Source organism: Rhodoligotrophos defluvii (assembly GCF_005281615.1).
Taxonomy (GTDB): domain Bacteria; phylum Pseudomonadota; class Alphaproteobacteria; order Rhizobiales; family Im1; genus Rhodoligotrophos; species Rhodoligotrophos defluvii.
The window spans coordinates 515,527-570,317 of sequence record NZ_SZZM01000001.1; the positions used below are offsets into that span (position 1 = coordinate 515,527).

General features: G+C 65.4%; 58 protein-coding genes, 1 tRNA gene and 1 pseudogene (1 of these 60 running past the window's edge). 29 read left to right on the top strand and 31 right to left on the bottom strand.

Annotation, left to right across the window (positions count from 1 at the left end; all coding sequences use genetic code 11):
* Positions 1-51: 51 nt before the first annotated feature.
* The 8 genes from E4P09_RS02450 to E4P09_RS02485 are packed head-to-tail and all read right to left on the bottom strand — an operon-like array spanning position 52 to position 6,064.
* Positions 52-2,886, bottom strand: a complete 2,835-nt coding sequence (locus tag E4P09_RS02450) for a phage/plasmid primase, P4 family (protein ID WP_137387982.1) — start codon at positions 2,884-2,886, stop codon at positions 52-54.
* Positions 2,883-3,104 (bottom strand): hypothetical protein, encoded by a 222-nt coding sequence (locus tag E4P09_RS02455; protein ID WP_137387983.1) that lies wholly within the window; start codon positions 3,102-3,104, stop codon positions 2,883-2,885. Before E4P09_RS02455 ends, E4P09_RS02450 begins: the two co-directional genes overlap by 4 nt.
* Positions 3,101-3,901 (bottom strand): DNA-methyltransferase, encoded by an 801-nt coding sequence (locus tag E4P09_RS02460; protein WP_137387984.1) that lies wholly within the window; start codon positions 3,899-3,901, stop codon positions 3,101-3,103. Before E4P09_RS02460 ends, E4P09_RS02455 begins: the two co-directional genes overlap by 4 nt.
* Positions 3,901-4,113, bottom strand: coding sequence for a hypothetical protein (locus E4P09_RS02465; protein WP_137387985.1), 213 nt, complete (start codon positions 4,111-4,113; stop codon positions 3,901-3,903). Before E4P09_RS02465 ends, E4P09_RS02460 begins: the two co-directional genes overlap by 1 nt.
* Positions 4,110-4,763, bottom strand: a complete 654-nt coding sequence (locus tag E4P09_RS02470) for a GcrA family cell cycle regulator (protein ID WP_205041996.1) — start codon at positions 4,761-4,763, stop codon at positions 4,110-4,112. Before E4P09_RS02470 ends, E4P09_RS02465 begins: the two co-directional genes overlap by 4 nt.
* Entirely contained in the window at positions 4,744-5,250 is a 507-nt protein-coding gene (locus tag E4P09_RS02475; protein WP_137387987.1) for a hypothetical protein, read from the bottom strand. The genes E4P09_RS02470 and E4P09_RS02475 overlap by 20 nt, the downstream gene beginning before the upstream one ends.
* Positions 5,250-5,678: a phage regulatory CII family protein gene (locus tag E4P09_RS02480; protein ID WP_137387988.1), complete on the bottom strand. Its 429-nt coding sequence runs from the start codon at positions 5,676-5,678 to the stop codon at positions 5,250-5,252. The genes E4P09_RS02475 and E4P09_RS02480 overlap by 1 nt, the downstream gene beginning before the upstream one ends.
* Before the next feature lie 50 nt (positions 5,679-5,728).
* Complete coding sequence (locus E4P09_RS02485; protein ID WP_137387989.1) at positions 5,729-6,064, bottom strand: hypothetical protein; 336 nt, start codon at positions 6,062-6,064, stop codon at positions 5,729-5,731.
* Positions 6,065-6,152: 88 nt separating this feature from the next.
* Between E4P09_RS02485 and E4P09_RS02490 the strand changes: the two genes are divergently transcribed.
* The 12 genes and pseudogenes from E4P09_RS02490 (at position 6,153) to E4P09_RS02550 (ending at position 12,571) form a co-directional block, all read left to right on the top strand.
* On the top strand, positions 6,153-6,461 hold the full coding sequence (locus tag E4P09_RS02490; protein WP_137389205.1) for a helix-turn-helix domain-containing protein: 309 nt from the start codon (positions 6,153-6,155) through the stop codon (positions 6,459-6,461).
* A gap of 406 nt (positions 6,462-6,867) precedes the next feature.
* Complete coding sequence (locus E4P09_RS26850; RefSeq protein WP_137387990.1) at positions 6,868-7,197, top strand: helix-turn-helix domain-containing protein; 330 nt, start codon at positions 6,868-6,870, stop codon at positions 7,195-7,197.
* A 134-nt stretch (positions 7,198-7,331) separates the two neighbouring features.
* Complete coding sequence (locus tag E4P09_RS02500) at positions 7,332-7,856, top strand: hypothetical protein (RefSeq protein ID WP_137387991.1); 525 nt, start codon at positions 7,332-7,334, stop codon at positions 7,854-7,856.
* Positions 7,857-8,037: 181 nt separating this feature from the next.
* Entirely contained in the window at positions 8,038-8,553 is a 516-nt protein-coding gene (locus E4P09_RS02505) for a hypothetical protein (RefSeq protein ID WP_137387992.1), read from the top strand.
* Between the two features lie 40 nt (positions 8,554-8,593).
* Positions 8,594-8,938 carry a hypothetical protein gene (locus tag E4P09_RS02510; RefSeq protein WP_137387993.1) on the top strand — a complete coding sequence of 115 codons (345 nt, stop codon included), beginning with the start codon at positions 8,594-8,596 and terminating at the stop codon, positions 8,936-8,938.
* 8 nt (positions 8,939-8,946) lie between these two features.
* Positions 8,947-9,126, top strand: a complete 180-nt coding sequence (locus tag E4P09_RS02515) for a hypothetical protein (protein WP_137387994.1) — start codon at positions 8,947-8,949, stop codon at positions 9,124-9,126.
* 306 nt (positions 9,127-9,432) lie between these two features.
* A pseudogene (locus E4P09_RS26420) lies at positions 9,433-9,669 on the top strand (DUF2312 domain-containing protein); the annotation flags it as partial.
* A 382-nt stretch (positions 9,670-10,051) separates the two neighbouring features.
* The gene (locus E4P09_RS02530; RefSeq protein ID WP_137387997.1) at positions 10,052-10,243 is read left to right on the top strand and encodes a hypothetical protein; all 192 of its coding nucleotides are present in this window, start codon (positions 10,052-10,054) and stop codon (positions 10,241-10,243) included.
* Positions 10,243-10,542 (top strand): hypothetical protein, encoded by a 300-nt coding sequence (locus E4P09_RS02535; protein WP_137387998.1) that lies wholly within the window; start codon positions 10,243-10,245, stop codon positions 10,540-10,542. The genes E4P09_RS02530 and E4P09_RS02535 overlap by 1 nt, the downstream gene beginning before the upstream one ends.
* Positions 10,543-10,549: 7 nt before the next feature.
* Complete coding sequence (gene ssb, locus E4P09_RS02540; RefSeq protein WP_137387999.1) at positions 10,550-11,065, top strand: single-stranded DNA-binding protein; 516 nt, start codon at positions 10,550-10,552, stop codon at positions 11,063-11,065.
* Positions 11,066-11,079: 14 nt separating this feature from the next.
* Positions 11,080-11,376: a hypothetical protein gene (locus tag E4P09_RS02545; protein ID WP_137388000.1), complete on the top strand. Its 297-nt coding sequence runs from the start codon at positions 11,080-11,082 to the stop codon at positions 11,374-11,376.
* Complete coding sequence (locus tag E4P09_RS02550) at positions 11,369-12,571, top strand: hypothetical protein (protein WP_137388001.1); 1,203 nt, start codon at positions 11,369-11,371, stop codon at positions 12,569-12,571. Before E4P09_RS02545 ends, E4P09_RS02550 begins: the two co-directional genes overlap by 8 nt.
* Before the next feature lie 75 nt (positions 12,572-12,646).
* Here the strand turns inward: E4P09_RS02550 and E4P09_RS02555 are convergent.
* Positions 12,647-12,723 (bottom strand) — tRNA-Asp (locus E4P09_RS02555).
* 269 nt (positions 12,724-12,992) lie between these two features.
* Here E4P09_RS02555 and E4P09_RS02560 point away from each other — a divergent pair.
* Both E4P09_RS02560 and E4P09_RS25845 read left to right on the top strand, forming a co-directional pair.
* Positions 12,993-13,529, top strand: a complete 537-nt coding sequence (locus E4P09_RS02560; protein WP_137388002.1) for a hypothetical protein — start codon at positions 12,993-12,995, stop codon at positions 13,527-13,529.
* A gap of 184 nt (positions 13,530-13,713) precedes the next feature.
* Positions 13,714-13,857, top strand: a complete 144-nt coding sequence (locus tag E4P09_RS25845; protein WP_170984194.1) for a hypothetical protein — start codon at positions 13,714-13,716, stop codon at positions 13,855-13,857.
* Between the two features lie 92 nt (positions 13,858-13,949).
* Here the strand turns inward: E4P09_RS25845 and E4P09_RS02565 are convergent, their stop codons facing one another.
* A complete protein-coding gene (locus tag E4P09_RS02565; protein WP_137388003.1) occupies positions 13,950-14,327 on the bottom strand; it encodes an SPW repeat protein in 378 nt (125 codons plus the stop codon).
* Positions 14,328-14,447: 120 nt separating this feature from the next.
* On the bottom strand, positions 14,448-14,936 hold the full coding sequence (locus E4P09_RS02570; protein WP_137388004.1) for a COG4315 family predicted lipoprotein: 489 nt from the start codon (positions 14,934-14,936) through the stop codon (positions 14,448-14,450).
* A gap of 155 nt (positions 14,937-15,091) precedes the next feature.
* On the opposite strand from E4P09_RS02570, the gene E4P09_RS02575 reads away from it, so the two are divergent.
* Positions 15,092-15,439, top strand: a complete 348-nt coding sequence (locus E4P09_RS02575) for an antibiotic biosynthesis monooxygenase family protein (RefSeq protein WP_137388005.1) — start codon at positions 15,092-15,094, stop codon at positions 15,437-15,439.
* A gap of 2 nt (positions 15,440-15,441) precedes the next feature.
* Here the strand turns inward: E4P09_RS02575 and E4P09_RS02580 are convergent, their stop codons facing one another.
* The 5 genes from E4P09_RS02580 to E4P09_RS02600 form a co-directional block, all read right to left on the bottom strand.
* On the bottom strand, positions 15,442-16,179 hold the full coding sequence (locus E4P09_RS02580; RefSeq protein ID WP_137388006.1) for an ABC transporter ATP-binding protein: 738 nt from the start codon (positions 16,177-16,179) through the stop codon (positions 15,442-15,444).
* Entirely contained in the window at positions 16,176-16,934 is a 759-nt protein-coding gene (locus E4P09_RS02585) for an ABC transporter ATP-binding protein (protein ID WP_137389206.1), read from the bottom strand. Before E4P09_RS02585 ends, E4P09_RS02580 begins: the two co-directional genes overlap by 4 nt.
* A 3-nt stretch (positions 16,935-16,937) precedes the next feature.
* Positions 16,938-17,825, bottom strand: a complete 888-nt coding sequence (locus E4P09_RS02590) for a branched-chain amino acid ABC transporter permease (protein ID WP_137388007.1) — start codon at positions 17,823-17,825, stop codon at positions 16,938-16,940.
* Positions 17,822-18,691: a branched-chain amino acid ABC transporter permease gene (locus tag E4P09_RS02595; protein WP_137388008.1), complete on the bottom strand. Its 870-nt coding sequence runs from the start codon at positions 18,689-18,691 to the stop codon at positions 17,822-17,824. The genes E4P09_RS02590 and E4P09_RS02595 overlap by 4 nt, the downstream gene beginning before the upstream one ends.
* A gap of 108 nt (positions 18,692-18,799) precedes the next feature.
* Complete coding sequence (locus E4P09_RS02600; protein ID WP_170984195.1) at positions 18,800-20,029, bottom strand: ABC transporter substrate-binding protein; 1,230 nt, start codon at positions 20,027-20,029, stop codon at positions 18,800-18,802.
* Positions 20,030-20,709: 680 nt separating this feature from the next.
* On the opposite strand from E4P09_RS02600, the gene E4P09_RS02605 reads away from it, so the two are divergent.
* Positions 20,710-21,222 (top strand): copper chaperone PCu(A)C, encoded by a 513-nt coding sequence (locus E4P09_RS02605; protein ID WP_137388010.1) that lies wholly within the window; start codon positions 20,710-20,712, stop codon positions 21,220-21,222.
* A gap of 191 nt (positions 21,223-21,413) precedes the next feature.
* Positions 21,414-22,274 (top strand): class A beta-lactamase, encoded by an 861-nt coding sequence (gene bla / locus E4P09_RS02610; RefSeq protein WP_137388011.1) that lies wholly within the window; start codon positions 21,414-21,416, stop codon positions 22,272-22,274.
* A 37-nt stretch (positions 22,275-22,311) separates the two neighbouring features.
* Here bla and E4P09_RS02615 read toward each other — a convergent pair whose 3' ends face one another.
* Together E4P09_RS02615 and E4P09_RS02620 are read right to left on the bottom strand one after the other, a co-directional pair.
* Entirely contained in the window at positions 22,312-23,106 is a 795-nt protein-coding gene (locus E4P09_RS02615) for a VOC family protein (protein WP_137388012.1), read from the bottom strand.
* A 54-nt stretch (positions 23,107-23,160) separates the two neighbouring features.
* Positions 23,161-23,901, bottom strand: a complete 741-nt coding sequence (locus E4P09_RS02620; protein WP_137388013.1) for a DUF899 domain-containing protein — start codon at positions 23,899-23,901, stop codon at positions 23,161-23,163.
* Positions 23,902-23,984: 83 nt separating this feature from the next.
* Between E4P09_RS02620 and E4P09_RS02625 the strand changes: the two genes are divergently transcribed.
* Both E4P09_RS02625 and E4P09_RS02630 read left to right on the top strand, forming a co-directional pair.
* Complete coding sequence (locus tag E4P09_RS02625) at positions 23,985-24,461, top strand: MarR family winged helix-turn-helix transcriptional regulator (protein WP_137388014.1); 477 nt, start codon at positions 23,985-23,987, stop codon at positions 24,459-24,461.
* A gap of 42 nt (positions 24,462-24,503) precedes the next feature.
* The gene (locus E4P09_RS02630) at positions 24,504-25,259 is read left to right on the top strand and encodes a DUF72 domain-containing protein (RefSeq protein WP_137388015.1); all 756 of its coding nucleotides are present in this window, start codon (positions 24,504-24,506) and stop codon (positions 25,257-25,259) included.
* On the opposite strand, the gene E4P09_RS02635 is transcribed toward E4P09_RS02630, so the two are convergent.
* Entirely contained in the window at positions 25,256-26,059 is an 804-nt protein-coding gene (locus tag E4P09_RS02635) for a sulfotransferase domain-containing protein (protein WP_137388016.1), read from the bottom strand. The genes E4P09_RS02630 and E4P09_RS02635 overlap by 4 nt on opposite strands.
* A gap of 184 nt (positions 26,060-26,243) precedes the next feature.
* On the bottom strand, positions 26,244-28,502 hold the full coding sequence (locus tag E4P09_RS02640) for a TonB-dependent receptor (RefSeq protein ID WP_137388017.1): 2,259 nt from the start codon (positions 28,500-28,502) through the stop codon (positions 26,244-26,246).
* Positions 28,503-28,615: 113 nt separating this feature from the next.
* On the opposite strand from E4P09_RS02640, the gene zigA reads away from it, so the two are divergent.
* From zigA to E4P09_RS02665, 6 genes are all read left to right on the top strand, one after another.
* Positions 28,616-29,830, top strand: coding sequence for a zinc metallochaperone GTPase ZigA (gene zigA, locus E4P09_RS02645; protein ID WP_137388018.1), 1,215 nt, complete (start codon positions 28,616-28,618; stop codon positions 29,828-29,830).
* A 73-nt stretch (positions 29,831-29,903) separates the two neighbouring features.
* On the top strand, positions 29,904-30,035 hold the full coding sequence (locus E4P09_RS26670; RefSeq protein ID WP_275406430.1) for a hypothetical protein: 132 nt from the start codon (positions 29,904-29,906) through the stop codon (positions 30,033-30,035).
* Position 30,036: 1 nt separating this feature from the next.
* A complete protein-coding gene (aztA, locus tag E4P09_RS02650) occupies positions 30,037-30,783 on the top strand; it encodes a zinc ABC transporter ATP-binding protein AztA (protein WP_137388019.1) in 747 nt (248 codons plus the stop codon).
* The gene (locus E4P09_RS02655) at positions 30,783-31,661 is read left to right on the top strand and encodes a metal ABC transporter permease (RefSeq protein ID WP_137388020.1); all 879 of its coding nucleotides are present in this window, start codon (positions 30,783-30,785) and stop codon (positions 31,659-31,661) included. The genes aztA and E4P09_RS02655 overlap by 1 nt, the downstream gene beginning before the upstream one ends.
* Before the next feature lie 11 nt (positions 31,662-31,672).
* Positions 31,673-32,707, top strand: coding sequence for a metal ABC transporter substrate-binding protein (locus E4P09_RS02660; protein WP_137388021.1), 1,035 nt, complete (start codon positions 31,673-31,675; stop codon positions 32,705-32,707).
* Positions 32,708-32,719: 12 nt separating this feature from the next.
* Complete coding sequence (locus E4P09_RS02665) at positions 32,720-33,808, top strand: nickel/cobalt transporter (protein ID WP_137388022.1); 1,089 nt, start codon at positions 32,720-32,722, stop codon at positions 33,806-33,808.
* Between the two features lie 113 nt (positions 33,809-33,921).
* Here the strand turns inward: E4P09_RS02665 and E4P09_RS02670 are convergent, their stop codons facing one another.
* Positions 33,922-34,302, bottom strand: a complete 381-nt coding sequence (locus tag E4P09_RS02670; RefSeq protein WP_137388023.1) for a winged helix-turn-helix transcriptional regulator — start codon at positions 34,300-34,302, stop codon at positions 33,922-33,924.
* 80 nt (positions 34,303-34,382) lie between these two features.
* Here E4P09_RS02670 and E4P09_RS02675 point away from each other — a divergent pair, with 80 nt between their 5' ends.
* Positions 34,383-34,931, top strand: a complete 549-nt coding sequence (locus E4P09_RS02675; RefSeq protein ID WP_137388024.1) for an NADPH-dependent FMN reductase — start codon at positions 34,383-34,385, stop codon at positions 34,929-34,931.
* Between the two features lie 492 nt (positions 34,932-35,423).
* Here the strand turns inward: E4P09_RS02675 and E4P09_RS02680 are convergent, their stop codons facing one another.
* Positions 35,424-36,635 carry a winged helix-turn-helix domain-containing protein gene (locus tag E4P09_RS02680; protein ID WP_137389207.1) on the bottom strand — a complete coding sequence of 404 codons (1,212 nt, stop codon included), beginning with the start codon at positions 36,633-36,635 and terminating at the stop codon, positions 35,424-35,426.
* 73 nt (positions 36,636-36,708) lie between these two features.
* Positions 36,709-37,188 (bottom strand): DUF992 domain-containing protein, encoded by a 480-nt coding sequence (locus E4P09_RS02685; RefSeq protein WP_137388025.1) that lies wholly within the window; start codon positions 37,186-37,188, stop codon positions 36,709-36,711.
* 225 nt (positions 37,189-37,413) lie between these two features.
* Here E4P09_RS02685 and E4P09_RS02690 point away from each other — a divergent pair, with 225 nt between their 5' ends.
* The 3 genes from E4P09_RS02690 (at position 37,414) to E4P09_RS02700 (ending at position 43,517) form a co-directional block, all read left to right on the top strand.
* On the top strand, positions 37,414-37,947 hold the full coding sequence (locus tag E4P09_RS02690; protein WP_137388026.1) for a hypothetical protein: 534 nt from the start codon (positions 37,414-37,416) through the stop codon (positions 37,945-37,947).
* 64 nt (positions 37,948-38,011) lie between these two features.
* Positions 38,012-40,684: an aminopeptidase N gene (gene pepN, locus E4P09_RS02695; RefSeq protein ID WP_137388027.1), complete on the top strand. Its 2,673-nt coding sequence runs from the start codon at positions 38,012-38,014 to the stop codon at positions 40,682-40,684.
* Between the two features lie 502 nt (positions 40,685-41,186).
* Entirely contained in the window at positions 41,187-43,517 is a 2,331-nt protein-coding gene (locus tag E4P09_RS02700) for a sensor histidine kinase (protein ID WP_137388028.1), read from the top strand.
* Positions 43,518-43,739: 222 nt separating this feature from the next.
* Here the strand turns inward: E4P09_RS02700 and E4P09_RS02705 are convergent, their stop codons facing one another.
* The 8 genes from E4P09_RS02705 to ccmI form a co-directional block, all read right to left on the bottom strand.
* Positions 43,740-46,697 carry a bifunctional [glutamine synthetase] adenylyltransferase/[glutamine synthetase]-adenylyl-L-tyrosine phosphorylase gene (locus E4P09_RS02705; RefSeq protein WP_137388029.1) on the bottom strand — a complete coding sequence of 986 codons (2,958 nt, stop codon included), beginning with the start codon at positions 46,695-46,697 and terminating at the stop codon, positions 43,740-43,742.
* 34 nt (positions 46,698-46,731) lie between these two features.
* On the bottom strand, positions 46,732-48,159 hold the full coding sequence (locus E4P09_RS02710; protein ID WP_137388030.1) for a HAMP domain-containing sensor histidine kinase: 1,428 nt from the start codon (positions 48,157-48,159) through the stop codon (positions 46,732-46,734).
* Entirely contained in the window at positions 48,146-48,823 is a 678-nt protein-coding gene (locus tag E4P09_RS02715) for a response regulator transcription factor (protein WP_137388031.1), read from the bottom strand. The genes E4P09_RS02710 and E4P09_RS02715 overlap by 14 nt, the downstream gene beginning before the upstream one ends.
* A gap of 269 nt (positions 48,824-49,092) precedes the next feature.
* Complete coding sequence (locus E4P09_RS02720) at positions 49,093-50,562, bottom strand: DegQ family serine endoprotease (RefSeq protein WP_170984196.1); 1,470 nt, start codon at positions 50,560-50,562, stop codon at positions 49,093-49,095.
* Between the two features lie 88 nt (positions 50,563-50,650).
* Positions 50,651-51,133, bottom strand: coding sequence for a cytochrome c-type biogenesis protein (locus E4P09_RS02725; protein ID WP_137388033.1), 483 nt, complete (start codon positions 51,131-51,133; stop codon positions 50,651-50,653).
* A complete protein-coding gene (locus E4P09_RS02730; protein WP_137388034.1) occupies positions 51,130-53,145 on the bottom strand; it encodes a heme lyase CcmF/NrfE family subunit in 2,016 nt (671 codons plus the stop codon). Before E4P09_RS02730 ends, E4P09_RS02725 begins: the two co-directional genes overlap by 4 nt.
* Before the next feature lie 37 nt (positions 53,146-53,182).
* Positions 53,183-53,635, bottom strand: coding sequence for a cytochrome c maturation protein CcmE (ccmE, locus tag E4P09_RS02735; RefSeq protein WP_137388035.1), 453 nt, complete (start codon positions 53,633-53,635; stop codon positions 53,183-53,185).
* Positions 53,636-53,682: 47 nt separating this feature from the next.
* Positions 53,683-54,791, bottom strand: partial view of a c-type cytochrome biogenesis protein CcmI gene (gene ccmI / locus E4P09_RS02740; protein WP_137388036.1) — the 3' portion only. The gene runs 4 nt beyond the window's last position; 1,109 of the gene's 1,113 nt are visible here — the last part of the coding sequence; its start codon lies off the right edge, out of view; it ends in the stop codon at positions 53,683-53,685.

The window sequence follows — 54,791 nt, forward strand, 5'->3', positions numbered from 1 at the left end:
ACACGCGAGGACTTGCAAAACCCTCGCAAAACCCTCGCAACCCTCGCAAGATCAGCCACTATCCTCGTCAGCATCGGCCGGGTGTGGCGGCTGCGGCGGGCCGGATTCCCTACGTTTCGGCACGTCATGCAACCGCACGTCGAGATAGCGTCGGATCCGCTCGTTGGTCTTTATGAAGCCCTTCTGCGGCATCACCCGGCCGAAGGTCGCTTCCTTCCACGGCCGCACCGCATTGGCGTGGCACCAGGCCACGAAGGCCTCATACATCTCCCGCGCCGTCACCGAGGCATTGGCGCTCTTAGGCACCCGTTCCACGCAATCGGTGGTGAAGCCGCCAACCGGGTCCATCTCCTCGCGATAGGCCAGTGTTGCCGCCAGCACCTCGGGCGGCGCGTGCAGGCCCTGCGTCATGTATTTGCGCAAACCCTCGATGAGCCAATTGAGTATGCCCGCGCGTTCCGCCTCGAACTCGGCAAGCACCTGCTCCATGGGCCGCCGCTCGGCATCGGTGATGGTCACCGTCCACGGGATAAGCCGCAATCGTCGCCAGATGCCATGGTCGACACCGCCCACCTGCGGCAGGTCGTTGCCCGACATCACCGCCTTGAAGGTCGGATACATGTCGAAGAACCCTTTGTGCAGATGGCGCACCTGGGTGGGCTCGCCGCCGGTCAGCGCCTTGATCAGCCCTTCGCGCAAGGGCTCGCCGCGCGGCAGCTCGGAGACGCGCACCAGCCGGGCACCGGTGAGGCGCGCCAGCTCGGGCGTGGCCTGGTCGCCCCGCCGCTGCCCCATGCCGGTCACAGCCTCGGGGTTGAGCGACTGCGCATAGGCGCCCATCAGCCGGCATAGGGCCTCGATGAAGGTGCTCTTGCCATTGGCCCCGGTGCCATACATGAACACCAGCACCTGCTCGCCGGTGAGCCCGGTGAGGCCGTATCCCGAATAGACCTGCACGAACTCGCGCACCGCCGCATCCGGCAGGAACCGGTTGAGGAACGCCATCCATCTTGGGCAAGTCGCAGCCCTGTCATAGCGCACCGGCGCCACCTTGGTGATGAGGTCGGCCCGGGCATGCGGCTTGAGCTCGACCGTCATGTCCCAGCGCGGCTCATCGAGATCCGGTCCTTCCGGATCCTCGACCTTGTGGAACACCAGCGTGCCATTCTGCACGTTGAACCTCAGCGGGTCCGGGTCGAGGTCTTCCGGCGCCACGGTCTTGTGTGGCAGTGCCTGGCTGATCATGCCCATGATCCGGGAGTTGTTGCCCGAGGAGACCGCAAACCGCCGCCGCGCAATCTGGCGCTTCTCCACCGCGTCGCGGATCTCGCCGGCCGATCGGACCAGGGCTTGCTCATCCTCGGTCCAGTCCTTCTCGGGCTTGTCCCGCAGCGGCTTGGCCGCCTCCATCAATCTGCGCTCCGCGGGCGAAGCGCTGATCAGGTCCGCCTCATAGGCGATGCGCTCCGCCACCTCCTGCGCGCAGCGGGTCACATATTCGTCGCCGCCCTTGACCTCCCAATGGCTCGCAGCCCAGGCATGCCAGCCCACGTCGCGCACCTGCAGCAGGTCTTCGCCGAACCATTCGAGTAGCCGCTGGCCATTGCCGGTATCGTTTTGCGGCTGCTCGGCACAACGGCCCAGCTTCTCCGGGTCGAGATCATCGCCATCTCCACCAGGTGGGCCGCCGTAGCCACCATCGTCTGGCCATGCGCCATCAAACGGGGTTCCGGGGTCGGGATCGTCGTCTGGATCGAACGGCAGAGCCTCATGCCAGTCCGGCGGCCCTCGGTGCGAGCGCGCCGCGCGCGCGGCGCGGGCCCGGGCCTTGCGTTCGACTTCGGAAAGGTCGCGCGGCGAGGCCATGCCTTCCCGCACCGATCGCTCGATATTGGCGTTCACCAGGCGCCAGCCGTCCGCCGCCGGCAGGCCGTTGCGGGCGCAGGCATCCTTCAGCGCGGCAATCACCACCGCGTGCGAAAGGGCGCCGGCTGCCACCAGCTGCCCCAGCACATAGCCGCATTTGTTCAGGGTGAAGCCGCGCCGGCCCTTCGGGCAGCTGGCCAGTTCCTGTGTCTCGCGGTCGAGCGCGGCCAGCCCATAGCGGCGCACCGCCTCGTCCGCCTGTGCCTGTGGAGCAGCATCGATCGCCGGCGGCCGGCCATCTCGGGAGCCGCCACGGGCAAGCCCGTGCGGGGCAAGCCCCTCAGGAGCAAGCCCCTCGGGGGCGAGCCCCCGGGCGAACGCGCCGCGCCGCAACACCAGGTCCAGCAGCCGCGGCGGGGCTTCGGGGATGGGCGCCCCGTCCGGCTCCTGCTCCCAAGCGTAGGCCGCGCCATCCCCCATCACCGAAGGCGGCACGATCACATAGCCGCCTTCGCCGCGGATATCCACATGCTCGGCTATGGCAGCGTCGACCTGCGCGAGCTTGCCGAACAGGTTGGCCCGGTTGCCCAGGCGCTCACCGTCCGGCATCTCGGGATAGGCAAACCACAGGTGCAGCCCGCCCGATTGCGTGCGCACCACCGGGCACGGCGGCAGCGCGCCCTGGCCGCAGAAAGCGGCCAGCGCGGCCAGCATCTCGTCCGCGGGAAACTTCCGCGGGTCGAGGTCCACCACGAACAGGCCGGAGCGAATCCCGGTCGGCATGCCGATCAGCGCATGGGGAAAGCGTTGCCACCAAGCGCGAATCTGCTCCTCGTCGGTCGTGGCAAGATAGAGGCCGCCATCCTTCTTGCCGGGCGAAGACTTCGGCGTCAGCGGCTGCTTGCTTTCGCTTTTCTTTTGCGAAGGCGAACACGGAAACACCGGCCAGCCCCGGCGCGCATAGTCCAGCGCGGCAACAAGCAAACCGCCGCGGCCCTCACCCCCCGGATGAGTGGTCATAGCCCCTCCAGCCGCTTCTGTTTGGGCAGCGCTTCAGGCGCAGAGCGCGAGCCCCGCTCCTCCGCCTCCCGCGCCTGCCGCGCTTCAAGTTCCTTCCAGTGCTCCCAGCAGTACCAACGGCCCCGCTTGCCACGGAGGCCAGACCAGCCGATGCCGATGCACGTGTGCTCCGTGCAGCCCGGCACCTCGCATGGGAATGGCGGGTAATAGTCCGTCATGCCCGTCGCTCCGTGCCGAGTATCGAAAGCTGTTCAGCCTTCCGAGGCGGCTCCACGAACATGTCAGGCTGGGCATAGGCCTGCTCAATGCGTTTGCAGGCGATGTCGAAGTACGTAGGCTCGATCTCAATGCCGATGAACTTGCGGCCGAGCTTGGCGCAGGCAACACCAGTGGTTCCAGAGCCCATGAACGGATCGAGGATTGTGTTGCCACGCTCAGAGAATAGATGAATGAGCTCACGAATGAGAGAGACGGGCTTCTCTGTCGGATGAGCACCGTGCCGGCTGGGACCGTTAGTCCTGTGAGTGAATAAGCCCCGCCTGCCCCCGCCACTCCAAACACTAAAGCTTCGGCCGCACCAGAAAACCCCAATGCACTCAAAGGCGGTCGCCGGCTTCTGCCCGTTAAACTGCGGCGCGCAATCAGGCTTTATCCACAGGCAAACGCTTTTGCTCTTGCCACCTGCGTTAAGAACCGCCTCACGCCATCTCGGAAGCGCGAAAATATCGCTAAACGCAAGGAACCAACCAGAGCATGACTTGCAAATGAGTTGGGCTGTTCGCTCCTGAATATCTTCAATTGAAGAGAAGCTAAGTGCATGCAGGTTTGGTCCCCCATCCCGGCGGAGGTCGTTTCCCCGCCGGCCTCTGTTTTGGTGGACAATCTCCGAGTAGGGCGGGTCCGTTATCGTGTGATCCACCGTGCGCAGCGTCGGCATGACCTCAAGGCAGTCCCCCAGGTACAGCACGCAATCGCCGATCACTTCCTTGCGCCGGTAGCAGCTGGGCTCAGCCATCAGGCTAGCGCCTCCGCCATGATCTTGATGGCCGAAATCAGCTCATGCCGGGTCAGCGGCACCCGCACCGTCGTGCGGCCCGTGGCGACCACCATCACCAGGTCCGCCGTGCTTTCCCGCGCGCTCGCCTTCGGTGCATCGAAATAGGCGAGATGCCCGATGCGAGGCTCTGACGGATCAGCGGGTTTGCGCGGGGTCACCTGCAGCATCATGCAGCCCTCCGCAGCTTGGCGGGCCGAGCCACTGGTGGCCGAGCCACGCGTGGCTGCACCGGCACATAGGCGTGGGCGCAATGCTCAGGGCAATACGATCGCCCGTCCTGCGCCGCCTCTCCACAGAACACATGCCCGCGCCCATCCCGGCCGATCGGCCACTTGCAGGCGTCGGGTTGCAGCTCGAGAAGGCTCACCCCACCCGCCACGGAAGCGGGCGGGGTGAGAAGTTCGGCCGCGTCCTGGGAGGTAGGAGACGCGACCGTCGGGTGGCTAGCCACAGAAACAATCCGGATCTTGCGCGACCTTGGCCGCGAGCGGCTTGGCGTGGCGTTCTGGAAGTGGACACCCAGCGCCAGCGCGATGTTCCGCAGCTTGCGCGGGCGCAGGCCCAGGAGCGCGGCGGCTGCCTCGCAGGTGAGCTGGTCGGCCGCCATGGCGCGGATGCGGTCGTTTCGCTCGACCCGTGCCAGATCCCTCGGCTTGACGAGCCCAAGCTCGCGGATGCGCCGCGAAACCATCTCGAGGCTGGTGCGAAAGTGCTGTCGCATCAGCTTGAGGCTCAGGCCCTCCGCCACCAGCCGCCGCAGCAGGTCATCATCGATTGGGTTGCGCTCCCGCATGGCGCCCTCAATCACAACCGCGGCCACGAGTGGCGCCGCCATCATCCGGATTGGTGAACACGCGCCAGTGCCGCCAGCCTCGCGGGCACCAATAACCCCAGGAGCGCACCACCGGCCCGGTGAGGAACAGAGACCAGCACGGCACCGGCGCGCCATCGATCTTGTCCAGCGCGATGCGATGCGCCGACTCAGGCCGCCGCACCACAATCGAGCCAGCCGTGCGATAGCGCACCAGCACCGGCCCGGTGGGGTTGCTGGCCACGACCGGCATGATCTCGTGATAAGCTCCGTCCAGCAGGATCGAGCAGTTCACCCACGGGTGGTCATGCAAGGCGCGGTCATCGTCATCGCGCAGGAACTGGTGGAGATAGACGTTGAGCCAGCGATTGCGCGGGATGATCCACCAGCGCCTGAGATAGGGCCGCTCGGCACCGCCGATGATCACATCGGGCTTGCGCTGCTGAATGCGCGCGATCAGCCGCCAGCCGAACGCGCGAATGGCTCTGCGCATCATCAAGCGCCCTCCCCCCTGGCAACCGCCATGGCGAGTCCGTAAAGCGCCGCCGTCGCTTTGATGGCTTCCTCGATTTCGGGCAGCATCTTGGCGGCCTCACGCGGCGAAACCCGCTGCCCGCTTTCGCCCTTCGGATCGAGCGCCATGGCGCAGCCGCGCATCACATCGGCATGGGCGGCAGCCGTTTGCGCGGTGGCGCTGGCCAACGCGTCGCAGAAATCCGCCTTGGGCAGCAGCCAGAACGCTCCCCCGACGCGCAGTGCCAAGTGCTCAACCGCAGCAGTCGCGCCGAAATGCTCTGTAATCTGGGCCACCACCGCGAATGGCGGCCCATCCGTCTGGTCAGGGTCCGTCCACTTATAGACGGTTGAAGGCGAACGGCCGGTGAAGTCCGAGACCCGCTCGACGCCCCCGCTCTGCTCGATCATTCGAACAACAGCCGCGAAAGGCGAGCCAGCCTTACGCGGCCGCACCGGGCTCATGGTAAAACCTCCCGCTCATTACCAGTGAACTGGCAGGCGGTCTGGAGTAGCGTCTCCTGTGCATCGCGGTCACAACCCGCCATGCAGTCCTCACGGCCCGCGCCCGCCCCCATAACGGCGCGGGCCACCTGCGCGGATTTGACGACATGCATGCTTAGGCGAGTCGCCATGAATGCATTGACGCGCTCAGCGGTGGCGAGGGTCACGGTCCTGCCCCGTTCCAAGCGGGACACCAGCTCGGAATTCCCGCAAGCTGCTTTACCGAAATAGGATTTCCCCATGCCGGTGCGTTGCAGGAAGTCTTGAATGTTAGAAAGGAGATGCGACGACATGGCAGAACGTTTATCCGCAATAGCGGAGAACGTCAATAGCCGCTATCAAGGACGTGCACTGGTCCCCGCATTAACCGATATTGCGGGCATGGAGACGGGATGGCGGGACCGGCTTGAGGAAGCTCTCAGGCGTGCTGGACGATCAAAGCGAAGCGTGTCTCTGGCTGCAGGGTGCGGACCGGGATACCTTCACGATGTCTTGAATGCGGGAAAAGAACCGACAATAGACCGCCTTCTGCGTATAGCGGATGTTATTGGTGTAAGTGTTTCTTGGATTATATACGGTATTGAGCTCGACAAATCTGGCGAGGAGCTCCTTAGGTTGTATTCAGGGATGTCTGCGAAGCAGAGGAAAGCTTTTCTTGATCTGGCGCGCTCGACTGCTGAGACAGAATGAAGCCATCTTTAATGATTGAAAGTAGAATCTTCTTCTGGGCAATAGACAGTTTATCTGTTGCTTGCTTGAAAGTGCGAGCGTGTTCATCGATAGTCATTTGTCCGCGCGACATAATCCGCCCCCGGGGATCAGATCAAGCGATTCCGAACCGATATCGCTGTTGATCGGCAGCCGGCTATCAAGTTGACCGCTTCGTGTGGCCCAAGCGCACTACTGCCCGGCAGCTAAACAAGCCACCCGCGAATGTGGGATTTGGGAATGGACAGGAGTGGATAGAGCTAATCCGCACACTGTCGACGAAACATTTCTTAGTATCCATCCCTGGCGTGCCCCCGCTTCCGATGTGACAACTAAGTTACGCCAGTGCCGTTCACGCTCAAAGCGGAAAGATGTCAGCCACACTGACATGGCTCATCCAACCTACATTAGGGAATGGCGTGAATTCCGCGGTCTAAAGCAGCAAACCGTCGCGGAGATCACCGGACTTTCCCGTTCAACCATTTCCATGATGGAGACCGGCAAAGTCGGCTACACCCAGCACAGCCTAGAAGCTATTGCTCGCGCACTCCACACCGAGCCCGGCTACCTTCTCCTCCACGACCCCAGAGCAGATCGACCATTTTGGAAGCGATGGCTTGAGCTGTCGGCCGAACAGCGGGACCAACTCGCTAGCTCGGCCCGACGGCACATTTTGCGATTAGCCGTCAAGGCACCGAGGCCGAACCGTCCGCTATAGCGCGGGCAGGGCCATTGCCCTTCATGCATCTGGACGCCCCAAGCGTATCCGCAATTGCAAATATTCTCTATTGTCATACTCCGCTATTGCGGATATTGTCCGCCCATGCTCGCCATCCTTTGGGGATAGTCGCCATGCAGCTCGGCATCACCGTTCGCGACCGCGTCACGGCGCGCGCCACTGACCACGCCTACGGGCTGAGCCCCGCGCCCGAGCCGGCGGTTCGCATCTGCCGCCTGAGGCGGTTGGCGCGGGCAGTCATCGGAATTTGGCGCAGATGCCGGCGCGCGTTGCTGGAACCGTCACCCGATCCCTTCGAGGTCACGTGCGCCTTGCTCAGCGCCGCCAAGCCGGGCGACCTGGTGCACCTGCCGAGAGGCATCTGGGTTGAGAGATTAGATCAAGATGACGCGGAGCAAGCCGCATCCGGCCAAGCAGCCTCCAATCAGGTCGAGGACGAGCCCGGTGCGGCGCTGCTTACGCGAACGGCCGTGCACCCGCAAGACCGGCTCCCCAAAACTGGACAGGATCGCTACACGATAAGGATGATTGATGAATTCGCCAATACCGGCAAGGATCATCCCCAGCCCAATAAGGAAAATGCTCTCATTCCCCACAGTAATGGCGGGAACAACGATGGCGGCTCCGGCAGCCATTAGGGCGGTATACCATGCCGTGTATTTCCCAATTGCCTGGGCTATGCCGGCCCCGTGATCACCCATTGGGCTCTCCTTTGCTGTTTCCAAAGGGGGGTTCAGGACCACCCCGCGTGCCTTCGCGCGGGGTGGTCCAAAGTCCAGTCAAGCAAAGCGCATCATAATACAGTCGGAGCAGGAACCCATGCATGTCATCCCGGGGTTATCCGCCGTTGAATCCCTTGCGCAGTCAGATGTGCGCACCACGATGCCTCATCATGAGAGCGGCCCGGCTCGGATTGAGCCCACGCAGCCGCAGGCCGGATCAATTCCCGTGGTCGGCGTCGATGATCCGTTGCTTGGCTTCCTGCGTAATCTCGCGAACCATCTGGGCAGCTGCGACCTGAACGGAGACGGTCTCCCGTTTGCCTTCACCTGCCAGGGCGCCGAACTGCTTCAGGCTGTCGACAACGCGAAGCTCGATGTCGGTGACCAGCTGGCGGGCTCCCCTGGCGTCGTAGCGGCTGAGGGCCACGGCCATGTCCTTGAAGGCCTCGCCAAGGATTTTCGCCGCGAGCTGAGCAGCGATGCTCTGCATCTCTACCGGGCTTATTGGCTTTTCTGCCACCAGCGAAACCTCCCCATTTTGATCTCTGCCGTGCTGTTTGCGACGGAAACCGGAGCGGCGCCGCGCACCGCCAACGCGGCGAGCCCAACATGAGTCAAGAAGACCTTAGTCTTACTATTCAGGAGGGGGACAAGTGAGCCTCATCTTTCAGTTATCCGCAGTAGACTTGCTTGCGCAGTCAGATGTGCGCACCACCGCATGCCATTGGGAGGCAGCCCGCGCTTATGATCGCGCCCATGGCCTGAGCCACGCGCCGAAGTCCGCGGCCCGCATCGGTCGCGTCACCATCCGCGAGACTGCGCTGCTCAACCTGATGGCCGCGGTGATCGTCGAGGCTGCCGTGAAGCGGGGCCGCGTCACTCAGCACGATTTCGATCAGGCCGGCATCACCGAGCAAGTCGCCAAGCGATATCGCGATAGCGCCTATGCCCGCGCCATGGCCATGGAGCCGCGCCTGCCCGCCATGCTGGAGGCGTGAACCCGGCCATGAACACGGTCACGACCTGGCTCACCCCGTGGTTTTCGATCTCGGTGGACTATGGCTGGCAATCCGTGGGCTTGGGGTTCACCGTCTACCACTGGCCGCAAGACCCGCCTCAGCTCGCCTTGCATCTCGGTCCGCTCGAGATCTGGTTCAATCTTGGCCCTCGGAGCCGCGAGCCATGAGCCAGGGCGCACGGATCATCAGCTTTGCCGGCGCCCGCGCCGCGCGCGGCTTACCACCAGTGGAAAAGCGCGCGGCGATCCAAGCGCCACGCAAATGGCGCGTAGGAGACGAGTGCCTTGTGCCGCGGCTTGACGGCCAAGGCTACGCTCCTGCCGTGATCACCGTCATTGACCGCACAATCTATGGCGGCCGGGCGATCGTCTGCCCCCTGCGCGGCTATGGCGCCGCGCTCAACTCGCAGCCGTTCGACGCACTGCGGCCGCGTCCAGGGCGAGACCAGCGAAACACCAGAACGAGGTAACGCCATGTCCATCGGTTCCACCGCGCAAAAGCAGCTACGCTCCTATGTCGAGCGCATCGAACGTCTGGAAGAGGAAAAGCAGGCCGCAGCCGGCGACATCAAGGAAGTCTACGCCGAGGCTAAGGCCATGGGCTTCAATGCCAAGATCCTCCGTAAGGTGGTGGCGCTGCGCAGAAAGGATCCCCGTGAACGCGAGGAGGAAGAGACGATCCTCGACCTCTACATGGGCGCCCTCGGCATGCTGCCGCTGTTCGAGGCGGCCGAGCAGCGCGACATGGAAATGCGGGAAAGCTTCACCCCGTCGGGGCCCCTGCTGATCGAGCATGATCCGGAAGAGCCCATCGTCGGCAGCCGCGAAATCAAGCTGCTCGAATACAAGCCGATCAACGAGCCCGAGGCGGCCGTGAGCTCCGCCGAGGAAAAGCCGAAGCGGAAGCCCGCCAGACGCAAGGCGAAGGCGAAGGACAGGGCGGCGGCGAGCAAGCAGCCAGGTCGTAGCAAGCGCACGGCATCACGCGCCCGCAAGCCCAAGATCGACGCGAAATCACCGGCCGATCTGCCCGAGCGCAGCGGCACCGCCGATTACCGCCGGCACGACGATTCCGGCATGGGAGCACCGGCCGATGCTTAAACGTCATGACCTCATCGACATTGCCGTGCAGGTCCGCCGCACCACTGAGCGTGCTGCCCTGGTGCAAGACGGCATCCGCGAGGCCTGGGTGCCGCTCGCACTGGTCGAACTCGCCGCCCAAGGCGACGGCACCCACACCCTCACCTGCCCGGAATGGCTGGCGCAAGAAAAGGGGCTGATCTGATGGCAAAGACCTATAGCCTCGATCCCGAGCACGTCTTGCAGGATTGCGATGCCACGGTAATCGGCAGCGGCCAGAATATTCTTGTCGGCTACGAATACGACCGCGACTCGATCATCATCGTCATAAAGGCCACACCAGACGATTGCCTCCGAGCTCAGCCGTCCTCAAACGGTCGATCGCGGATACTCGCCAGCACGAGAGGCTTCATCCCCCTGGATGTCGAGCGCCGGGGCGTCGAGGGATTCGAATACATTCGCGGGGCGAAGCTCAGCCTCAACCTCATCCTACCCAAACGCTGAGGATCACATGGCTGGATCACTCAACAAGGTCACGCTGATCGGCCGCTTGGGCAGGGATCCCGAAATTCGCCACACCAGGGATGGCCGTCCGGTTGCTTCCTTCAGCCTCGCCACGTCGGAACACTGGCGCGACAAAGCCACCGGCGAGCGGAAGGAACGCACCGAATGGCACAATGTGGTGGTGTTCTCGGAAGCCCTGGCCAAGGTGGCGGAGCAGTACCTCCGCAAGGGATCGCTGATCTATGTGGAAGGCCAGCTGCAAACGCGCAAATGGCAGCACCAGGACGGCAGCGACCGCTACTCAACCGAGGTGGTGCTGCAGGGTTTCAATGCCGCCATCACCATGCTGGACAAGCGGGACGACGGCGGCCGTTATGACCCGGCCACCCGCGGCATGGACCCCGGCCGCGCCGCCGGCACGAGCACGAGCGCAGTCGACCGCGCCTTCGCCGCCCAAGCACCGGCCCGCCGGGCTCACGCACCGGGCGCCTTGGCCGACCTTGATGATGAGATCCCGTTCTAACTGGAGTTCACGCCATGGCTCTCCGGTACCGCATCGACCCCGCTGATATTCACCCGGAAAAGGCAGCGCGCCGGCTGGGCCTGACATTGCCGGAGTTTGAGACGCAGCTGCCAAGGCTGCTGTCCCGCGGCTTCCCGGCACCGGATATGGACACCGGCATGTACGATCTCGAGGCGATTGATCGTTGGCGGCGCCGACGTCATCCGCACCTGTTTCCCGAGCAGGCGAGCGTCTTGACAGCTCAACCTGTTGCTCGCGATGCTGCCGACGTTGTCGGCGGGCGCATCGCGAGGCTCAGAGCACGTGGGTAAGGTGAAGATCCCTTATTACGTGGTGGTGAAGGGTCGTGGCTACTGGCGGCCGACGGCTCGAATGCGCTCGCTTGGGTTTACGATTGTGCGATGCGGGGCCGACGGCCCGGCCGCCTGGGCGATCGCAGCCCAGTGGAATCAGCGTTGGCAAGCTGCCCGCCGTGGCCTCGCAGGTTCTCTGGTCGCAACCGCGGCCGAGAACCCATCCTCGGAAGAGGCAGAGGAAAAGGCAATCTACCCGGCCGAATCCTTAGGCGATGCCTTTCGACGCTACCGACGCACAAATGAGTGGCGGCTGAAAAAACCGAGAACCCGGGAAGATTGGTGGCGTGGTTGGAGGCGGATCAGGCTGGTATTCGGTGATGTGGATCCACGCAGCGTCAAGATGGAGGATATCAGTGCCTGGCGAGCGGCGATCGAAGAGACTGTATCACTGCGGGAGGCGCACCGCGCTCTGAAGATCTGGCGCGCGCTGTGGAAGGTGGCCGCGGCGATGAAGTATTGCGAGCGAGACGAGGATCCGTCGCTCGTTGTACGCAACAGAGCTGAAAGGGGCCGCTCCGCCACCTGGACCGAAGGCGAGGTCGTTCGCCTTGTAAAACAGGCTTGGCGAGAGGGATACCGCGGTTTGGCAGCAGCTATGGCCGTGATGTGGGACACGCAGTTCTCTCCGGGAGACGTCAGATCGCTCACGGCCGGCCAAATCGCCTGTCGGGAGGTCGGCGGTATCTTTTTCACCGAGCGCGGCAAGACAGGCGCGTCGGTTGGCGGAATTCTATCGAAGCGGTCCGCCAAACTACTGGATGCCTATGTGAAGACGTTGGGCTTCGCGTTGCACGATGACGCGCCAGTGTTCCGGACCCGCGGATTGACGGCTGTTGGTGCTGGCGGCGGCCGTCCCCGTCCACCTTCGCCGTACACAAAAGACCGATTTGCCGCCGATTTCAGAGTGATTCGATCATTGACTTTCGGGGAAGGTGAAGACAGGCAGCTCCTGGACTTTCGTCGTTCCGGAGCTGTCGAAGCGATTGCCGGCGGCGCCGAAGCGGAGCAGTTGTCGCGCGCCATGGGTAACAGCCTGTCGGCTTCCAACAGCCTCTTCGAGACTTACGTGCCCGTGAAGCACGGCATTGTTCGGGAGGTGACCCAAGCCAGGAAGAAAGGTCGGCGAAAACTTCGCTCCGAGAACGAATAATGCACGAAAAGTATCAACTCGCCGGTCCGAAAAGTATCAACTTTTCAGCGCGCTTCCGCTAAGTCATTGAAAAGATGGCGGGAGTGACGGGACTCGAACCCGCGGCCTCCGGCGTGACAGGCCGGCGCTCTAACCAACTGAGCTACACCCCCGTCCCGAGGACGGGCCGGACGATTATGCCCGTCCGGATGGCGCTCATGTAGGCGATTGGCGGTCATGAAGTCAAGCGACGATCACCAAGATCTTCCTACATTTTTTCCATATCTGGCGAGAATGCCCGCCGCCCGGCGCCACGCATCTGGGGAAGCCCACGCGCCACAGGTTTGACAACTTTAGATTGCACAGACCGCATCGTGTTCAATATCAGTGGCGAGCCATGAAACCTCTTCCGACTGAAGTGCCCAGCGGGACGCATCTTCCCATGGGCGAAATGCCTGCCCCCACTCTCCCGGCCGCGCATTCTGCGGCCGCCCAGCCGCAATTCCTCCCCTTTCCACCGCTCACCGGCATCTTCGAGCAGGCCATCGAGACGTCGACTCCCCCCAAGTTCATCGGCGAGGCAGTCGAACAAAGGCTCGTCGACTATCTCAAGCTGTTCGTGGACCAAAAGCTTCATGAGATCCCAGGGTTCGAGGCAAGGGCCATCGATTCAATCCTGAACGCGTTGCAGTCTGCATCGCACCAGGCAGCGCAGCAGGACGGCGCGATTCCCCTCACCGAGCACGAGATCCAGCTCTGGCGCGCAGAGCTTGCGCCTGAACTGCAGCACTTGATGGACGTCGCCAAGACCGCAGCCCAGTCGGGCTCGCGTGCCGGCGCCACGGCGGAGCCGAGCATGGAACCGTCCCTTCCCGCAGCGCATGGCGAGGGCGGTTCGGCGGAGCACGCCGCCGCGCTCGCACTGGACGGCCACGGGCATATCGACCCAAGCCAGCAAGACTTCTCAACCCCTTTCTGAGAGGCAACGGCGCTCGCAACCCCTTTCGCCACAGCCCGCCTCGGGATCGCGGGAGAAGGGCGCAAAAGGCCGATATGGCTGTGGTGGATTTCACCGCCTGCCCGGAGGATGCCCGAGTTGCTCCCCAAAAAGGGCACGATGTCCGCCTATGGGATTATCGGGGCCTCAGCATCGAGGAGCAGCAATGGTGCTATATGGAATGCTGGCCGTGTCCGCGTCAGTGGCCCTCTATCTCGGCATCGACTGGGCCTGGGATCGGGTCAAGCGCAAGCACAACCGCCGCGCGATGCGCCGGATCGTCGAGCGGGAGGAAGCGGACGTCAGGTGAAGCTCCGGCTTGGGACCGCCGGGCCGATGCACCGCCGGGCCGATGCCCGGCGGAGACATCGTCGAGCTGCACGGGAAGCGCCGCGCTTCCTCCTACATGCGGTGTCCTATCTCTTGTGCCGACTGGTAGGGGGTCGTGCTGGTCATCAGGCCCGCTCCAACCTCCAGGATGCCGAATATCAGATGCGGCCAGAGCACCTGGTCCGCGAAACCGAAAAGCCAGGGGGATATGGCCAGAAACAGCCCGCCGACGACGTCCAGCCCGAGATGGGCCGTCATGGGGATCGCAGAGACCACGCCCAGCTCATAGTCGGTGAAGAGGCTGTAGACGATGACCCCCGCACCCAGCAGGATCGGGATCCATTGCGCTGCGCCTCCATTGGCGAAACCAAACAGCCAAGGCGACACGATCAGGACGATGCCCAGCACGTAATCCAAAGCGCCATGTATCTTTGTCGGAATAAACCGCATCTCCGCCCTCCTCGCATGAAGATCTCATCACCACCCAACCGCACTTTCGGCTCGCGGGTTCCCCTGTCGGGCGAAGCGATGTCGAGCTGAGAACGCTGCGGGCTCGGCGACGTCTCCCGGCTACTGCTCGGAGACCGGCATGCCTTCGGGCGAGACCAGATACCAGGTTCCGCCGAATTCCTGCTTGCCGTGGCCGCTCAGCTCGCTTTCCCTGCCGGTCTGGGCGCCGCCGCCTCCGGTCTTCTTCACGTAGCGATAGAGCGGCCAGCCGTTGAAGGTGAGCTGGACCGAGCCGTCCCGCCTCTCCATTCTGCCGATCAGGCTCCGGTCAACTGGGCCGTCGGTCTTCACGCCATCGTCCGCGATCACCGGCGGCCAGACTTCGGCGCAGGCGTCGTAGCAGTTCGAGACCGGCAGCTGCGTGCTCGTGCCCTGTTGGTCCGCCGTGAACAGGTAGTATTCATGCTTGCCCTCGTCGGTCAGGTGGGGGCCATATCGACCGGCGTTGAAGATTGTCATGGTGACATCCGCCTGGGCGGCCGGTGAAAGGCCAACCACGAGTGCGAGGGCCAGAAGAAATCTCCGATGTGCCATACGCGATCCGTCCATGCTGGAGCTCCGGTATCAACGTCGGCCGCGACGAAGGGTTCAGATGGCAGATCGGAAAGCGCGGGCGCGGGCGGAGAGAGTCGATCGGCCGAACACCCCGCAACCTGCGATGGCCCGCGCAGTTGATAGGGATCATTGCCGTGAGGAGGACGAGCATGACCGAACGGGCCGGCAAGCCGATGATCGCCCGCATCTGGCGGGGCCGCACCCGCCGCGAACGGGCAGACGAATACGAGGCCTACAACTACGAGGTCGGGGTCAAACCGCTGATCGAAAAGGCCCTGGGGGTGCAGTGCCTGCGGGAGGACCGGGGGGATGAGAGCGAGTTCGTCACCATCTCCTATTGGGAGAGCATCGAGGCCATGTCGCGGTTCACGGGAGGGGATCCCACCAAGATCCATCATCTCGACCGCGATGCGGAGTTCCTGATCGCGCTGCCCGAGCGGGTGCAGGTCCTGCGCATCCGGGCGAGTCACGGAAACACGGGCGCAGACGGCCGATAGCCCTACCCTGCCCCGCCAGATGCGCTGCTCTCTCCGGGCACAGGTGCCTTGCCGAGATAGACGTCGTTCAGCCCGGGATGCTCCAGCAGCTCCGGGCCGGGCGCGGACAGCACGTTGCGCCCCACCTGCAGCGCATAGGCGTAGTCGGACAGGGGCAGCGCCACCTTCACGTTCTGCTCGACCAGCAGCACGGCGATGCCTGAGCGGGCGATCGCCACGATGCGTTCGAACACGGCCGAGACGACCTGCGGGGCGAGCGCGGCCGAGGGTTCGTCCAGCAGGAGCAGGCGCGGCTTCAGGATCAGGGCGCGGGCGATGGCCAGCATTTGGCGCTCGCCGCCGGACAGCACGGAGGCCATTTTTCCGAGTCGTGGCTCGAGTTGCGGGAAGAAGCTCAGGATCCGGGCGAGCTCGTCGGCCGGCGGGGATGCCTGCATGATGCGGAAATGCTCGGCCACGGTGAGGCTCGGGAAGATGTTCTCGACCTGGGGCACGTAACCCACGCCGGCGGCGACAATCTCCTCCACCTCGCGGCCGGCGAGTTCCTGGCCGGCGAGGCGCACGCTGCCGCCGCGCGGCTTGAGCAGGCCCATGATGGCCTTGAGCACGGTGGATTTGCCGGCGCCGTTCGGGCCGATGAGCGTCACGATCTTGCCCGCATCCGCCTCCAGCGAGACCCCTTGCAGGATGTTGGTGTCGCCGTAACCGGCCACGAGATCGCGCACTTTGAGCAGGCTCATGCGGGCGCGCTCCCGAGATAGGCGCTGAGCACGCGCGGGTCGCGCTGCACCTCGCCCGGTGTTCCCTCGATCAGGATCGTGCCTTCCACCATCACGCAGATGCGGTCGCTGATCTCCATCACGGCTTCGATGTCGTGCTCGATGACGAGAACGCAGATGCCCTCGGCGCGCAAGGTCTTAAGATGCGTAAGCAGCTGGTCGCGCAAGGCGGGCGCCACGCCGGCGAAGGGCTCGTCGACCAGCAGCACGCGCGGGCCCACCATGAGGGTGCGGCCCAGCTCCAGGAGCTTCTTCTGGCCGCCGGAGAGCGCGCGGGCGGCATTGCCGGCAACTCCCGTCAGGTTCAGGCGCTCGAGCATCTCGCGGGCGCGCGCCGTCACCCGGGCCTCCGCCTGGGCAGTGCGGCGCCAGAACAGCAGCGCGGCCACGATGCCTTCGTCAGCCATGTGCGAGCCGGCCACGCGCAGATTGTCGAGTACGCTCAGATCGCCGAACTCGCGCGGCACCTGGAAGGTGCGGACAAGGCCACGCTCGGCGATGACATCGGGCCTGAGCCGGTCGATCCGCTCGCCATCGAGGCTCACGCTGCCCGCGTCCGGGCGGATGAAGCCGCTGATCACGCTGAACAGGGTGCTCTTGCCCGCCCCGTTCGGGCCGATGATGCCGGTGATGGTGCCGGGCTGCGCCGTAAGCGAGACGTCCTGCAGCACCTTGAGGCCGCCGAAGCTCTTGTGGATGCCGTCGACCTTCAGCATGGGCTAGCCGCTCCGGGTGGATGGCGGCAGCAGGCCGGAGGGCCTGAACAGCATGCACAGGACGAGCGCGGCACCGATGAGCATGAAGCGCAGGGCGCCGAGCTGCGATCCATCGAGGGCAAGGCCGAGGTCGTTGAGGAAGCGCGTGCCTTCCAGGAACAGGATGAGCAGGAAGGTACCGAGAATCGTGCCGAGATTGCTGCCGCTGCCGCCGACGATCACGGCGATCCACACGTTGAAGGTCACCTCCGGGGTGAACTGTTCCGGCGAGACGAAGGTGAGGTAATGGGCATAGAAGGCGCCGGCAAGGCCGGCAATGGCAGCGCCCAGGACCAGCGAGCGCGTCTTGAAGCTGACGATGTTCTTGCCCAGCGCCGCGGCCGCCATCTCGTTGTCGCGGATGGCGCGGAGCGCGCGGCCGAAGGGGGCACGGGTCAGTCGTTCCAGCAGCAGGAAGACGATGGCCGCGGCGATCACCAGAGCGGCGAGGATGGCGGCGCCCCGCTCCGTGGCGGGCAGTCCGGCGAACAGGCTGGGAATGCCGGGCACGCCGGAGGGCCCGCGGGTGAGCCACATCTCGTTTTCGAGCACGCTGCGCACCACCTCGCTGAAGCCGATGGCGGTTATGGCGAGGTAGTCTTCCTTGAGGGTGACGGTGAGGCGTCCGAGCGGCCAGGCCGCCAGGCCCGCCAGAAGCGCGCCCGCTGCCATGGCCAGCGGGATTGGCAGGCCGGTCAGCGATAACAGGCCCGATGTATAGGCACCGATGGCGAAGGAAGCCACATGGCCGAAATTGATGAGCCCGGTCTGGCCCCATTGCAGGTTCAGCGCCAGGCCGAGCAGCACATAGATCAGGCCGATGATGGCGATGGCGATGAGATAGCTGATCATTTCGCCACCGCCTTCGCACCGAACAGGCCTTGCGGCCGGATGAGCAGCACCAGCACGATCATGGCGAACACCGCGGCGACCCGGTAGGTGGGCAGCCAGTAGATCGCGGCAAGCTCGCCGACAATGCCGATGATGAGGGCACCGGCTAGGGTGCCCGTGACGCTGCCGACGCCGCCGAGAATGACGGCGGCGAAGGCGGGCAGCAGAAGCTGCCAGCCGAGATAAGGAGTGAGCACCGCCTTGATGCCGAGCAGGATGCCGCCGAGCCCGGCAAGGCCGGCACCGATCAGCCACATCAGGCTCACCACCCGCTCCGAGGCAACGCCTGCCACACGGGCGAGGCTCGGATTGTCCGAGACCGCGCGTAAGGACCGGCCGAATGCCGTGTAGCGCAGCGTGATATGGAGGGCGGCAAACACGGCCAGCGTCGCCAGGATGATCATCAGATCATAGGGCGAGATACGGAAGCCCGCGAAGCGATAGGCCCTGAGCAGCGGCAGGTCGAAAGCCTGCTGATTGCTGCTCCAGATGAAGGTCACGAGGTAGCGCAGGAAGAAGGATACGCCCACCGAGGCGATGATCAGGGTGATGGCGCGCTCGCTGCGCAGCCTGCGGTAGACGAGCTTGTAGGCCCCAAAGCCAGTGGCCGCGACTGCGGCGATGCCGATGAGCGCGGCAAGCGGAAACGGCGTGGCGAGGCTCGAGGCGAACAGCAGGGTCACATAGGCGCCGATGGTGGCGAGGTCCACATGCGCCACATTGACGAAGCGGGAAATCCGGAACACCAGCGACAGGCCGACCGCCACCAGCGCGATGATTGCGCCGGTGGAGATGCCATCGATCACCGTCTGGATGAACAGCTGCAAGGAGTATACTCGGCTTGATCACTGCACGGGCGCATGCGGATGCGCCAGGGTACATCCGCCGCCAAAGGCCCGGAAACATGAATTCCCGGGCCGTTCTGCTGCGACGTGCTAGCCTTTGACCGGGCCCTTGAAGTCGAGCTTGCCGTTCTCGGCAATCCAGTAGCCGAAATAGGGTTTGGCCTCGCCGGTCTCGTCGAAGTTCATGTTGCCGCCGACGCCTTCATAGTCGATCTCCTCGCCGGCGCGGATCGCATCGAGCGCTTCCTTGATGGTGTAGACCTTCTTGCCGGGCGGGCTCGCCACCGCGCGGATCTTCTTGCGGAACTCCTCGGCGACCGCGCTCTTGGCCGCTTCGATGGCGAGCGCGCAGGTCACCACCATGTCATAGCCCATGGCCGAGAATGGATTGGCGAGCACCGGCTGGCCCGTCGCCTTCTCGTAGCGCTCCTTGAACGCGGCATAGGCGGGCGAGTCGAAATTGGGCACGGCACCGATCGACACGATGCCTTCGGCCGCCTCGGCGCCCACCGCATCGACCAGAGCGGGCGAGACCGCCCAGATCGGGCCGATCCACTTGGTCGGCTCGCCAAGCGCATACCACTCCTTGAGGATGATGGTGGTGTCGGGCAGGTAGGAGCCCAGGGCGATCACCTCCGGATTGGTGGACAGGGCCTTGGTCAGCTCTGCCCGGTAGCTGGGCTGGTTGGGGTTGTAGACGATGACGTTGCAGGTTCCGCCGGCGGCTTCGAACACCCGCTTGAACTCCTCGCCGAGGGTGAGGCCGGACGGGTTGTTGAAGGCCATGAAGGAGGCGTTCTTGTAGCCCTGCTGGATGGCGTAGGTGCCCATCATCTCGCCATAGGCGAGGTTGGAGCCGGCCACGGGCCAGATCCACTCGTCCTTCTTCATGTCGCGCAGGTCGGTCGTGCCGGAGAAGTTCATGTTCACGACCTTGCTCTCCATGACGATCGGGGCGACCGCCATGGTCACGCCGCTCGACCAGGTGCCGAGCACGGTCTGTACCTGGTTGACCTCGATGAGCTTCTTGGCGGCACGCACGCCGGCATCCGGGTCGGACTGGCTGTCTTCGCTGTAGAGGCGGATCTTGCGGCCGCCGAGCAGCCCGCCAAGCTCGTTGACATCAGCGGCGGCGAATTCCATGGCCTTCTGCGCGCCCGGGCCGAAGATGCTGCCCGCGCGGGTGATCGGGCATAACGTGCCGAAGCGGATCTCCTCCGCCTCCTGCGCCACGCTGATCCTCAGGCCGCCGGCCGTCGTCGCCAACAACGCGCCGAGGCCAGCGCTCCTCTGCAACAGATCGCGCCTTGAGATTCCCATCACACCCCCTCCTTCTCCCTGGTCTTGTGACCCCTCATTGTGCGAGGAAGCGATGATAAGGGCAAGCCCGGCAGCGTCAAGTGCATACACATTTGTCTTCAAGCATCGATGCGACGGCGTCGCCGACCCGACCGCGCGACATCGCGGCGCAGCGCCTCGTCCGGCATTTGCGGGGCGGGACAAGCATGCTAGCGACGGCAGGATGATGGAAGAGATCCCGTGAAAATGCTGCAGGCAGGACGGACGCGGTGGGTGGCGGTGTGTGCTGCCTACCTGCTGCTCGTCCAGACGCTGATCACGGCCTTCGCCTTGGGCGCGGCGGCTCTGGGGGCGCCCGAGCATGTGGCGCCGATCTGTACCAGCAGCACGGGCCCGTTACCGTCTCCCGCCAACGACGACAGGTCGTGGCCGCTGCCCAGCTGCTGTCTCGCGGGCTGCGGCCTTTCGGTTACCACGGCTCCGCTGCTCTCCCCGATCGGATCCTTGGGTCGGCCGCAACAGGTTGCCGTGGGGCGGCTGAACGCTGTCGCCACCGAAATCCCGATTTCGCCGCGCGAGCGAAGTCCGGGCAGGCCGCGCGCTCCCCCGGCCGCACGCTGAGCAAAGCTGCCTTGTCACCTTCTGCCAGCAAGACGACGGGCTGCCGCTCGCCGCGGCGAGCTCGCGAAAATGGAGTTTCTATGGTGTCTGCTGTTCAAACCTTCTGCGGCCTTGCAAGGTCAACCGCCACTGCCGCCTGTCTCGCGGCGCTCACGGTGCTCGCGCCGAGCGCGAGCTGGTCCCACGAATACAAGGTCGGCCCCCTGGTGGTCGATCAGCCTTGGTCGCGCGCCACGGCCGCCAAGGTCGGGGCCGGCTACGTCACGATCCGCAACCAGGGCGAGGCTGCCGATCGCCTGGTTTCCGCCAGCGCGGAGGTCGCCACATCGGTCGAGATCCACGCGATGAGCATGAAGGACGGGGTCATGACCATGCGCGCGCTGCCGCAAGGGCTCGAAATCCCCGCCGGCCAAGACGTGGCGCTCAAGCCCGGCGGCCATCACCTGATGCTGCTGGGACTGAAGCAGCCGCTGAAGCGGGGCGAAACGTTCCCCGGCACGCTCACCTTCGAGAAGGCAGGAACCGTGGCCGTCGAGTTTTTGGTCGAGGGGCCGGGCGCTGCTGCCAGCGGCCACGATCACAAGAGCCACTGACGCGGTATCCGCGACGCGGGGCACCCCCGCGTCGCTCCAATTCGACACCGCCTCCGTCCAGAAAAAGTCCGAAGCCTGGGCCAGATTGGCTCGCCGGGGGACCTTGCCCAGTCGGCCCCGGGGATCAGCATTTGGTGGAGTTGATCGTGGATACATTGACGAGACGGACATTCTCAATCGCAGCGGCTTCAATGTTTGCGGCCGGGCTGCTCGCGCGCAACGCGCGCGGAGCTGCGGCCGCCGAATCCGACGATCCCCTGTCCCAGAAGCTAGATGACATCGAGAAGCGGCTCGGCGGGCGTCTGGGTGCGGTGGTCATCGATACCGCAACGGGGAGACAATGGTCCCGTCGCGCCAACGAGCGCTTTCCGCTCAACAGCACGTTTAAGGCATTCGCATGCGCCGCGACTCTCGCCCGCGTCGATGCCGGCGAGGAGGATCTCACCAAGTCGATCACCTTCGATGCGAAGGACCTCGTCACCTATTCTCCGGTCACGGAGAAGCGGGTCGGCGGGAAGGGCATGACACTGTTCGAACTGTGCGATGCAACCATGTCGATGAGCGACAACAGCGCTGCCAATATGGTGCTTGGCAGTTTGGGCGGCCCGCAGGGGCTTACATCCTTCATGCGGTCCATCGGGGACGACGTGACCAGGCTCGATCGCTGGGAAACCGAGCTCAACGAGGCGACCCCCGGCGATCTCCGCGACACCACGACGCCAAAGGCGATTGCGGCGAGCTTCCAAAACCTCCTTGTGGGTGACGTGCTTTCGCCGCGCTCCCGCCAGCAGCTCGAGGACTGGCTGATCGGCAACGAGGTCAGCGGTCCGATGCTTCGCGCCGGCCTGCCGGCAGGCTGGCGCATCGGCGACAGGACCGGCGCGGGGGGCCATGGCTCGCGGAGCATCGTCGCGGTGATCTGGCCGCCGCGGCGCGACCCGCAGAAGCCCGTCATCGCGGCAATCTACATGACCGAAGTCCAAGCTTCCATGCAAGACCGCAACGCGGCCTTTGCCGAGCTTGGCCGCGCCTTGGTGCAAACCCTCGGCTGATCGCATTCCGGTGATGCGCTTGGGCAAGCCCGCCCAATCACATAGGGGCGGGCTGCACCAGGGAGAACATCACCCCTTGCGGGTCCTGGCACTGGATGATCCAGCTGCCGCCCGGCACCTGCATCGGCCCGTTGAGCACCTGGCCGCCAGTCCCGGTGACGGTTTCCAGCGCCTTGCGGATGTCGGGGACGTTGAAATAGAAGCCCCAATACGGCGCCGGCATTTCCTTGAACTTGGTCATCATGCCGCCGATCGGCTGTCCCTTCCAGGCGAACAGCTGGTAGGTGCCCATCTCGCCCATGTCCATGGCGTCCCCCTTGGTCCAGCCGAACAGGTCGGCATAGAACGGGAATACCGTCTCCCAATCGCCTGCCATCAGTTCATGCCACCCGGTGTAGCCGGGCGTGCCGGGACTGGGAGCCGCCGGGTGATCACAGTCCCGCCCCTTGAACAGGGCGAAGACCGCGCCCTGCGGATCGGCGACGATCGCGAAGCGGCCCACATCCGGAATGTCCTCCGGCGCCCGATGAACCGCGCCGCCCGCATCCCCGATCCGCTTGGCGGTGGCATCCACATCATCAACCGCGATGAAGCCGATCCAGCCGGGGCGGGCACCCTCGTTGCAGGCTTCCGCCGGCATGGTCATCACACCGCCGATCGGCTCGTTGCCCGTCTTGAACTCGTTGCCCGTCTTGAATATGTGATAGCCGATCTCCGGATTGCCGAAGGGTTCGTTGCTCCAGCCAATGACCTTGCCGTAGAAACCGGCCGCCGCATCGCGGTCGGTGGTCAGGAGCTCGTACCAGACGAATTTGCCGTGCGCATCGGACATGAGTTCGCTCCCTGCGTTCTACTGCTGTTAGATTAATCCGAGACTTAGACATTCTCATGAGGCGCAGCAGCAGGCGTGCGGCTGTGCGGATTCGTATTCGTCGTGGCGCTTGACCCAGTTCATGATCGAGCTCTCGTTGCGGCCCTTCGGGACACGGTCGAGGATCATGAAGGCGGTGAGCACTTCTTCATATCCGCGCGCGTAGGTGGAGTATGTATGGAAAATGCCGCGGTGATCCCGATAAAACACGCTCAGGCCGGGCAATTCCTCGGGGATCGCGCTGTCGGCGGTGTCAAGCTCCCGGAAATTGTAGAACACTTTGCCCTTGGCCAGGTCTTCCTTCCGGAACGAGACATGGAAGTCGTAGTTGAAGTCGCTGTCATAGGAGGACACCCAGGGGAAACGCCAGCCCATGCGCTGCTTATACGCCTCGATCTGAGGCAGTGGCGCGCGGGATATGGCGACAAAGGATGCATCCGCCTGCTGAACGTGAACCAGCGCGGCGTCGATGTGATCAGCGCCGAAGGAGCAGCCTACGCAGCCCGCCTCCCAGTCGGGGCCCAGCATGAAGTGGTTGACGATGAGCTGGGTCTTGCCGTCGAACAGATCGCCCAGGCTCTTCTTGCCCGCGGGCGTGTCGAAGACATAGGCCTTCTCCACCTTCACCCAGGGCAGCGCCCGGCGTTGCTCGTTCAGTTGGTCGCGCGCCTTCGTGTGTTCTTTCTCCTTCTCGAGGAGCGCCTTGCGCGCGGCGAGCCACGCCTCGCGCGTTACGATGGGATGGTCTTGCAGCATCTCTCGCCTCCTCTCCTCAACTTTTCGCACGATCCTGCGGCTTTGCCCTTGACTTTTTGTGTTGATATCAACATTATTTGGTTATGTCAAACGCACAAACCGTCCCATTGCAGACAACGATCCACGTACGCGATACCTGCCTCTGCCTCCATGTGCAGCGCGCGGCGCGGGCGCTGGCACGGCGCTTCGACGAGGCGTTCCGCTCGCTCGACCTGACCAGCGGCCAATTCTCGTTGCTGATGTCGCTGAACCGTCCCTCGCCGCCCAAGATGCGCGAGGTGGCGAGCCTCCTCGCCATGGACCGCACCACCCTGACCGCGGCCCTAAAGCCATTGGAGCGGCGCGGCCTCGTGTCGATCGCAGTCGACCCCAAGGATCGGCGCAGCAGGCTTTTGTCGCTCACGCTGGCCGGCCATAGGTTATTGGCCGCCGCAGCCCCGATCTGGCTCCGCACCCATGCGCAGCTCGAATCTCAGCTCGCCGGCGGCGGCGACAGCCTGCGCAAGGCCCTCGGCGAGCTCTACGAGCCGGTCACCGTGGAGCCTGAATGCGCTCTGTGATAGGCTCCGGCTGCATCCAGGATCGCGTCAGGAGTTGAGGTGATGCAGGCAGCGTCGCACCCCAGGATCCGCGTCGGCATCGGCGGCTGGACCTATGAGCCGTGGCGGGGCACCTTCTATCCGGCCGACCTGCCGCAGCGGCGCGAGCTCGAATATGCCAGCCGCAAGCTCACCTCCATCGAGATCAACGGCACCTATTACGGCTCGCAGAAGCCTGAGAGCTTCCGGAAATGGCGCGATGAGGCGCCGGACGGGTTCGTGTTCTCGGTGAAGGGACCGCGCTTTGCCACGAACCGGCGGGTGCTCGCGGAGGCGGGCGAATCGATCGACCGGTTCTTCGCCAGCGGGGTGACGGAGCTCGGCGATAAGCTGGGGCCGGTCAACTGGCAGCTCCCCGCGACCAAGCGGTTCGATGCTGCAGATTTCGACGCGTTTCTCAAGCTCTTGCCGAAGGAGGTAGGCGGGGTGGCGCTCCGGCATGTGGTGGAGCTGAGGCATGACAGCTTCATGGTGCCGGAATGTGTGGATTTGCTGCGCGCTCATGACGTGGCGGTGGTGCTCACCGACCACGCCACCTATCCCAATTTCGCGGAGAGCCCGGCGTCCTTCATCTATGCGCGCCTGCAGCAGGCGTCGGAAGACGAGGCCCTCGGCTATTCTTCGGATGCTCTCGACGGCTTTGCCAAGCGCGCTGAAGCCTGGTCGGACCGCGGCCGGCGGGACGTGTTCATCTACATGATCAATGGCTTCAAGCCGAAGGCGCCGGCAGCCGCCATGGCGTTGATCGAGCGGCTTTAGCCGGCCGCCGCCGCCAGTTTTCTCTGAAGCGCAGGGCGCGGCGCCTGCGCGCCTGTCGTCTGCCCATAGCGCTCGAGCAGCGCATCGCAATAGGCCAGGTCCTCGTCGTCGAGCATGTCGGCATAGCCGCCGATCACCCCTCGACGGACCGTCATGGCCGAGTCGCTGTCGGTGCCGGACACAAACCGCGCGCCAAAACGCTTTGCAAGCTCGCCGGACCTCTCCTTTTCCTTCATCTTGGAAAATTCATACGCCGCGACCACCTGGCGGATCCGAGGTTCCGGAAGATGGCGCGCGCCGAGGAACCGTGTGACGGCCGTAAGCCCCGCCACCGGGTCGGCGCGCATGGCCTCATAACTCATCTCTAGGTAGCTCCGGTAGTTGGCGCGATCCCTCCGCACCGCTTGGTCGAAGGCCAGAATGCGCGCAAAGCCGTGGCGCTCGTCGCGAATCATGTCCTTGAGGGATCCCTGCCAACGGCCACTTGCCGTGAGGTGATGGTAGTAGGACACCATCACATCACGCGGTTCCCGCACGAGATGCAGGATACGCTGGTCATGGAGGCGCCGATTATAGGCCAACATCTGCGCGGGCGTGAGCGCAAGCCCCGGTTTCGAGGCCGCGTGCGTGAAGCGTGGATCAAGTCTGAGGTCATGCAGCATCACCCTGAGCCATGTGCGGCCTGACCTGGGATAGGACACGACCCTGAAGCGGTTTGCGAACAGCCGGCTGTTGTGGATAAGCCGCTCCAGGCTGAAGTCCTGGAGCAACAGAATGGTGTTGCCTCGTTTGTCGCGCATGGTGCCCTCCTCCGTTAACGGAGCATGCGCGGCTTTGCTTTCAGTCGTATGACACGAGTGTGCTGGCTTGCCCGAGCGATTGGCAGGCGCCGTTACAACTTCTGGTAAGTTGAATGCTTCTTACAATTTTGATTCACATTGTCGTGGCAAGCCGTTGATGCTGAGACCGTTTCGACGGGTGGGACTAAAACTTCACCGAGGCGAACAGCTTGGCGCTGGCGCCGGGCAGCAGCACCTCGTTCTTCTTGAACGAGGCGGAGTTGCGGATGCGGTCATTGAGCAAGTTGCTGCCGGTTATGCCGACAGTGACCCAAGGCGCGGTGGCGTTGCCGCCGAGCTGGCCGGTATAGCTCACCTCCACATTGAGCAGATCGTAGGCGGGCGTATCGGTCTCGAAATCGCTGGTCTGGTCTTGCTTGAAGGCGTGGAGCAGGTCGGCCCGGGCGCGCCATTGGCCATCGCTCCAGTAGAGGCCGCCGCCCAGCCGGTGCGGGGGCATGCGCGGGACATATTCGCCATTCGAGAAGGTGGCGTGGACGAAATCATACTGTCCGGCAATGCCGAAGGTGCCGCCGCCGATCTCCAGCAGATCGTATTGGGCCTTGAGCTCCACGCCATAGAACTCGGCATTGCGTTGGTCATAGACCACCTGGTCGAACTCGCCATCCGGCTCGCCGCAGGAGGCGAAGTCCTCATCACAGGTGAGACCGGTGAGCCGCTTGTAGATGAAGCCATCGAATCGGGTGTAGTAGGCGCTGGCGTCGAACCGGAAGGCGCCAAGGGCTTTGGCGAAGCCCACCTCGGCGGTTATCGCCCCCTCTTCATCGAGGTCAGGGTTGCCGATCTCGAACGTGCCGGAGGCATGGTGGGCGCCTTTGGAGAACAGCTCCGGTGCGGCCGGCGCCCGCTCCACATATTGGGCGGTCAGGCGGCCCACCACGCGGAAAGGCAGCTCATGCAGCAAGCCGATGCTGACGCTGCCGGGCAGGAAATTGCGCGTGGCCGCATGGGTTTCGAGCTCATCGGGCGGCGGCACGTAATCGGGCGGCACGATCGGCGCGCGGCCGTCCACTCGCACGCCCTCCAACCGGCCGGCCACCTGCAGCCGCGTCGCCGGCGTGAGGCTGAGCTCCTCGAAGATATAGCCGGCGATCTGCGTGGTCTCGGCGGGCGCGATGAAGGCGCGCGCCTCCCCTTTGGTCGAGAGGTTGCGATGGTCGACCTGAAGCCCCCAGGCGCCGGTCACGTCACCGAGGCCGGTTGCGAACGGCCGATGCTGCGTCTCGATGCGGCCCTCATATTCCCGGTTCTCGAAGGTGCCATGCACATGCGGCTCCTCCTGACCGTGGTCATGGTCATGATCGTGATCGTGACCATGGTCGTGACGATGGTCATCATCATGGGCCGCGTGATGGTCGTGGTCGTGATCGTGGTCATGATCATGGCCGTGATCGTGCGGCAGGCCGATCTCGTCATGGGCATAGCGCGATATGCCGAACCAGAGGCGCACCGCGTCGAGAAAGCCGCCGACCGGATAGTACTCGCCCTTCCCCGTCCATTTGAGCTGCTCCATGTCGATCTTGGTCTTGAGCTCCGCTTCTTCGCCGCCGGGAATTTCATAGATGCTGGCGAAGCGTGTGAGCGCCGAACCGATGAAGCCACGTCCGAAGAAATAGGCCATGCCGAGGGACTGGCCGTTGGTCTCGACCGCGCTGTTCTTCTGGATGCCGTCCGGCGTGTCATAGCTCTTCGCCTTGCGTCCGAAGGCATCCGCATGGATAGCGGCGGTGGTGCTGCGCTGGTCCAGCAGCAATGCGCCTTCCAGTCCCTCATCCACGCTGGAAAAGGCGCCGTTCAGCACCGCGTCGAAGGTGCCGGGCGCGATGTTCACCGGGATGCGGTTGTTGGTGGCGTTCACCACGCCGCCAATGGCCTCCGAGCCCCATCTCAGCGTCGCCGGCCCGCGGATCACCTCGATCTGCCGGGTGGCCAGCGGGTCGATCGGCACGCCGTGGTCCTCGCCGAGCGCCGAGACGTCGTGGGCGCCGATGCCGTTCTCCTGGATGCGCACGCGGTAATTGTCGAGACCACGGATGATGGGCCGGCTCGCCCCCGGCGCGAAGGTGGATGAGATGATGCCGGGCTCGGTGAACAGCACGTCGCCCAGGGTGAAGCCGGGCCGCTGCTCGATCTCCTGGGCGGTGACCACCGTCATCGGCACGAAACTCGTGAGGGGGTAGGCCTCCGGCAGCGCGGGCGCGCCCGGCGCTTCCTCCTGCTCCGCCCCCGGCCGGTCAGCTTCCGGCACGGGCATGATGGGGCTCGCGGTGGTGACCGTGATCGGCGGCAGTTCCACCACCTGCGCCGCTACCCGCCCGCCAACCGAGAACAGCGCCGCCATGGCGACGCTGCCGAGCAAAATCTGCCGAGAGAATTTCATCATGTACGCCCCCTACGCGACTCGAAACCTTAGGAGGTTGATAAATGTAATGTTATAACATATCAAGTCGGAAACACAGGTGGCGCCATTGGCGCCGGTAGCCTCATGAGGTGCTCATGTCCGACGACCGTCTGCCCGTCACCGTTCTGTCCGGCTTTCTCGGCGCGGGAAAGACCACTTTGCTCAATCACATCCTCAACAATCGGCAGCAACTGCGCGTGGCGGTGATCGTCAACGACATGAGCGAGGTGAATATCGACGCCGATCTCGTGCGCAACGGCAGCGACTTGTCGCGCACCGAGGAGCAGCTTGTGGAAATGACCAATGGCTGCATCTGCTGCACCTTGCGCGGCGACCTTCTGGCGGAGGTCAAGCGGCTCGCCGCGGAAGCGCGGTTCGACTACCTGGTGATCGAAGGCACCGGCATCGCCGAGCCGCTGCCGATTGCGGCCACGTTCGAATTCCGCGACGAGGACGGTTTCTCCCTCTCCGACATCGCGCGGCTGGACACGATGGTCACGGTGGTGGACGCGGTGAACCTGCTCGAGAGCTTCAGCAGTTTCGAGCGCCTGCGCGACCGCGGCGAGGTCGCGGGCGAGAATGACGAGCGCACCCTTGTCGATCTGCTGGTGGACCAGATCGAGTTCGCCAATGTGATCGTGCTGAACAAGGTCTCGGACGTCTCCGCAGAGGACCTGGCCAAGGTTCGCGCGATCATTCGCGGCCTCAATGCGGATGCCCGCATTCATGAGACGGACTTTTCTCGCGTACCGCTCATGTCGGTGCTGAATACCGGCCTCTTCGACTATGAGGAGGCGCAACAGCATCCCACCTGGTTCAAGGAACTCCATGGCTTTGCCGAGCACACGCCGGAGACCGAGGAATACGGCATATCGAGCTTCGTCTATCGGGCGCGGCGGCCGTTCCATCCCGCGAAGTTCGCCGCGTTCCTGAAGCAGACATGGCCCGGGCTGATCCGCGCCAAGGGCCATTTCTGGATCGCCACCCGCCCCGCCTGGGTCGCGGAGCTCAGCATTGCCGGGGCCATCTGCCGCACGGAGCCCATGGGCCGGTGGTGGAGTGCCGTGCCCAGGGAGCGCTGGCCCGACCATCCAGAATGGCGGGCGACATTGCGCAAGCATTGGGTGCCCGGCTGGGGCGACCGGCGGCAGGAGCTCGTGTTCATCGGGCAAGGTATGGACGAGGCCGCCATCCGGGCCGCCCTCGACGAGTGCCTGGTCGGCCCGGTCACGCGGGGAACGGTGGATTTCGCCCGCTACAGGCACCTGCCGGACCCGTTCCCGCACTGGGGGCCGGCGGACGCGGCCTGATAGTGGGCATGGGCCGCGGCATCCCGCCCTTCCCCTTGAGATTGCCGCGGCAGAGGAGTATGAGGAAGGTGAAATGTTATATCATAGCGAAAAGACGGCGCGGGTTTCGGCTCTGCGCAGCTCCATCTGGGACCGTCTGCTGGTCGCAGCGGCGGCAAGCCTTGCGTCCTGGGCGCTGATCGCCTGGGCGTTGGATTGGTGGTGACATGGCCGGGCCCGCACTCAAGCTCGTGGATGTGACCCTCGCCTATGGCCGCCAGCCGGCGGTGCGCGGGGTCACGGGCACGTTCGCCCCGGGGTCGCTCACCGCGGTGGTCGGTCCGAACGGCGCCGGCAAGTCCACCTTGCTCAAGGGCATCATCGGTTCGCTTCGGCCCATCAAGGGGCGCATCGAGATCGAGGGCGTGAAGCGCCGCGAGATCGCCTATCTCCCGCAATCGGCCGATATCGACCGCAGCTTCCCGATCACCGTGCTCGACCTGGTCGCCCTGGGCACCTGGTCGGTCGCCGGCATGTTCCGGCGCATTGCCGGCCGCGAGATGGAACGGGTGATGCAGGCGATCCAGGCGGTGGGGCTCGACGGGCTGCAGCACCGGACCATCGGCACTCTGTCGGGCGGCCAGCTGCAGCGCGCCCTGTTCGCGCGCATGCTGCTGCAGGATGCCAAGCTGTTGCTGCTGGACGAGCCATTCACCGCCATCGACAGCAAGACCACGGCCGATCTGCTCGACCTGATCCATCGCTGGCACGGAGAGCAGCGCACGGTGATTGCGGTGCTGCACGACTTGGACCTGGTCCGCGAGCATTTCCCGGAAGCGCTGCTTTTGGCGCGCGATCCGGTCGACTGGGCTGATACCCCGAAGGTGCTCACCCCGGAGAACCTCCTGAGCGCACGGCGCATGTGCGAAGCGTGGGAGGAGGAAGTCTCCGCAAGCCTGCGCAAGGTGGCGTGATGAGCCTCGCGGGCCTGCTGCTCGACCCGTTTCTCGATTACGGCTTCATGCGCCGGGCGCTGGCCGGCTGCGTGGCCTTGAGCCTGGGTTCGGCGCCCATTGGCGTGCTGCTGGTGTTGCGCCGCATGAGCCTGATCGGCGATGCCATGGCGCATGCGATCCTGCCCGGCGCGGCGGTCGGGTTCCTGGTGGCGGGGCTTTCGCTTTTCGCCATGACCCTTGGCGGGCTCATCACCGGCATCGCGGTGGCGTTGCTGTCGGGCCTCGTTTCGCGCTTCACCCTGATCCGCGAGGATGCGAGCTTTGCGGCCTTCTACCTCGTGTCGCTCGGGGTGGGCGTGCTGCTGGTCTCGATCCGCGGCTCGAATGTGGACCTGCTGCATGTGCTGTTCGGCACGGTTCTGGCACTGGATGACCCGGCCCTGATCCTGATCGGCGGCATCTCCACGGCGACGCTGGTCAGCCTTGCGGTGATCTACCGCCCACTCATCGTGGAATGCCTCGACCCTGGCTTCTTGCGCGTGGTCGGCGGGGGCGGGCTGGTGATCCACGCCGTCTTCCTGACCCTCGTGGTGCTCAACCTGGTCGGCGGCTTCCATGCCCTCGGCACTCTCATGGTGGTCGGGTTGATGATGCTGCCGGCGGCGGCGGCGCGGTTCTGGGCGGAGACGGTCATCGGCCAGATGCTGGTGGCGGTCGTCATCGCGCTTCTCTCGAGCATGGCCGGCCTCCTGCTCTCCTATCACTACAGCCTGCCGGCTTCGCCCTCCATCATCCTGATTGCCGGGGGGTTCTATCTCGGCTCCATCCTTCTCGGGCGCTACGGCAGCCTCGCGGCATCCGCCTGGCGGCTGGCCCGCGCGCCCCGCCTAGCATGAGGAAACAGACCATGCTGACAAGACGTACCCTCCTGGCCGCTGCTGCCCTGCTGCCGATGCTTGCCGCCGGTGCCCCAGCGCTCGCTGATGATGCGCCGCTGCCGGTGGTCGCCAGCTTCTCCATTCTTGGCGACATCGCCCGGGAGATCGGCGGCGACCACGTCGCGGTCAAGACCCTGGTGGGCCCCAATGGCGACGCGCATGTCTACGAGCCGACCCCGGCCGATGCCAAGGCCGTGGGCGCGGCCAAGGTGCTGATCGTCAACGGCCTCGACTTCGAGTCCTGGCTGCCGCGGCTGACCAAATCGTCCGGCTTCAAGGGCATGGAGGTCGTCGCATCCAACGGCATCGCCCCGCGTCGGTTTGCGGCGGATGACGACGACGGTCACCACCATGATCATGACCACGATCATGATCATGACGATGCAGCGCAGAAGGCCACCGGCGCCAAGCAGGCCCATGCCGAAGCCGACGATGATCATGACGAGGGGCATGATCACCATCATCACCACGGCGATATCGACCCGCACGCCTGGCAGGACCTTGCCAATGGGGTGATCTATGCCCGGAACATCGCCGCGGCGCTGGAAAAGGCCGATCCGGCCAATGGGGAGACCTATCGGCGGAACGCCGAGGCCTATGTCAGCACGCTGCAGGCCCTCGATGCGCGGCTGAAGAAGCAATTCGCCGCCATTCCCGAAGCCGAGCGGCGGGTGGTCACCTCCCACGACGCGTTCGGCTATTTCGGGCGGGCCTATGGCATCAGCTTCATCGCCCCGGTTGGCATGTCCACCGAGGCGGAGCCCTCGGCCGCCGACATCGCCCGCATCATCGACCAGATCAAGCGCGACAATATCCGCGCGGTGTTCGTCGAAAACATCACCAATACCCGGCTGATCGACCAGATCGTGCGGGAAACCGGTGCCAAGGTCGGCGGCAATCTCTATTCCGACGCCTTGTCGGATGAAGACGGCCCTGCCCCAACTTACGTCAAGATGTTCGAGTATAATGCCTCTGAATTGCTCAAGGCTCTTCCCGGCAGCTGACGCAAGAATCGCATGCTTAGACTGATCGCCTCGGCCCTTCTGCTGCTCGCCACCATTTTCCTGGTGCATCCCAGCACCCCCGCCGCAGCCGGCGATGGCGCCGGCGCGCATCCGCTGCGGCCGGGGCAATTGGCGGCGCCGCCATCCGCGACCGATGATCCCTCCGTTCGCCAGCTCGGCACCTTCCAGCGGGCGGAGATCTGGCTGCGCAAGACCCAGCAGAGCTTCTACCGCGACATGACGGAGGCGCTGAAGGTGCTGCGCGAGCGATGGAGCTTTGCCGCCGGCTGGAGCCTCGCCCTGGTGAGCTTCCTCTATGGCGTGTTCCATGCGGCCGGGCCAGGCCATGGCAAGGCGGTGATCTCCGCCTATCTCTTGGCCAACGAGCGGCAGCTCAAGCGCGGCATTCAGCTCGCGTTCCTGAGCTCGCTGTTCCAGGCGCTGTCCGCGATCATCCTGGTCAGCGGCGTGCTGCTCTTCGCGCGCGCGGCCTTCGGTACCGCCCGCGTCATGAGCCACTACATGGAGCTTGCCAGCTACTTGCTGATCGCCGCCATGGGCGCGGTGATGCTGTGGCGGGCGGTGAAGGGCTTGCTGCCTTCCCCCCAACCCGCCCTGGCGGCGGCGGGCGCCGGCGGGCGCATGCCGGCCGCCGCGCTGGACCATGATCACCACCACCAGCATGACCACCAGCATCAGCACGGGCCCGATTGCGGCTGTGGCCACAGCCACATGCCTGGGCCGACCGAGACCGAGGGCGACTGGTCGCTCAAGCGCGCTCTCGCCATCAGCCTGGCGGTGGGCATCCGCCCCTGCTCCGGTGCGCTGATCGTGCTGCTGTTCGCCAGCAGCGTGGGCATTTACCTCGTGGGGATCGGTGCGACCTTCGCCATGGCCCTGGGCACGGCGATCACCGTGTCGGCCATCGCCTTGCTGGCGGTCTCGTCCCGCGGCCTTGCGCTGCGGCTGGCAGGCGGTTCCGACAGGATCTACCGGGCGGTGAGCTCCGGCCTCGCGGTGCTGGGCGGGCTTGCCCTGATCACGCTCGGCCTGATGCTGTTCGAAGTCACCGTGACGACGCCGGCCAACCCGCTGCTCTGAGCTGCGGCATCAGGGTGTTTACGCGCCCTCAAATCCTTTCGTCATCACCGGCCTTGAGCCGGTGATCCAGGGCCACAAGGAGAACGCCAGCGCCATGACGCGGCGCTCCTGCCTCAAGCCGCCTCGCTCTTGCCGCCTGCGTCATAGCGACGGCGGGCCGCCTCGATTTTCGGCTGGTTCTCCAAAGCCCAACGGGTTAGCGCGCCGACCGGCTCCAGCAGATCCCGGCCGAGCGGCGTCAAGGCATAATCGACCCGTGGGGGTATGCTCGGGTAGACCTCCCGGGTGATCAGGCCGTCGCGCTCCAGCCCGCGCAGGGTGAGCGTGAGCATGCGCTGGGAAATGCCCCCGATCCTGCGGCGCAGCTCGTTGAAGCGCACGGGGCCGTCGCCCAGGTGGTTCACCACCAGCACCGACCATTTATCGCCGATCCGGTTCAGCACATCGCTGATGGCATGGCAGCTGTCGGGCAAATGCATGTTCCTGCGTGTCATGAATGTGCCTTCTTGCGCAGTTTACGAGCAGTTCCTTATTTAGCCCGAGGCACAAAACTTTACCAGGAGATCATCCCGCCATGACCAGAATTGCGGTGTTTGTCGGAAGCCTGAGGAAGGACTCGATCAACAAGAAGTTCGCCCTTGCGCTGGCCAAGCTGGCCAGGCCTTCGCTCGACTTCCGCTTCGTGGACTTGAGCGAAATCCCCATGTTCAACGAGGACATCGAGCAGAACCCGCCGCAGTCGGTCATCACCCTGCGCGAGGAGATCAGGGCGGCGGACGGGGTGCTGTTCGTCACGCCCGAATATAACAGGTCGTTTCCCGCACTGCTGAAGAACGCCATCGACTGGGGCAGCCGCCCCTACGGCCACAACTCGTGGTCCGGCAAGCCGGGCTCGGTCGTCGGCACGAGCATGTCGCCCATCGGCACGGCGGCCGCACAGGCGCAGCTCAGCCATGTCCTGCGCATCCTGGGCGTACACCTGCTCGGCCAGCCGGAGGTCTATCTCACCTATTCGGAAGGGCTGTTCGATGCGGATCACGACGTGACCAAGGAAGACACGCGTGCGTTTCTGGAAAAATATTTGAAGCGGTTCGAGTCCTGGATCGAACGATTCAGGAAATAGTGGACGAACGCAACCAAGCTCTGGGTGCTGCGTCGAGCCCGCCCCGTCATGCCGGCCGCGCCTAGGCGCCGAGCCGGTGGAGGAGGCCCCTGCCCATTACATTCCCTCCCCTCGTAAGGGGAGGGAAGCCAAAAGCAGGCATCGCCGCCCTCGGCCCTGGATTGCCGCGTCAAGCGCGGCAATGACTTAAGTAGCTGAAATTCCTATACATCGTCATGCCCCGGCTCGACCGGGGCATCCAGGGCCACACGGCACAAGCTTCCTCCTGGAGCCCTGGATTGCCGCGTCGAGCGCGGCAATGACGAGAGTGGCGTATTGAGACGCACTGCCATGCTGCGCTAGAACGAAACGACACCAAACAGCATCAGCAGAATGACAATACCGAGAGGAACGCCCAGCCACCACAGTATAATCGGCATTTTTACCTCCTCTACACCTTCGCAACCTCCGAAGGTACAATGCCGATGCCGGGAGCGCGTTCCCAAGAACCCTTTACGCCCCAGTTTCGAGGGCCTTTCGCAAGAGCGACGCCAGTTCGTTCCTGGCCTTGACCTCGACCCCACCCAAGCCCAGCCACTGGCGCATCCGCCCGAGCTCTTCGCCCAGCCCCGCAGCGACCTCCTCCTGGTCCATCTTGGGCTCGACATGCAGACCCTGCACCAGGAGCTGCCCCGCAGGCCGGTCGGCTTTCAGATCGACCCGTGCCGTCAAGCGGTCGTTCATCAGGAAGGGCAGCACGTAGTAGCCGTGGATGCGCTTGTGGGCGGGGGTGTAGAGCTCCAGGCGGTAGCGGAAATCGAACAGGCGCTCGGTCCGGTGGCGCTCCCAGACGAGCGGATCGAATGGGGTGAGCAGCGCCTGCGCCGACACCCGCCGGGGCAGGCGCGCCTGTGCGTCGAGGAACGCCGGCTGCCGCCAGCCCTCGACCGTCACCGGCACGAGGGCGCCCTCCTCCACCAGTTCGTGCAGGGCCTGGCGCGCCGGCTCCACATCCAGGCGGAAATAATCGCGCAGATCCCGCTCGGTGCCGAGCCCTAGGGCACGCGCCGCAAGACGCAGCAATGCGCGGTGCGCCTCGTCCATGGACGGCGTCGGCAGGTTCAAGATGTCCGATGGGATCACCCGCTCGGTCAGGTCATAGATCCGCTCGAAGCTGCGGCGCGTCTTCGTGGTGATCTCGCCCGCCCAGAACAGGAATTCGAGGGCGCGCTTTCCCTCGCTCCAGCCCCACCAGCCGCCCTCCCCGCGCGATCCGCTCGCCAATTCGCCGGCCGCGAGAGGCCCTCGCGCTGCCACCTCCGCCTTCACTTCGGCGATATAGCTCCGCCGTTCCTCTGCGAAGCGGGCGAGCCCGCCATAGATCCCTTTTCCTTCCGCCGCCAGCCGCATGCGCCAGCGCAGGAGCGGGTGGAGGGAGAGCGGGATGAGCGAGGCCTCGTGGCCCCAATATTCGAAAAGCGCACGGCGGCGGCCATAGGCGAGATCGTCCAGCAGCATCGTGTCATAGGCGCCCAGACGCGAAAAGGCCGGCAGGTAATGGGAGCGCACCAGCACGTTGACGCTGTCGATCTGGAAGAGGCCCAAGGCATCCAGCGTCTTGGAGAGGTCGCGCCGCGTGATCGGGCGGTCGGGCCGCGGCCGGCCAAAGGCCTGGGCGGCCAGCGCGATGCGCCGCGCCTGCCCGAGGCTCAGGCTGTCACGAATAATGATCGAGGATTTCTGCAGCATGGTACGGGAACCAGCATGGCTGATCCCCGTGCGCCGTCAAGCCCGGCGATTACTGTGCGGGGTGCAGGGTGAGGGACGTGATGCCGGCGGCGACGTTGAGCCCGGTCTGCGCCTGCACGCTGACCGGCTGCAGCGTGATCGAATCGTTCGAACCGCCCACCAGCACGTTGGCGCCGAGGCCGACACCGGCAGTCGCCTGTCCGGAGACGCCGCCATAGCTTCCCGCCAGGGCGCCCGGGCCCGGATTGCGGGTCGGCGCGAACACGCCCCAGGCGATGATCGACTCGCCGGTGAAGCCGAGATCGATACCGAATTTGTCGATCGTGCCGGTATAGACCTCGCGGTAGCCCGGTCCATCGAACGTGCAGGTCAAGGCCTTGGAAGAGCCGAAGATGAAACCGGCGCCACCCGCGACGTTGCACGTGAGCATGCCGCTTTCGACACGGCCCTGCGCCTCAGCCCCATGGCCGGCAAGCAGCAGCGGCAGGGTGAGGGCAGCGGCAAGGGTACACTTCCGGATCATTGTCATCAGTCAACTCCCGATAACGAGCCAAAGCGGCAACATTGCCGCTTCGCGGATGAATAAGCACAAGCTTGAATAAGGTCCACCTCTTCGGCGCTTAAACGTTGCTTCTGCGAAATGGTTGCGTCAGGCAGAGTTAACAACTTGCGCGTTGAGTGGGCAAATGCCTCGAATTTGACAACTTCAGGTTGCATGTGCGCGTACTGAATCGTTTGTAAGTCGGAGGTGCACGTGTCTCAATGCGACAACAGCAGCGACAGCATTCGGCAGCTCGCCGAGGCGATCAGAGCGAAGTCGGGATGTCCGACGGCCAAGCCGGCCGTTCCCGTCCTTCCTGGCGGTGCTACGGCGACATTCGTCAATGACGGCCATATCATTGCGGCGCAGCGGGGCGATGTCGGATCACAGCATTGGGTGGATGTCACCCGCAAGCTCGGCACGGTGATCCTGCCCAACGCGGATCTGAAGGACTTCAGCCTGCCCAGGTTCACTGCCGATACCATCACGGTCACAGGCAAGGCTGCAGGTCAGCCGGTGGCGGTCACTTTCCAGCACGACAGCGATCGGCTGGATTTTGTCCGGGTCGCAGACACCGGCAGGCATGCGGTCGCCATCACCGATTATGATCGGGATATTCGCGAAGTGACCCCGCAGGATCTGCAGAAGTTCGTCGGCACGGGCGAGCTTCCGAACGACCCCGATCACGACCACGCTCTGCATGCCCAGGTCAGCTACGCCAGCGGCGCTCATTTCGTGACAGGCTGAGGGGGTGGGCTCTCGGCCGCTATGGACAGCGGCCCTGCCCCGCTGCTAACCAGGATGGACCGGGTTGAGCCCGGTCCATCCCAGGGAGGCAGCCACGCATACCGAAACGCCACCCGTTGTCCGCCTGGCGGACTATGAGCCGCCGCGTTACCTGGTGGAGCGCGTCTCGCTTGGCATCAGCCTCCATCCGCGGGAGACGCGCGTCCATTCCCGCCTGGACATCCGGCCCAATCCGGCGGCCGGCCCCGAGGCGGGTCCGCTCGCGCTCGATGGCGAGAGGCTCGTCCTGCATGCGGTCACCCTCGACGGGCAGCCGCTCGGTCCGGGCCAATACAGCCTGACCGACGAGCGGCTGGTGATCCATGAGCCGCCCTCCCGCCCGTTCACGCTGGAGATCGAGACCAGTTGCGATCCGGACGCCAATACCGAGCTCTCCGGGCTCTACCGGTCGAACGGCGTCTATTGCACCCAATGCGAGGCGGAGGGCTTCCGCCGCATCACCTACTATATCGACCGGCCGGACGTGCTCGCGACCTTCACCACGCGGATCGAGGCTGCGGCTGCGGATGCGCCCGTGCTGCTGTCCAACGGCAATCCCGTGGAGGCTGGCGCTCTCGACGACGGCCGGCACTATGCCGTCTGGCACGACCCCTTTCCCAAGCCCAGCTATCTCTTCGCCCTCGTAGCCGGCGACCTCGCCCAGGTGGAGGACCGTTTCATCACCGCCTCCGGCCGCGAGGTGAGCTTGCGCATCTATGTGGAGCCGGGGAAGGAGGACCGCTGCGGCTGGGCGATGGACAGTCTCAAGCGGGCCATGCGCTGGGACGAAGAGGCTTTCGGGCGCGAATACGATCTGGACGTGTTCATGATCGTGGCCGTGCCGGACTTCAATATGGGGGCGATGGAGAACAAGGGGCTCAACGTCTTCAACGACAAGTACATCCTGGCGCGGCCCGATACGGCGACGGACGCGGATTATGCCCATATCGAAAGCATCATCGCCCATGAGTATTTCCACAATTGGACCGGCAACAGAGTCACTTGCCGTGACTGGTTCCAGCTCTGTCTGAAGGAGGGCCTGACGGTCTTCCGCGACCAGGAATTCACCATTGCGACCCGCTCGGGCACGGCCAAGCGCATTGCGGATGTGCGTCTGCTGCGCAACCAGCAGTTCCCGGAGGATGCGGGGCCGCTCGCCCATCCGGTGCGGCCGTCGCAATATATGGAGATCAACAACTTCTATACGGCCACGGTCTACGAGAAGGGCGCCGAGATCGTGCGCATGATGCGCAATCTGATCGGGGCGGACGCCTTCCGCCGCGGCATGGATCTCTATTTCGACCGCCATGATGGCCAGGCGGCCACGGTCGAGCAGTTTCTGGCTTGCATGGAGGAGGCTTCCGGCCGCAACCTCCAGCAGTTCATGACATGGTATGAGCAGGCCGGCACGCCCCACGTCACCATCGCGACGCGGTTCGAGCCTGCGGCAGGCCGGCTTTCGATCCAGGCTGCGCAGGTGACCCCGCCGACCCCCGGCCAGGGCGACAAGCAGCCGCTGCTGATCCCCCTCGCCTTCGGCCTCGTGGGCGCCGGTGGCAGGGACCTGCCGCTTCAGGGCGCGACCGCGGGCGCCGAGGCCGGGGTGCTCGAACTTGCCGAGCCGCAGCAGAGTTGGACCTTCAAGGGATTGGACGAGCGGCCGGTCTTGTCCGTCAACCGCGGCTTCTCCGCGCCGGTGCGGGTGAAGACGGACCTCTCGGACGCCGACTGGCTGTTCCTGATGGGCCATGATCCCGACGAGTTCAACCGCTGGGAAGCGGGCCAGATCTATGCGAAGCGCCTGCTGATAGCGCTCGCGCAGGCCTGCATCGAAGGCCGGCGGCTGTGGGACGCGCCGGACTATGCGGAGGCGCTGCGGCGGTCGCTGCGCGACCAGTCGCTCACGCCGGCCCTGCAGGCGGAGCTTCTGACCCTGCCGAGCGAGGCCGACCTTGCCAGCGAGATCGGCCGCAATGTCGAGCCGGTGGCCATTCACGCTGCCCGCCAGCATCTCGGCGGCTTCATCGGGCGAACCCTCGGCGAGGATCTGCGCGAGGCCTATGAGCAGGGCGACGTTCCCGGCCCCTATTCTCCCGATCCGGACAGCGCCGGGCGGCGCAGCCTCAGGGCGGCGGCGCTCACCCTGCTCGCGGCGGGAGATCCTGCCTCCGGCGCGGCGCTGGCGCTCGGCCAGTTCGAGGCGGGGCGCAACATGACCGAGATCTTCTCGGCGCTCGCGGTGCTGGCGCGTCTCGACCGGCCGGAGCGGGAGCACGCGCTTGCCGCGTTCTATGATCGTGCGGCGGATGACCACCTGCTTGTGGACAAGTGGCTCAGCTTGCACGCGCTCGGGCCGTTTCCGTCGACCCCGCACCGGGTGCGGGCGCTGATGGACCACTCTGCCTTCTCGCTGCGCAAGCCGAACAAGGTGCGGGCGCTCATCGGCACGTTTGCCGGGTCCAATCCGGTGGCGTTCAACGACCGCTCGGGCGAGGGCTATCAGCTTCTCGCCGACGTGCTGCTGGCGCTCGACCCGATCAACCCGCAGGTGGCCGCGCGCTTGGCGGGCAATTTCAAGAGCTGGCGCATGCTCGAGCCGCAACGGCAGGCGCTGGCCGGCCGCGAGATCGCCCGGGTGCAGGCCGCACCGGCTCTATCGCGGGACCTCACCGAGATCATCTCGATGATCGCCAAATAGGCCGGGCGGAGATCCGGGGCGGGGATCCCCGCCTTGCTTTCCCTCCCAACCACCTCCGTCATTGCCGCGCTTGACGGCAATCCAGGGGCCAAGGAGGAAAGCTTGTGCCGTGTGGCCCTGGATGCCGGCTCAAGGCCGGCATGACGGCTTTCAGCAATCTCAGCCACCTCCGTCATTGCCGCGCTTGACGCGGCAATCCAGGGGCCAAGGGCGACGATGCCCGCCTTTGCCTTCCCTTTGAGGCGGGATGCGTGGTTATGTGATCGAAAGCTGCAATTCAAGGTTGCGGCAAGAGATCCTAATCCCCAGATCTTTCTCGTCCGCCGAATGCCGGCATCGCGCGCGAACCCAGGCAAGGGCAATGTCAAGCCCATGTTTGCGCGGCTGGTTCGCGGACCGAGACTGGACAAATCAGCTGCCTTTCGAATCAATAGGACGAGTGATTCGCAAGGTGGGCGCTCGAGGCATAAGGGGCTGCTCGGGACGGCTGTGAGGATCCGATTTGGCTAGGGCGCATATAGGGGAGCTGTTCGTAAAGGAGCGCGCTCTGCGCTTTCCTTTCGTCGCAAACCGGTGGACCGGCCTCGCCATTTCGGAAGGTGCCCTGCGGCTGCTGGTGACCAGCCTCATCGCGCTGTTCATGATCACCCTGGCCGGTGCGATCGCGGTTCACCTGCTGGATGCCCGCGACACGGTGATCGCCGAGCACAAGCGAGTGTCGGTGCTGCAGGCCGACCTGATCCATTCCCTGCTCCAGCCTGCGCTGCAGGAGGAGCTGAACAAGACCGGCATGCCCCGCCGGCTGGGCGACAGCGATCTCAAGCGCTACCTTGCCCAGCATGCCACCACCGAGGGCCGCGTCTTCGCGCTCGCCACCGGTGCGGGGGAGATCATCGCGGTCTCACCGGAGCTTGGCACGCTGAAGGGCCGGCAGCTCGGCGATCTCTTCCCGCGCTCCGTTCTGTACGAGACCGGCAATCTCGGCGACGACATGGTGCCGGTCGACCTGCCGGGCGGGGACAAGGTGTTCGTCACGCTGCGCGATCTCGACCCGTTCCCGGCGGTGGTCGCGGTGATCCAGTCGCAGGAGGCAATGCTGGCGGGCTGGCGCTCGAGCGCTCTGCGGCTGATCTCCCTGTTCATCGCCACGGCCTCCGTGGTGGCGCTGATCGGAGCGGCGTTCCATTGGCAATCGGCGCGGGCGGCTGAGGCGGATTCGACGCTCGCGATCGCCACCGAGCGGCTCGACAAGGCCCTGGACCGGGCCCGCTGCGGGTTGTGGGACTGGGACATTGCCCGCGGCCACATCTTCTGGTCGCAATCCATGTTCGACATTCTCGGGCTCGAGCCGCGCGGCGACCTCCTGTCCTATGCGGTCGTCGCCGATCTCCTGCATCCCGACGACAAGCAGATGGACCGGCTGGTGGACGATCTGTTGAGCTCGGGCCGCAAGGCGGTGGACCAGGAATTCCGCATGCGCCATGCGGACGGGCATTGGGTATGGCTCAGGGTGCGGGCGGAGCTTGCCAGCGCCCCCGGCGAGGTCGGCCCGCATCTCATCGGCATCGCCATCGACATCACCGAGCAGAAGCTGGCGGACAAGGCCAACCAGGAGGCCGAGCTGCGCCTGCGTGATGCGATCGAGAACATCTCGGAAGCCTTCGTGCTGTGGGATGCGGACAACCGGCTGGTGATGTGCAACAGCAAGTATCAGCAGTTCCACAACCTGCCGGCCAGCGTCTGCGTGGCGGGCACCCCGTATGAGATGGTGGCGAAGGCGGCCAAGCAGCCGGTGGTGCGCCAGCGCCTGCCGGTGGGAAATATCGACCCCGCCGAAGGCAGCACGTTCGAAGTGCAGCTGGAGGACAGCCGCTGGCTGCAGATCAACGAGCGGCGGACCAAGGATGGCGGGTTCGTCTCGGTCGGCACCGACATCAGCTCCCTCAAGCAGCACGAGGAGCGGCTGATGGACTCCGAGCGCGAGCTGATGAACACGGTGCGCGACCTGCAGAAGTCGCGCCTGACGCTGGAGCAGCAGTCGCAGCGTTTGGCGGAACTTGCGGAGAAATACGCCCAGGAGAAGGCCCGGGCCGAAGCCGCCAACCGGTCGAAATCCGAATTCCTGGCCAATATGAGCCACGAGCTGCGCACGCCGCTCAACGCCATCATCGGCTTCAGCGAAGTGATGGAGCGGCAGATGCTGGGGCCGATCGGCACGCAGCGCTATACGGAATATGCCACCGACATCCACCGCAGCGGGCAGTATCTGCTCGATGTGATCAGCGACATTCTCGACATGTCCAAGATCGAAGCGGGCCGCATGCAGCTCGAGATCAAGGCCTGCGACGTGGTGGACATTCTGGAGGAGTCGCTGCGCATCGTTTCGACCCGGGCGGCCGAGGAAAAGATCTCGATCGTCCGCAGCCTGCCCGAGCGGCTGCCCGCGCAATGCGACAAGCGCGCGATCAAGCAGGTGGCCATCAACCTCCTGGCCAATGCGGTCAAGTTCACGCCGTCCGGCGGCTGCATCACCATCCGGGCGGAGGAGCGCGACGGGCAGATTGCCGTCGTCATCGCCGATAGCGGCATCGGCATCCCGCAGAATGCGATCGAGAAGCTCGGGCGGCCGTTCGAGCAGGTGGAAAATCAGCTCACCAAGACGAAGAGCGGGTCCGGGCTGGGGCTCGCCATCTCGAAATCGCTGGTGGAGCTGCATGGCGGCGCCCTCAGGATCGACAGCATCGAGGGGCGCGGCACGACCGTCACCGTGCTGTTGCCCAAGACTGCCAAGCAGCAGAATTTGGCGCGGCAGCCTCAGGAAAACGTCGCCTGACCATTCTTGCTGCAGCATTTTCGAGTAAGCGGATTCCGCCGGGCTTCGGGCACGACGATTCAAGAAAGCACTTGCCGTGTTGCCCTGGATGCCGGCTCAAGGCCGGCATGACGGTTCCCAACAATTTCAATAACATGGCGTCATTGCCGGGCCTGACCCGGCAATCCAGGGGCCAAAGAGAAAGCATCTAACGTGCCGCCCAAGCTGACCTCTCAACAGGCCCTAAACGTCCCCCACCAGCCGGATGAACTGGCGCCGCACGTCTGCTTGCAGCTCGGGAAGATAGCCGTCCAGGGTGCGGAAGTCCGGCAGCTCGCCGGCCCGCGCCAATAGCCGCTTCAGCCCCTCCGGCGCGGTCTGCGCCTCGAACCGGCCGGTCACGCATACTCTGAGCAGCTGGGTCAAGCGCTGGTAGAAGCGGTTGGCACCGGAGAGAACGCGCTCCGCCTCGGGGTCGATCAGGCCGTCGGCGGCCAGCTTGGCGAGCGCCGCCTGGGTGTTCTGGTCCAGGATGGCCGGATCGTCCGCGGCATGGACGAGCTGGAGATACTGGGCGATGAACTCGATATCCACGAGCCCGCCCGGCGTCTGCTTGAGGTCCCAGGCCCCGCCCCTGCCGAACTCCGCCTCGAGACGGCGACGCATGTCGCGCACGTCGGCGCGCAGCGCTTGCGGATCGCGCTTGCTGGCCAGCGCCTGGCGGACCGCCCTTTCGATCCGTGCCTTGAGCCTGGGCGTGCCGTGGATCACGCGCGCCCTGGTCAGGGCCATGCGCTCCCAAGTCCACGCCTCGCCCTGCTGATAGGTCTCGAAGCGCTGGATATGGGTGGCGACGGGCCCGGCATTGCCGGAGGGGCGCAGGCGCATGTCCACCGCATAGAGCACCCCCTCGGCACTCGGGGCCGAGAGGGCGGCGATCAGCCGTTGCGACAGCCGCGCATAGTACTGGGCCGGCGTGAGCGGCTTGGGCCCGTCCGACTGGTCCACCCCCTCGTCCATGTCGTAGATCAGGATCATGTCGAGGTCGGACGTGGCGGTCATCTCCCGGCCGCCCCATTTGCCCATCGCGATGAGCGCCACCTCGCCGCCGGAAATGCGGCCGTGGCGGCGGGCCAGATCCTCCGCGGATGCGGCAAGCAGCCGGTCCACCAGGATGTCCGCAAGGCGGGCATAGGCGCTGCCGGCTTCCTCCACGTTCACCGAGTCCGCCAGGATGCGCACGCCGATGCGGAACAGCTGCTCGTTGCCGACGGCGCGGGCCTGGTCGAGAAACTCCTCATAGCTGCGGGCGCCGCCCAAGGCTGCATCCACCAGCTGCCGCAATTCCTGTTCGCCCGGCAGCGGGCCGAAGAAGCCGGGGTCGAGCACCGCGTCGAATGTCCGCGGCCGATGGCTGAGAATGGCCGCAAGCCGCGGGGCGGTGCCCATGATGTCGGCGATCAGGTTCAGAAGATGAGGATTGGCCCACAGCAGCGAGAAGAGCTGCACGCCGGCAGGGAGCCCGGCGAGGAACCGGTCGAAGGCGATGAAGGCGGCATCGGGGTCGCCGGAGCGGGCGAGCGCGCTGAGCAGCACCGGCATGATCTCGGTGAGCCGCTCGCGGGCACGGGCGCTGCGGGTTGCATGGTAGCGGCCGAAATGCCAGCTGCGGATCGTGGCCGCAATCTCGGACACGCCCCTGAAGCCAAGCTTGCGCAGCGCCTCCAGCGTCTCCGGATCATCATCGCCGCCCGTGAAGACCAGGCTTCCCGCCTCGGTGCCCAGGGCCGGCGATTCCTCGAACAGCGCGGCGTAATGCTTCTCGACGCAGCGGAGTACCCGCTCCAGGTCGTCTTCGCAGGCGTGCACGTCGGCATAGCCGGCGAAATGGGCAAAGCGAGTGAAGGCCTCGCCCGCCGCCGGCAGAGTATGGCTCTGCTCGTCCGCCACCATCTGGATGCGGTGCTCGATCGCCCGGAGATAGAGATAGGCGGATTTGAGCTCGGCGGCCGTCTCGGGGGTGATCCATTCCGCCTCGGCAAGGGCGTCGAGCATGGGAAGGGTTTCGCGCCCGCGCAGCTGCGGATTGCGTCCGCCGGCAATGAGCTGCTGGGTCTGGACGAAGAACTCGATCTCCCGGATGCCGCCGCGGCCGAGCTTGATGTTGTGGCCGTGAACAGCAACCGCGCCATGGCCGCGCACCGCCTGGATCTGCCGCTTCAGGGACTGCACGTCGAGTATGGCGGCAAAATCCAGGTATTTGCGCCAGATGAAGGGTGAGAGCCTGGCCAGCATCTCGTTTCCCGCCGCGATGTCGCCGGCGGCGGGCCGGGCCTTGATCATGGCGGCCCGCTCCCAGTTCTGGCCCATATGCTCGTAGTAGATCGCCGCCGCCTCCACGGCGATCGCCGCGCTGGTGGCGCGCGGATCGGGCCGCAGGCGCAGGTCCACCCGGAACACGTAGCCGTCGGCGGTGATGTCCTGCAGCAGGTTGACCAGCCGCTTGGTCAGCTTGACGAAGAAGGTGGCCGGCTCCACCGTCGGCCCAAGCGGCGCGACCGCCGGGTCGTAGAAGACGATCAGATCGATATCGCTGGAGTAGTTGAGCTCGCCGGCGCCATATTTGCCCATGGCGAGGAGAATGAAGCCGCTGCCCGAGCTGGGCCGTGCCGGATCATGCAGCGTGAGCTGGCCACGCCGGCCGGCATCCGCTAGCAGCCAGTCGACCGCCGCATTGAGCGCCGCATCGGCAAAGCGGGTCAGCCCCGCCGTGACCTGGCCAACGCTCCAGCCGCCCGAGAGATCGGCCAGGGCGATGATCAGGGCGGCCCGTTTGCGGGCCTGGCGCAGGAGGCGCTTGAGCTCGGTGTCGTTCGCGGCGGCGGCGCCCTGCCGGCCCAGCCTATCGCAGAGATCGGCCAGCATGCCCTCCGCACGCTGGGTGAGATCGCCGCTCGCGAGCAGGTCGGCCGCAAGCGCTAGATCGCGCAGAATCAGGCTGCGCAGGAAGGGCGAGCCGGCGATGATCCCTGCGAGCAGCGCCCGCTGCCGGGCGTCAGCCTCGATGCAGTGGATGAGCCGGACGGCCCCCTCATCCCCCTCTCCCGCCGCCTTGGCGATATCGGCGAGAAACGGCGCGGCGAGCCCTTCCCCCTCCGGGCCGGGTCGGGTGATGAGCGTCTTTGGAAGTGGGTCGAGCATTTTGCCGCACGATCAGGAACAGGATGGGGCCGGCTTAAGCCTTATCTGCCGTTCCCGCAAGCGCCGGCAGCCTCAGTTCCGCAATCAGGCCGGGCTGGTTGTCGCGAAGTTCGAGCTTGCCGCCGTGCAGCTTCATCACACTCGCCACCAGGCTCAGCCCCAGGCCGCTGCCTGGCTTGGACCGGCTGGCGTCCAACCGAACGAACCGCTCCACCACCCGCCCGCGCTGATCCTCAGGCACGCCCGGGCCATTGTCGGCGACCGCAATCACCACGTCTGCGCCCTCGCGGCGGGCGGAGAGCGTGACCACAGGCGTCCTGCCGTCTTCGGGCCGGCCGTATTTCAGCACATTGTCGAACAGATTGTTGAGCGCCTGCGCGAGCAGCTGCCGGTCGGCCTTCACCGGCAGCGGCTTGTCGATTTCCGCTGTGAAGCGTCCGCCGTCGTCCTCGATCAGCGGCCCGTAGAGTTCCGCCATGTCGCCGGCGAGATCAGCGGCATCCATGGGCCCGACCCCTTCCCGCGACTGGCCGGCTTCCGCCCGGGCGATGCTCAGAAGCGCGTTGAAAATGCGCAGCAGGCTGTCCGCCTCCTCCAGGGTCTCCTCCAGCGCCTTGCGGTAGCGCTCGGGCGAGCCGTCGCGCAGCGCGTCCTCGGCTTGGGCGCGCAGACGGGTCAGGGGCGTCTTCAGATCGTGGGCCACGTTGCTCGACACCTCGCGCATGCCGATCATCAGCCGCTCGATCTGCTCGAGCATCTGGTTCAGGCTGATGGCGAGCCTGTCGAGCTCGTCGCCGGTGCCGGAGACGGGCATGCGGCCGGCAAGGTCGCCCTCCATGATGGTGCGGCTGGTCTCGGCGATGGAGTCGACCCGCTTGAGGAAATTCCGGCTCATCAGCAGCCCGCCGCCGAGCCCGAGCAGCAAGGTCAGGCCGAGCGCCCAGAACAGGGTGCGCCGGATGATCTCCGTGAACTGGCGCCGCTCCTGGATGTCCCGGCCGACCAGCAGGGTGTAGCCCATGTCGAGGCGGATGTGGAAGGCGCGTGCCTGATGCTTCTCCATTCCATCCGCCGTCTGGACCGCATAGGGGAACTCGATCCAGTTGGGCGAGCTGCCCAGCGCGCTCACCGGCATGCCCTGCAGGTTGCCGGCAATGCGGCGGCCGAACACGTTGACCAGCAGATAGATGCTGTCGTCGGCGTTTTCGCTGCGGTTGTTGATGCTGCGGGCCAAGGCGGTGATGCCGCCGTTGCGGTACTGCTCGGCGAAGGAGGTGACCTCCGCGGCAATGGTCTGGTCGGTCTGGCGGGCGAGCAGGCCGGCGGTGTCCCAATAGACATAGGACAGGATCGCCGCCGACGAGATCGCGAAGAGCAGGAGATAGGCGGCGGCGAGCCTGAAGGTGGAGGTGCGGAGCAGCTTGCCCCAGCGCGTGGGCCAGCTGTCCTCAGTTGCCGGCACGGATGGTGTATCCGGAGCCGCGGATGGTGTGCAGCAGCGGCTGGCTATGCCCCTTGTCGATCTTGGCGCGCAGCCGAGAGATGTGGACGTCGATCACATTCGTCTGCGGGTCGAAGTGGTAGTCCCAGACGTGCTCGAGCAGCATGGTGCGGGTCACCACCCGGCCGGCATTCTGCATGAGATATTCCAGCAGCTTGAATTCGCGCGGCTGCAGCTGGATGTTCTCCCCGGCGCGGGTGACGGTGCGCTTGAGCAGGTCCATCTCCAGGTCGCCGACGGTCAGCCGCGTCCGCGTCCGTTCCGGCTCGATGCGGCGCGCGAGGCTCTCCACCCGGGCCAGCAGCTCGGAAAATGCATAGGGCTTGCCGAGATAGTCATCGCCCCCGGAGCGCAGGCCCTGCACCTTGTCATCCACTTCGCCCAGGGCCGAAAGGATGAGCACCGGGGTGCGGATGCCTTCCCTGCGCAAGGTCTCCACGACGGAAAGCCCGTCCATGCCGGGCAGCATGCGGTCGATCACGAGCACGTCGTGCAGCTTCCGGCGGGCGAGCTCCAGCCCCTCTTCGCCATCCGCGGCGTGATCGGCCACGTGGCCGTGCTCCTTCAGGCCCTTCAGCAAGTAGGACGCCGCCTGGTGGTCATCCTCGATGATTAGAATTCGCATGGCTCGCAATCGTGGTGAAACCTCGAACCTGCGCGGCATGATAGGCGATTGCCTGTCATCGACAACCGGCATGACACACTCCGCGTTCAATCCGATGCCGGTCCATCTTGGCACCAGCACCCCTTCAAAAGAATTCACAGCGCCTGTTAACGGCTTGGATCAAATTGGCTGCCGCACGGAGCACCGCAACGACGGGAACCTGCGCGGTTGGGGCTCCGTGCGGCGACAGATCCCGGGGCGGGTTCCGGGATCTGCCATTTTCATGCGTGTTAGCTGCGGCTCAGCGGCAGCGCGACGAACAGCTGGTTGTCGCCGCGGCGCACCAGAAGCAGGACGGACTTGCGGTCCTTGCCGGCCGTGTCGAGCGCGGAGCGCAGCTCAGCCGGCGACTTCACCTGCTTGCCGCCCACCTCCACGATGCGGTCGCCTTCCTGCAGGCCCTTCTCGGCCGCGGCGCCATTCGGATCGACGTCGACGATGGTCACGCCGGTGCCGTCATCGGCCGGGGCCACGCTGAAGCCGAAGCGGCTCAGGCTGCTCTCGCCGGAGGGTGCATCGGGCGAGACGGAGGCCACCTGCTGATCCTCCGGCATCTTGCCGATGTCTACGGTGATCGTCTGCTCCTCGCCGTTCCTCAGCACCCGCAGCTTGGCGTCGGTGCCCGGCTCGATCCCCGCAACGGCGCGCGAAAGCTCGCGCGGGGACTTGATCGCCTGGTCGTTCACGCCGAGCACCAGATCGCCGACCTGGAGACCGCCCTTGGCCGCGGGCGAGCCGTCGTTCACCTCGGCAATGAGCGCGCCGTCGGTGCTCTTGGCGCCGAGGCTCTCGGCGATGTCCTCGCTGACCGGCTGGATGGCGACACCGAGCCAGCCGCGGGTCACGTGGCCCTTCTCGATCAGGCTGTCCACCACGCGGCTCGCGATGCTGGCCGGAATGGCGAAGCCGATGCCGACGCTGCCGCCCGAGGGCGAGTAGATCGCGGTGTTCACACCGACCACCTCGCCGTTGAGGTTGAAGGTCGGGCCACCGGAATTGCCCCGGTTGATGGGGGCGTCGATCTGCAGGAAGTCGTCATAGGGGCCGGCGCCGATCTCGCGTCCACGGGCCGAGATGATGCCGGTGGTCACCGTGCCGCCGAGGCCGAACGGGTTGCCCACAGCCACCACCCAGTCGCCGACGCGGCCTTCCGACTTGGCGAACTGCACGTAGGAGAAGGTCTTGTCGCCCTCGATCTTCAGCACCGCCAGGTCGGTCTTGGGATCGGTGCCAATCACCTTGGCGGTATGATCCTTGCCGTCATTGGTGGTGACGACGACCTTGTCCGCCTTGTCGACCACATGGTTGTTGGTCACGACATAGCCGTCTTCGGAGATGATGAAGCCAGAGCCGAGGCCGACGGAATGCTCGGGCTGCCGGCCCTCGGGCATGCGCGGCAAGTTCCGGAAGAATTCGTAGAACGGGCTGTCCTTGGGCAGGCCGGGAATGTCGGGCAGGCTATCGCGCGACAGCTGCACGGTCTGGCGGCCTTCGATGCGCACGGCGACCACCGCCGGCATGACCTTCTCGACGATGTCCGCAAAGCCCTCGGTCGGCGCATGCTGGCCGGTGACCTGGTTGGTCAGGTTCTCGGCAAAGGCATGCTCCAAGACAGGCCCGCTCAGCGTCGTCGCGCCCAGCAGCCCTGCAAGGGCAAGCGCGATGAGCTTGTTCCGCTTACGGGTCTTCGTATCGTTCATCTCCATCTCCACAGGCGAATGGTTGAATTGTCAGCCTGGAGAATGGAAAGCGCGCGTTACGGCCGCCTTGCTGGAAGATTAAAAATTGTTAAGGTGCGGGGTCCTTCGCCTCTTTGCGCAGGGCCGCGGCCAGCTCGGCCTGTTCCTGCGCGCTCAGAGGCGGCTCCAGAGGTGCAGAGCCCATCCGCCGGCGTCGCCATGCCAAATAGGCGGTTCCCACGAGCAGGACGGCGAAGGGGGTCAGCCACAGCGCCCATGTGGCCGGCTCGAAGCGAGGCCGCAGCAGAACGAACTCGCCATAGCGCGAGACCACATAATCGATGATCGCGGCATCGCTGTCGCCGGCGGCGAGGCGCTCGCGGATCATGAGGCGCAGATCGCGGGCGAGCGGCGCGTCGGAGTCGTCGATCGACTGGTTCTGGCACACCAGGCAACGCAGCTCCGCCGAAAGCGCCCGCGCCCGCGCCTCGAGCTTGGGATCGGGCAGGATCTCGTCCGGCTGCACGGCGTGGACCATGGTCGCGGCACACAGCGTGAAGAGAACGGCGAGAGCGATGCGCAGGGCTCTCACGGTTCTGCTCCGGCGGGGCTGGTGCCGAGGGTGGCGGTGCGGCGTGACGGCGCACCCACCCGGTAGCGGCGGTCGGAGAGCGAGATGGCCCCACCCAGGAACATGAGGCCGGCGCCGATCCAGATCAGCGGCACCAGCGGGTTGAAATAGAGGCGCACCACCCGCCCCGCCCCGCCGCCGCCCTCCCCCTGGGCGCCGGGCGCGGCCTCGCCCATGGCGATGTAGAGATCGCCGGACCAGAAGGGATAGATCCCCACCTCCGACGTGGTCTGCCCGCTCGGCGCGAAGGTGCGCTTGGCGGGGGTCAGCACGGTGACCTCGCGGCCGCCTGAGGCCACGGCGAAGCGGCCCTGCTCGTCGCGCCAGTTCGGTCCGCTCACGGGCACCACGCCCTGGAAGGTGATCGTGGCGCCGGCGATATCGGCGACCTGCCCCGGTGCCATTACCAGCACCTGCTCCTGCCGCCAGGCGGTCACTCCGACGATGCCGAGGACCAGCACGCCGACGCCGGCATGGGCCAGCGCCGTGCCGAAGGTCGATCGCGGCAGGCCGGCCAAACGCCGCAATGCGGTCGGCAAGGGCACCTCGCCGACCTTCGCCCGATAGGCGAGCTCCGCGACGGCGCCGGCAATGAGCCAGACGCCCAGGGCGATGCCGAGCGGCGCGAGCAGCGGCCCGCCCGACTTGAGGCCATAGGCGATGGTGCCGGCGACAACCGCGATCAATGCCGCGGCCCACAGGCGCTGCACCGCGCCCCAGGCATCGGCCCGCTTCCAGGCGAGCATGGGCCCGATCGGCACCAGCAGCAGCAGCGGCAGCATGAGCGGCGCGAAGGTCAGGTTGAAGAAGGGCGGGCCCACCGAGATCTTGGCGCCGGTCACCACCTCCAGCACCAGGGGATAGAGCGTGCCGATCAATACCGCGGTGGTGGCCGAGGCGAGCAGCAGATTGTTCACGACCAGCGCGCTTTCCCGGCTCACCGGGGCGAACAGACCGCCCTGCTTGAGCTGCGGCGCGCGGATCGTGAACAGGGTCAGCGCGCCGCCGATGAACAGGCAGAGGATGAGCAGGATGAACACCCCGCGCTCGGGGTCGACCGCAAAGGCATGAACGGACGTCAAGACGCCTGAGCGCACGAGGAAGGTGCCGAGCAGGCTCAGCGAGAAGGCCAGCACCGCGAGCAAGATGGTCCAGACCTTCAGGGCGTCGCGCTTTTCCACCACGATGGCCGAATGCAAGAGGGCCGTGGCGACGAGCCAGGGCATGAGCGAGGCATTCTCCACCGGATCCCAGAACCACCAGCCGCCCCAGCCCAGCTCGTAATAGGCCCACCAGGAGCCCATGGCGATGCCGACGGTCAGGAACATCCAGGCGGCGAGCGTCCATGGCCGCACCCAGCGCGCCCAGGCCGCGTCCACCTTGCCCTCGATCAGGGCGGCGGAGGCGAAGGAGAACACGCTGGAGAGGCCGACATAGCCCGCATAGAGGAAGGGCGGGTGGAAGGCGAGCGCCGGGTCCTGCAGCAGCGGGTTGATGCCGTTTCCGTTGACGGGCGGCGGCATCAGCCGCTCGAAGGGGTTGCTGGTGGCCAGCGTGAACATGAGGAAAGCGGCGCCGATCAGGCCCTGCACCCCGAGGGTGCGGGCTTTCAGGGATAGCGGCAGGTTCCGCCCGCCCAAGGCAATGGCCGCACCGAACCCGGCAAGGATCAGGACCCACAGGACCATGGAGCCCTCGTGGTTCGCCCACACGCCGGAAATCTTGTAGAGCAGCGGCTTGGCGGAGTGGGAATTGGCCCAGACCAGCTTCACCGAAAAGTCGGAGACCACGAAGGCGTGGATCAGCGCCGCAAACGCTGCTGCCACGAGGATCAGCTGCGCGACGGCGGCCGTTGCGGCGACCCGCATCATTCGGTCGTTGCCGACATGGGCGCCATAGAGCGGGACGGCGGCTTGGTACAAAGCCACCACCATCGCCAGCACCAAGGCGAAGTGCCCGGCCTCGATGATCATGCGCCTGGTCCGCCCGTTGCGGCCTGCATTCTCCAGCCTATTCCGATTTCGCCTCGTTGTGCTGCCAGACGCCCTTCCGCTTCAGGGCGTCGGCCACCTCGCGCGGCATATAGTTCTCGTCGTGCTTGGCCAGCACCGTGTCGGCGATGAACGCACCGTGCCCGTCGAGCACGCCCTCGGCGACGACGCCCTGCCCCTCCCGGAACAGGTCGGGCAGGATGCCGGCATAGCTGACCGTCATCGTGTGCTGCTGGTCGGTCACGGTGAAGTGAACCCGGCCGTCGGGCATGCGCTGCACGCTGCCGGCGGCCACCAGGCCGCCCAGCCTGAAGCGCTGGCCCGGCTGCACCTTCTCGGCCGCCTCGCTCGGGGTATAGAAGAACACGATCGTGTCGCTGAGCGCAAACAGCACCAGCCCGACCGCCAGCCCAAGAATGGCGATGCCGGTGAGGATGAAGGCTCCGCGCCTCTGTTTTCGCGAAAGTGCCATGCGCCCACTGTGCCTTGTCGCGCTCGCGACCACGGATCGGCTTCAAATCAGTCCGTTAGATGCAGAACCCGGCGCGCTTCGTCTATGCGTGCCAGTGCCGCATTGTCGCCGCGAAATTGCTCGGCGGCCTTGGTCAGCACCGCCCTGGCCGCATCGTTCTCGCCCAGGACGACGCGCGCCCGGGCCAGCTTCAGCCAGTCGTCCACAGGGCCACCGTCGCGATCAAGCCGCGCCTGCAGCCCCTCGACCATGCCGCGGATCATCTGCTGCTGTGCCGCCGGACCTTGCGACGTCACCGCTTCCACCTGGTCCTGCGACAAGGCGGGCGCCGCCGGGGTCCCGGCGAGCGCAGCGACATTGGTTTCGACCACCGAGCGCCAGGGCGCATCGGCCGGCGCGTCCTTCAGTAGCGCCCGCCAGATGCTCAGCGCTTGTGCGGTGTCGCCGTCCTGCTTGGCTGCCAGGCCCTTGTAGAAGCGGGCCTTGGGCAGTTTCGCATCCAGCGCGAGCGCGCGGTCGACCGCCTGCCGGGCCTGCTCGGAGACGAGCCCGCCATTGGCGAGGATCAGCGCTTCCGCATAGCTGGCGAGCAGATCGGGCCGCTCGCCCTCCAGCATCATGATGCGCCCATAGGCCTTGGCCGCGTCCGCATAGCGGCCCTGCCGCACATAGATCGGCGCAAGCACCCGCCAGCCCTGAACGTCGTCGGGCTTGGCGGCAAGGCGCTCTTCCACCTGGGCGATGAGCGCCGGATAGTCCTGGTTTTCCAGCGCATGGGCCATGCGCTCCGCATGGGGCACGCCCGGCATCAGCGGCTGGCCGAGGGCGAGATAGACGGCGAGGCTCAAGGCGGGAATACCGATCAGCGCCGCCAGGATCACCGGCTTGGGCTCGCGCGCGCCCGCGCCCGCCGCATCTGCGGTGCCGGCCTTGGTGGCGGCGATCAGGCGGCGGGCGATCTCGTTGCGCGCCGCCTCGGCCTCCTTCTCGCCGATCTGCCCGCGGGCCCGTTCGCGATCGAGCTCCGCAAGCTGGTCGCGGTAAACCGCTGCATCCTGGCTCATGGCCGGCTGCCGGCCTTTGCGGGCGGCAACCAGCGGCCAGATCACGGCGGCTATGGCCAGCGCCGTCAGAGCGGCGAGGATGATCCAGAGGC

Excerpts from the sequence above, each read along its gene's own strand:
- E4P09_RS02450 (WP_137387982.1), bottom strand. The coding sequence starts at position 2,886 with ATGACCACTCATCCGGGGGGTGAGGGCCGCGGCGGTTTGCTTGTTGCC.
- E4P09_RS02455 (WP_137387983.1), bottom strand. The coding sequence starts at position 3,104 with ATGACGGACTATTACCCGCCATTCCCATGCGAGGTGCCGGGCTGCACG.
- E4P09_RS02460 (WP_137387984.1), bottom strand. The coding sequence starts at position 3,901 with ATGGCTGAGCCCAGCTGCTACCGGCGCAAGGAAGTGATCGGCGATTGC.
- E4P09_RS02465 (WP_137387985.1), bottom strand. The coding sequence starts at position 4,113 with ATGATGCTGCAGGTGACCCCGCGCAAACCCGCTGATCCGTCAGAGCCT.
- E4P09_RS02475 (WP_137387987.1), bottom strand. The coding sequence starts at position 5,250 with ATGATGCGCAGAGCCATTCGCGCGTTCGGCTGGCGGCTGATCGCGCGC.
- E4P09_RS02480 (WP_137387988.1), bottom strand. The coding sequence starts at position 5,678 with ATGATCGAGCAGAGCGGGGGCGTCGAGCGGGTCTCGGACTTCACCGGC.
- E4P09_RS02485 (WP_137387989.1), bottom strand. The coding sequence starts at position 6,064 with ATGTCGTCGCATCTCCTTTCTAACATTCAAGACTTCCTGCAACGCACC.
- E4P09_RS02490 (WP_137389205.1), top strand. The coding sequence starts at position 6,153 with ATGGAGACGGGATGGCGGGACCGGCTTGAGGAAGCTCTCAGGCGTGCT.
- E4P09_RS26850 (WP_137387990.1), top strand. The coding sequence starts at position 6,868 with ATGGCTCATCCAACCTACATTAGGGAATGGCGTGAATTCCGCGGTCTA.
- E4P09_RS02500 (WP_137387991.1), top strand. The coding sequence starts at position 7,332 with ATGCAGCTCGGCATCACCGTTCGCGACCGCGTCACGGCGCGCGCCACT.
- E4P09_RS02505 (WP_137387992.1), top strand. The coding sequence starts at position 8,038 with ATGCATGTCATCCCGGGGTTATCCGCCGTTGAATCCCTTGCGCAGTCA.
- E4P09_RS02515 (WP_137387994.1), top strand. The coding sequence starts at position 8,947 with ATGAACACGGTCACGACCTGGCTCACCCCGTGGTTTTCGATCTCGGTG.
- E4P09_RS02530 (WP_137387997.1), top strand. The coding sequence starts at position 10,052 with ATGCTTAAACGTCATGACCTCATCGACATTGCCGTGCAGGTCCGCCGC.
- E4P09_RS02535 (WP_137387998.1), top strand. The coding sequence starts at position 10,243 with ATGGCAAAGACCTATAGCCTCGATCCCGAGCACGTCTTGCAGGATTGC.
- ssb (WP_137387999.1), top strand. The coding sequence starts at position 10,550 with ATGGCTGGATCACTCAACAAGGTCACGCTGATCGGCCGCTTGGGCAGG.
- E4P09_RS02545 (WP_137388000.1), top strand. The coding sequence starts at position 11,080 with ATGGCTCTCCGGTACCGCATCGACCCCGCTGATATTCACCCGGAAAAG.
- E4P09_RS02560 (WP_137388002.1), top strand. The coding sequence starts at position 12,993 with ATGGGCGAAATGCCTGCCCCCACTCTCCCGGCCGCGCATTCTGCGGCC.
- E4P09_RS25845 (WP_170984194.1), top strand. The coding sequence starts at position 13,714 with ATGGTGCTATATGGAATGCTGGCCGTGTCCGCGTCAGTGGCCCTCTAT.
- E4P09_RS02565 (WP_137388003.1), bottom strand. The coding sequence starts at position 14,327 with ATGCGGTTTATTCCGACAAAGATACATGGCGCTTTGGATTACGTGCTG.
- E4P09_RS02570 (WP_137388004.1), bottom strand. The coding sequence starts at position 14,936 with ATGGACGGATCGCGTATGGCACATCGGAGATTTCTTCTGGCCCTCGCA.
- E4P09_RS02575 (WP_137388005.1), top strand. The coding sequence starts at position 15,092 with ATGACCGAACGGGCCGGCAAGCCGATGATCGCCCGCATCTGGCGGGGC.
- E4P09_RS02580 (WP_137388006.1), bottom strand. The coding sequence starts at position 16,179 with ATGAGCCTGCTCAAAGTGCGCGATCTCGTGGCCGGTTACGGCGACACC.
- E4P09_RS02585 (WP_137389206.1), bottom strand. The coding sequence starts at position 16,934 with ATGCTGAAGGTCGACGGCATCCACAAGAGCTTCGGCGGCCTCAAGGTG.
- E4P09_RS02590 (WP_137388007.1), bottom strand. The coding sequence starts at position 17,825 with ATGATCAGCTATCTCATCGCCATCGCCATCATCGGCCTGATCTATGTG.
- E4P09_RS02600 (WP_170984195.1), bottom strand. The coding sequence starts at position 20,029 with ATGGGAATCTCAAGGCGCGATCTGTTGCAGAGGAGCGCTGGCCTCGGC.
- E4P09_RS02605 (WP_137388010.1), top strand. The coding sequence starts at position 20,710 with ATGGTGTCTGCTGTTCAAACCTTCTGCGGCCTTGCAAGGTCAACCGCC.
- bla (WP_137388011.1), top strand. The coding sequence starts at position 21,414 with ATGTTTGCGGCCGGGCTGCTCGCGCGCAACGCGCGCGGAGCTGCGGCC.
- E4P09_RS02615 (WP_137388012.1), bottom strand. The coding sequence starts at position 23,106 with ATGTCCGATGCGCACGGCAAATTCGTCTGGTACGAGCTCCTGACCACC.
- E4P09_RS02620 (WP_137388013.1), bottom strand. The coding sequence starts at position 23,901 with ATGCTGCAAGACCATCCCATCGTAACGCGCGAGGCGTGGCTCGCCGCG.
- E4P09_RS02625 (WP_137388014.1), top strand. The coding sequence starts at position 23,985 with ATGTCAAACGCACAAACCGTCCCATTGCAGACAACGATCCACGTACGC.
- E4P09_RS02630 (WP_137388015.1), top strand. The coding sequence starts at position 24,504 with ATGCAGGCAGCGTCGCACCCCAGGATCCGCGTCGGCATCGGCGGCTGG.
- E4P09_RS02635 (WP_137388016.1), bottom strand. The coding sequence starts at position 26,059 with ATGCGCGACAAACGAGGCAACACCATTCTGTTGCTCCAGGACTTCAGC.
- E4P09_RS02640 (WP_137388017.1), bottom strand. The coding sequence starts at position 28,502 with ATGATGAAATTCTCTCGGCAGATTTTGCTCGGCAGCGTCGCCATGGCG.
- zigA (WP_137388018.1), top strand. The coding sequence starts at position 28,616 with ATGTCCGACGACCGTCTGCCCGTCACCGTTCTGTCCGGCTTTCTCGGC.
- E4P09_RS26670 (WP_275406430.1), top strand. The coding sequence starts at position 29,904 with ATGTTATATCATAGCGAAAAGACGGCGCGGGTTTCGGCTCTGCGCAGC.
- aztA (WP_137388019.1), top strand. The coding sequence starts at position 30,037 with ATGGCCGGGCCCGCACTCAAGCTCGTGGATGTGACCCTCGCCTATGGC.
- E4P09_RS02655 (WP_137388020.1), top strand. The coding sequence starts at position 30,783 with ATGAGCCTCGCGGGCCTGCTGCTCGACCCGTTTCTCGATTACGGCTTC.
- E4P09_RS02660 (WP_137388021.1), top strand. The coding sequence starts at position 31,673 with ATGCTGACAAGACGTACCCTCCTGGCCGCTGCTGCCCTGCTGCCGATG.
- E4P09_RS02665 (WP_137388022.1), top strand. The coding sequence starts at position 32,720 with ATGCTTAGACTGATCGCCTCGGCCCTTCTGCTGCTCGCCACCATTTTC.
- E4P09_RS02670 (WP_137388023.1), bottom strand. The coding sequence starts at position 34,302 with ATGACACGCAGGAACATGCATTTGCCCGACAGCTGCCATGCCATCAGC.
- E4P09_RS02675 (WP_137388024.1), top strand. The coding sequence starts at position 34,383 with ATGACCAGAATTGCGGTGTTTGTCGGAAGCCTGAGGAAGGACTCGATC.
- E4P09_RS02685 (WP_137388025.1), bottom strand. The coding sequence starts at position 37,188 with ATGACAATGATCCGGAAGTGTACCCTTGCCGCTGCCCTCACCCTGCCG.
- E4P09_RS02705 (WP_137388029.1), bottom strand. The coding sequence starts at position 46,697 with ATGCTCGACCCACTTCCAAAGACGCTCATCACCCGACCCGGCCCGGAG.
- E4P09_RS02715 (WP_137388031.1), bottom strand. The coding sequence starts at position 48,823 with ATGCGAATTCTAATCATCGAGGATGACCACCAGGCGGCGTCCTACTTG.
- E4P09_RS02720 (WP_170984196.1), bottom strand. The coding sequence starts at position 50,562 with ATGAACGATACGAAGACCCGTAAGCGGAACAAGCTCATCGCGCTTGCC.
- E4P09_RS02730 (WP_137388034.1), bottom strand. The coding sequence starts at position 53,145 with ATGATCATCGAGGCCGGGCACTTCGCCTTGGTGCTGGCGATGGTGGTG.
- ccmE (WP_137388035.1), bottom strand. The coding sequence starts at position 53,635 with ATGGCACTTTCGCGAAAACAGAGGCGCGGAGCCTTCATCCTCACCGGC.